Annotated in this window: 44 protein-coding genes and 5 tRNA genes (2 of these 49 cut by a window edge); 18 read left to right on the forward strand and 31 right to left on the reverse strand. The window is 61.0% G+C overall.

The window, feature by feature from the left end; all coding sequences use genetic code 11:
* The 4 genes in view from M5B96_RS15420 to M5B96_RS15435 are tightly spaced (at most 1 nt apart) and all read left to right on the forward strand, a layout consistent with a single transcriptional unit that may run on beyond the window.
* A protein-coding gene (locus M5B96_RS15420; protein WP_248797550.1) for an extracellular solute-binding protein crosses the window boundary here: on the forward strand, positions 1-1,437 show its 3' portion. It extends 405 nt beyond the left edge of the window; the window shows 1,437 of its 1,842 coding nt (coding positions 406-1,842); its start codon lies off the left edge, out of view; its stop codon occupies positions 1,435-1,437.
* A gap of 1 nt (position 1,438) precedes the next feature.
* Positions 1,439-2,512 carry a microcin C ABC transporter permease YejB gene (locus M5B96_RS15425; protein WP_248797552.1) on the forward strand — a complete coding sequence of 358 codons (1,074 nt, stop codon included), beginning with the start codon at positions 1,439-1,441 and terminating at the stop codon, positions 2,510-2,512.
* Position 2,513: 1 nt separating this feature from the next.
* Positions 2,514-3,533, forward strand: a complete 1,020-nt coding sequence (locus M5B96_RS15430; RefSeq protein WP_248797553.1) for an ABC transporter permease — start codon at positions 2,514-2,516, stop codon at positions 3,531-3,533.
* 1 nt (position 3,534) lies between these two features.
* On the forward strand, positions 3,535-5,148 hold the full coding sequence (locus tag M5B96_RS15435) for an ABC transporter ATP-binding protein (protein WP_248797555.1): 1,614 nt from the start codon (positions 3,535-3,537) through the stop codon (positions 5,146-5,148).
* Positions 5,149-5,243: 95 nt separating this feature from the next.
* On the opposite strand, the gene M5B96_RS15440 is transcribed toward M5B96_RS15435, so the two are convergent.
* From M5B96_RS15440 to tig, 7 genes are all read right to left on the reverse strand, one after another.
* Positions 5,244-7,103 carry a SurA N-terminal domain-containing protein gene (locus M5B96_RS15440; protein ID WP_248797557.1) on the reverse strand — a complete coding sequence of 620 codons (1,860 nt, stop codon included), beginning with the start codon at positions 7,101-7,103 and terminating at the stop codon, positions 5,244-5,246.
* 101 nt (positions 7,104-7,204) lie between these two features.
* Positions 7,205-7,292: transfer RNA gene (locus M5B96_RS15445), tRNA-OTHER, on the reverse strand.
* A 53-nt stretch (positions 7,293-7,345) separates the two neighbouring features.
* Positions 7,346-7,618, reverse strand: a complete 273-nt coding sequence (locus M5B96_RS15450; RefSeq protein ID WP_002552737.1) for an HU family DNA-binding protein — start codon at positions 7,616-7,618, stop codon at positions 7,346-7,348.
* Positions 7,619-7,766: 148 nt separating this feature from the next.
* Positions 7,767-10,163: an endopeptidase La gene (gene lon, locus M5B96_RS15455; RefSeq protein WP_248797558.1), complete on the reverse strand. Its 2,397-nt coding sequence runs from the start codon at positions 10,161-10,163 to the stop codon at positions 7,767-7,769.
* Between the two features lie 140 nt (positions 10,164-10,303).
* On the reverse strand, positions 10,304-11,587 hold the full coding sequence (gene clpX, locus M5B96_RS15460; RefSeq protein ID WP_100942764.1) for an ATP-dependent Clp protease ATP-binding subunit ClpX: 1,284 nt from the start codon (positions 11,585-11,587) through the stop codon (positions 10,304-10,306).
* Positions 11,588-11,700: 113 nt separating this feature from the next.
* Positions 11,701-12,336: an ATP-dependent Clp endopeptidase proteolytic subunit ClpP gene (gene clpP, locus M5B96_RS15465; RefSeq protein WP_248797559.1), complete on the reverse strand. Its 636-nt coding sequence runs from the start codon at positions 12,334-12,336 to the stop codon at positions 11,701-11,703.
* A 93-nt stretch (positions 12,337-12,429) separates the two neighbouring features.
* Positions 12,430-13,740 (reverse strand): trigger factor, encoded by a 1,311-nt coding sequence (gene tig / locus M5B96_RS15470; protein ID WP_248797561.1) that lies wholly within the window; start codon positions 13,738-13,740, stop codon positions 12,430-12,432.
* Positions 13,741-14,169: 429 nt separating this feature from the next.
* Between tig and M5B96_RS15475 the strand changes: the two genes are divergently transcribed.
* On the forward strand, positions 14,170-16,104 hold the full coding sequence (locus tag M5B96_RS15475; protein WP_248797563.1) for an acyltransferase family protein: 1,935 nt from the start codon (positions 14,170-14,172) through the stop codon (positions 16,102-16,104).
* A 289-nt stretch (positions 16,105-16,393) separates the two neighbouring features.
* Here the strand turns inward: M5B96_RS15475 and M5B96_RS15480 are convergent.
* The 4 genes from M5B96_RS15480 to M5B96_RS15495 form a co-directional block, all read right to left on the reverse strand.
* Positions 16,394-16,469 (reverse strand) — tRNA-His (locus M5B96_RS15480).
* A gap of 84 nt (positions 16,470-16,553) precedes the next feature.
* A tRNA-Leu gene (locus tag M5B96_RS15485) sits at positions 16,554-16,638 on the reverse strand.
* Between the two features lie 57 nt (positions 16,639-16,695).
* A tRNA-His gene (locus tag M5B96_RS15490) sits at positions 16,696-16,771 on the reverse strand.
* Positions 16,772-16,803: 32 nt separating this feature from the next.
* Positions 16,804-16,880 (reverse strand) — tRNA-Arg (locus tag M5B96_RS15495).
* 279 nt (positions 16,881-17,159) lie between these two features.
* Here M5B96_RS15495 and folD point away from each other — a divergent pair.
* Positions 17,160-18,014, forward strand: a complete 855-nt coding sequence (folD, locus tag M5B96_RS15500; protein WP_248797565.1) for a bifunctional methylenetetrahydrofolate dehydrogenase/methenyltetrahydrofolate cyclohydrolase FolD — start codon at positions 17,160-17,162, stop codon at positions 18,012-18,014.
* A 94-nt stretch (positions 18,015-18,108) separates the two neighbouring features.
* On the opposite strand, the gene cysS is transcribed toward folD, so the two are convergent.
* Complete coding sequence (gene cysS, locus M5B96_RS15505) at positions 18,109-19,491, reverse strand: cysteine--tRNA ligase (protein ID WP_248797566.1); 1,383 nt, start codon at positions 19,489-19,491, stop codon at positions 18,109-18,111.
* Between the two features lie 18 nt (positions 19,492-19,509).
* Positions 19,510-21,207 carry a glutamine--tRNA ligase/YqeY domain fusion protein gene (locus M5B96_RS15510; protein WP_248797568.1) on the reverse strand — a complete coding sequence of 566 codons (1,698 nt, stop codon included), beginning with the start codon at positions 21,205-21,207 and terminating at the stop codon, positions 19,510-19,512.
* A gap of 259 nt (positions 21,208-21,466) precedes the next feature.
* Between M5B96_RS15510 and M5B96_RS15515 the strand changes: the two genes are divergently transcribed.
* Both M5B96_RS15515 and M5B96_RS15520 read left to right on the forward strand, forming a co-directional pair.
* Complete coding sequence (locus tag M5B96_RS15515) at positions 21,467-21,970, forward strand: peptidylprolyl isomerase (RefSeq protein WP_248797570.1); 504 nt, start codon at positions 21,467-21,469, stop codon at positions 21,968-21,970.
* Complete coding sequence (locus M5B96_RS15520) at positions 21,967-22,698, forward strand: UDP-2,3-diacylglucosamine diphosphatase (protein WP_248797571.1); 732 nt, start codon at positions 21,967-21,969, stop codon at positions 22,696-22,698. Before M5B96_RS15515 ends, M5B96_RS15520 begins: the two co-directional genes overlap by 4 nt.
* Before the next feature lie 56 nt (positions 22,699-22,754).
* Here M5B96_RS15520 and M5B96_RS15525 read toward each other — a convergent pair whose 3' ends face one another.
* Genes M5B96_RS15525 through M5B96_RS15540 form a run of 4 tightly spaced genes read right to left on the reverse strand, consistent with a single transcriptional unit; the run spans position 22,755 to position 27,498 of the window.
* Positions 22,755-24,284, reverse strand: a complete 1,530-nt coding sequence (locus M5B96_RS15525; RefSeq protein ID WP_248797572.1) for a DHA2 family efflux MFS transporter permease subunit — start codon at positions 24,282-24,284, stop codon at positions 22,755-22,757.
* Between the two features lie 60 nt (positions 24,285-24,344).
* Positions 24,345-25,541: an efflux RND transporter periplasmic adaptor subunit gene (locus M5B96_RS15530; protein WP_248797574.1), complete on the reverse strand. Its 1,197-nt coding sequence runs from the start codon at positions 25,539-25,541 to the stop codon at positions 24,345-24,347.
* Positions 25,542-25,556: 15 nt separating this feature from the next.
* Positions 25,557-27,026, reverse strand: coding sequence for an efflux transporter outer membrane subunit (locus tag M5B96_RS15535; RefSeq protein ID WP_248797575.1), 1,470 nt, complete (start codon positions 27,024-27,026; stop codon positions 25,557-25,559).
* Entirely contained in the window at positions 27,016-27,498 is a 483-nt protein-coding gene (locus M5B96_RS15540) for a MarR family winged helix-turn-helix transcriptional regulator (protein ID WP_248797576.1), read from the reverse strand. Before M5B96_RS15540 ends, M5B96_RS15535 begins: the two co-directional genes overlap by 11 nt.
* A 202-nt stretch (positions 27,499-27,700) precedes the next feature.
* Between M5B96_RS15540 and M5B96_RS15545 the strand changes: the two genes are divergently transcribed.
* Entirely contained in the window at positions 27,701-27,883 is a 183-nt protein-coding gene (locus M5B96_RS15545; protein ID WP_248797577.1) for a type II toxin-antitoxin system HicA family toxin, read from the forward strand.
* A 23-nt stretch (positions 27,884-27,906) separates the two neighbouring features.
* On the forward strand, positions 27,907-28,311 hold the full coding sequence (locus M5B96_RS15550) for a type II toxin-antitoxin system HicB family antitoxin (RefSeq protein WP_248797578.1): 405 nt from the start codon (positions 27,907-27,909) through the stop codon (positions 28,309-28,311).
* Here the strand turns inward: M5B96_RS15550 and M5B96_RS15555 are convergent.
* Positions 28,308-28,922, reverse strand: a complete 615-nt coding sequence (locus M5B96_RS15555; RefSeq protein WP_248797579.1) for a tRNA-(ms[2]io[6]A)-hydroxylase — start codon at positions 28,920-28,922, stop codon at positions 28,308-28,310. The genes M5B96_RS15550 and M5B96_RS15555 overlap by 4 nt on opposite strands.
* Before the next feature lie 222 nt (positions 28,923-29,144).
* On the opposite strand from M5B96_RS15555, the gene M5B96_RS15560 reads away from it, so the two are divergent.
* Entirely contained in the window at positions 29,145-30,008 is an 864-nt protein-coding gene (locus M5B96_RS15560) for a universal stress protein (protein ID WP_248797581.1), read from the forward strand.
* A 50-nt stretch (positions 30,009-30,058) separates the two neighbouring features.
* Here the strand turns inward: M5B96_RS15560 and M5B96_RS15565 are convergent, their stop codons facing one another.
* Complete coding sequence (locus tag M5B96_RS15565; RefSeq protein WP_248797583.1) at positions 30,059-30,529, reverse strand: DUF1289 domain-containing protein; 471 nt, start codon at positions 30,527-30,529, stop codon at positions 30,059-30,061.
* A gap of 404 nt (positions 30,530-30,933) precedes the next feature.
* Between M5B96_RS15565 and acnB the strand changes: the two genes are divergently transcribed.
* Complete coding sequence (acnB, locus tag M5B96_RS15570) at positions 30,934-33,534, forward strand: bifunctional aconitate hydratase 2/2-methylisocitrate dehydratase (RefSeq protein WP_248797633.1); 2,601 nt, start codon at positions 30,934-30,936, stop codon at positions 33,532-33,534.
* Between the two features lie 120 nt (positions 33,535-33,654).
* On the opposite strand, the gene queF is transcribed toward acnB, so the two are convergent.
* Positions 33,655-34,485 (reverse strand): NADPH-dependent 7-cyano-7-deazaguanine reductase QueF, encoded by an 831-nt coding sequence (gene queF, locus M5B96_RS15575; RefSeq protein WP_248797585.1) that lies wholly within the window; start codon positions 34,483-34,485, stop codon positions 33,655-33,657.
* Between the two features lie 83 nt (positions 34,486-34,568).
* Entirely contained in the window at positions 34,569-35,099 is a 531-nt protein-coding gene (locus M5B96_RS15580) for a plastocyanin/azurin family copper-binding protein (protein ID WP_248797586.1), read from the reverse strand.
* Between the two features lie 156 nt (positions 35,100-35,255).
* Here M5B96_RS15580 and M5B96_RS15585 point away from each other — a divergent pair, with 156 nt between their 5' ends.
* Both M5B96_RS15585 and M5B96_RS15590 read left to right on the forward strand, forming a co-directional pair.
* Positions 35,256-35,936, forward strand: coding sequence for a heavy metal response regulator transcription factor (locus tag M5B96_RS15585; RefSeq protein ID WP_248797587.1), 681 nt, complete (start codon positions 35,256-35,258; stop codon positions 35,934-35,936).
* A complete protein-coding gene (locus M5B96_RS15590) occupies positions 35,936-37,297 on the forward strand; it encodes a heavy metal sensor histidine kinase (RefSeq protein WP_318654841.1) in 1,362 nt (453 codons plus the stop codon). Before M5B96_RS15585 ends, M5B96_RS15590 begins: the two co-directional genes overlap by 1 nt.
* 27 nt (positions 37,298-37,324) lie before the next feature.
* Here the strand turns inward: M5B96_RS15590 and M5B96_RS15595 are convergent, their stop codons facing one another.
* The 3 genes from M5B96_RS15595 to M5B96_RS15605 all read right to left on the reverse strand — a co-directional run bounded on the left by M5B96_RS15595 (position 37,325) and on the right by M5B96_RS15605 (position 40,579).
* On the reverse strand, positions 37,325-38,569 hold the full coding sequence (locus M5B96_RS15595) for a lipoprotein-releasing ABC transporter permease subunit (RefSeq protein ID WP_248797588.1): 1,245 nt from the start codon (positions 38,567-38,569) through the stop codon (positions 37,325-37,327).
* 68 nt (positions 38,570-38,637) lie between these two features.
* Positions 38,638-39,321, reverse strand: coding sequence for a lipoprotein-releasing ABC transporter ATP-binding protein LolD (lolD, locus tag M5B96_RS15600; protein ID WP_248797589.1), 684 nt, complete (start codon positions 39,319-39,321; stop codon positions 38,638-38,640).
* Between the two features lie 7 nt (positions 39,322-39,328).
* On the reverse strand, positions 39,329-40,579 hold the full coding sequence (locus tag M5B96_RS15605) for a lipoprotein-releasing ABC transporter permease subunit (RefSeq protein ID WP_248797591.1): 1,251 nt from the start codon (positions 40,577-40,579) through the stop codon (positions 39,329-39,331).
* 94 nt (positions 40,580-40,673) lie between these two features.
* On the opposite strand from M5B96_RS15605, the gene M5B96_RS15610 reads away from it, so the two are divergent.
* Together M5B96_RS15610 and M5B96_RS15615 are read left to right on the forward strand one after the other, a co-directional pair.
* On the forward strand, positions 40,674-41,261 hold the full coding sequence (locus M5B96_RS15610) for a PilZ domain-containing protein (RefSeq protein WP_248797592.1): 588 nt from the start codon (positions 40,674-40,676) through the stop codon (positions 41,259-41,261).
* A 67-nt stretch (positions 41,262-41,328) separates the two neighbouring features.
* Positions 41,329-42,051, forward strand: a complete 723-nt coding sequence (locus M5B96_RS15615) for a glycerophosphodiester phosphodiesterase (protein ID WP_100939189.1) — start codon at positions 41,329-41,331, stop codon at positions 42,049-42,051.
* Positions 42,052-42,093: 42 nt separating this feature from the next.
* Here M5B96_RS15615 and sthA read toward each other — a convergent pair whose 3' ends face one another.
* Positions 42,094-43,488 carry a Si-specific NAD(P)(+) transhydrogenase gene (gene sthA / locus M5B96_RS15620; protein ID WP_177092416.1) on the reverse strand — a complete coding sequence of 465 codons (1,395 nt, stop codon included), beginning with the start codon at positions 43,486-43,488 and terminating at the stop codon, positions 42,094-42,096.
* A gap of 160 nt (positions 43,489-43,648) precedes the next feature.
* On the reverse strand, positions 43,649-44,671 hold the full coding sequence (locus M5B96_RS15625; RefSeq protein WP_248797593.1) for an FAD:protein FMN transferase: 1,023 nt from the start codon (positions 44,669-44,671) through the stop codon (positions 43,649-43,651).
* Between the two features lie 298 nt (positions 44,672-44,969).
* On the opposite strand from M5B96_RS15625, the gene M5B96_RS15630 reads away from it, so the two are divergent.
* Positions 44,970-46,268: an MFS transporter gene (locus tag M5B96_RS15630; RefSeq protein ID WP_248797598.1), complete on the forward strand. Its 1,299-nt coding sequence runs from the start codon at positions 44,970-44,972 to the stop codon at positions 46,266-46,268.
* 102 nt (positions 46,269-46,370) lie between these two features.
* On the opposite strand, the gene M5B96_RS15635 is transcribed toward M5B96_RS15630, so the two are convergent.
* From M5B96_RS15635 to M5B96_RS15655, 5 genes are all read right to left on the reverse strand, one after another.
* Positions 46,371-47,843: an efflux transporter outer membrane subunit gene (locus M5B96_RS15635; RefSeq protein WP_248797603.1), complete on the reverse strand. Its 1,473-nt coding sequence runs from the start codon at positions 47,841-47,843 to the stop codon at positions 46,371-46,373.
* A 12-nt stretch (positions 47,844-47,855) separates the two neighbouring features.
* On the reverse strand, positions 47,856-50,003 hold the full coding sequence (locus M5B96_RS15640) for a glycosyltransferase family 2 protein (RefSeq protein WP_248797605.1): 2,148 nt from the start codon (positions 50,001-50,003) through the stop codon (positions 47,856-47,858).
* Between the two features lies 1 nt (position 50,004).
* Positions 50,005-51,258 carry a hypothetical protein gene (locus tag M5B96_RS15645; protein WP_248797606.1) on the reverse strand — a complete coding sequence of 418 codons (1,254 nt, stop codon included), beginning with the start codon at positions 51,256-51,258 and terminating at the stop codon, positions 50,005-50,007.
* Entirely contained in the window at positions 51,255-52,466 is a 1,212-nt protein-coding gene (locus tag M5B96_RS15650) for an HlyD family secretion protein (RefSeq protein WP_248797607.1), read from the reverse strand. Before M5B96_RS15650 ends, M5B96_RS15645 begins: the two co-directional genes overlap by 4 nt.
* A gap of 679 nt (positions 52,467-53,145) precedes the next feature.
* Complete coding sequence (locus tag M5B96_RS15655; protein ID WP_248797608.1) at positions 53,146-54,609, reverse strand: glyceraldehyde-3-phosphate dehydrogenase; 1,464 nt, start codon at positions 54,607-54,609, stop codon at positions 53,146-53,148.
* 352 nt (positions 54,610-54,961) lie between these two features.
* Here M5B96_RS15655 and mfd point away from each other — a divergent pair, with 352 nt between their 5' ends.
* A protein-coding gene (mfd, locus tag M5B96_RS15660) for a transcription-repair coupling factor (RefSeq protein ID WP_248797610.1) crosses the window boundary here: on the forward strand, positions 54,962-57,671 show its 5' portion. The gene runs 740 nt beyond the window's last position; 2,710 of the gene's 3,450 nt are visible here — the first part of the coding sequence; the start codon lies at positions 54,962-54,964; the stop codon falls past the right edge of the window.

Here is a 57,671-nt window from a genome sequence, read left to right on the forward strand (position 1 = left end):
CGCGCCGAAGACGTGGTGTTCAGCTTCCAGACCCTGATGAAGGATGGCGCGCCGCTGTACCGGACCTATTACGCCGACGTCGACGAGGTCATCGCCGAAGATCCGTTGCGGGTGCTGTTCAAGTTCAAGCGCACCACCAACCGTGAACTGCCGCTGATCCTCGGCCAGTTGCCGGTGCTGCCCAAGCACTGGTGGGCCGACCGTGACTTCAACAAGGGCAACCTGGAATTGCCCCTCGGCAGCGGGCCGTACAAGCTGGCCGAGGTCAAGGCCGGCCGCTCGGTACGTTATGAGCGGGTCAAGGACTACTGGGCCAAGGACCTGCCGATCAACCGCGGGTTCTACAACTTCGATGTCATGGTCATGGATTACTACCGTGACAACACGGTAGCCCTGGAAGCCCTCAAGGCCGGGCAGTTCGATTTTTGGCTGGAGGTCAGCGCGAAGAACTGGGCCAACGCCTACAACACCCCGGCGGTCGCCCAGGGTCGGCTGATCAAGGAACAGATCACCAATCGCAATCCGACCGGCATGCAGGGCTTTATCTACAACCTGCGCAAACCGATGTTCCAGGATATCCGCGTGCGCGAGGCCCTGAGCCTGCTGTTCGACTTCGAATGGACCAACAAGCAATTGTTCAACGGTGCCTATCACCGCACCCGCAGTTACTTCGAAAACTCGGAAATGGCCGCCACCGGCCTGCCGGACGCCACGCAGTTGGCGATTCTCGAACCGCTGCGAGGGCGGATTCCCGAGCAAGTCTTCAACCAGGCCTTCGAGCCCTCGGTGTGCGACGCCAGCGGCATGATTCGCCCGCAACAACGCCGTGCCTACCAGCTTTTGCAGGAGGCCGGCTGGCGCATCGTCGACGACAAGATGGTTGACGCCCACGGCAAGCCGGTGAGCATCGAGTTCCTGCTGGCCCAGACCGAATTCGAACGGGTACTGCTACCGTTCAAACGCAACCTCGCCGACATCGGCATCGACCTGGTGATTCGCCGGGTCGATGTTTCCCAGTATATCAACCGCCTGCGCTCGCGGGACTTCGACATGGTGGTCGGCAGCTTCCCGCAGTCCAACTCTCCGGGCAACGAGCAACGCGAATTCTGGAAATCCTCCAGCGCCGACAAACCCGGCAGCCGCAACCTCATGGGCCTGAAGGACCCGGCAGTGGATGAACTGGTGGAAGCGCTGATCGACTCCGACTCCCGCCAGAGCCTGGTGGAACATGCCCGCGCCCTGGACCGGGTGCTGCAATGGGGCTTCTACGTGATTCCCAACTGGCACATCAAGACCTGGCGCGTGGCCTACTGGGACCATATCGGCCATCCGCGGGTCTCGCCGGCCTACGATATCGGCCTCAATACCTGGTGGATCAAGCCGGATGCCAAGCCGGCGGTATCGCTGCAAACCGATAGCACGAGTGCGGAGCAATAAGATGCTGGCCTATATTTTTCGCCGACTGCTACTGATCATCCCGACCCTGTTCGGCATCCTGCTGATCAATTTCGTGATCATCCAGGCCGCGCCCGGCGGCCCCGTGGAGCAGATGATCGCCAAGCTCGAGGGTTTCGAAGGCGCCACCAGCCGGATCGCCGGTGGCGGCGCCGAAGTCTCGGTGGCCGGCTCCAGCTATCGCGGCGCCCAGGGCCTGGACCCGGCCCTGATCAAGGAAATCGAGCACATGTACGGCTTCGACAAATCGGCGCCGGAACGCTTGTGGATCATGATCAAGAACTACGCGAGCCTGGACTTCGGCAACAGCTTCTTCCGCGATGCCAAGGTCGTCGACCTGATCAAGGAAAAAATGCCGGTGTCGATTTCCCTCGGGCTCTGGAGCACCCTGATCATGTACCTGGTCTCCATCCCCCTGGGCATCGCCAAGGCCACCCGCCACGGCAGTCATTTCGATGTCTGGACCAGTTCGGCGATCATCGTCGGCTACGCGATTCCGGCGTTCCTGTTCGCGATCCTGCTGATCGTGGTGTTCGCCGGCGGCAGCTACCTGAACTGGTTCCCCTTGCGCGGCCTGACCTCGAACAACTTCGAACACCTGAGCTTCGGCGGCAAGGTCCTCGACTACTTCTGGCACCTGGCGCTGCCGGTCACCGCCCTGGTCATCGGCAACTTCGCCACCATGACCCTGCTGACCAAGAACAGCTTCCTCGATGAAATCAACAAGCAGTACGTGGTCACCGCCAAGGCCAAGGGCCTGACCCAGCGCCGCGTGCTCTATGGCCACGTATTCCGCAACGCCATGCTGCTGGTCATCGCCGGCTTTCCCTCGGCCTTCATCGGCATCTTCTTCACCGGTTCCTTGCTGGTGGAGGTGATTTTCTCCCTCGACGGCCTGGGCCTGATGAGCTTTGAAGCGGCAATCAACCGCGATTACCCGATTGTCTTCGGCACCCTGTTCATCTTCACCCTGCTGGGGCTGGTGGTGAAACTGATCGGCGACATTACCTACACCCTGGTCGATCCGCGGATCGACTTCGAACATCGGGAGCATTGAGATGCAGTTATCCCCCCTCAATCGCCGACGTTTCGCACGGTTCAAGGCCAACAAGCGCGGCTGGTGGTCGCTGTGGCTGTTCCTGCTGCTGTTCGTCCTGAGCCTCGGCGCCGAACTGATCGCCAATGACAAGCCACTGCTGGTGCACTACGACGGCGCCTGGTATTTCCCGGCCCTCAAGCGTTATCCGGAAACCACCTTCGGCGGCGAGTTCCCGCTGGAAGCCAACTACAAGAGCCCCTACATCCGCGAACTGCTCAAGGCCAAGGACGCCTGGACGCTGTGGGCGCCGATTCCGTTCAGCTACCAGAGCATCAACTACGACCTGCGCGTCCCCGCCCCGGCGCCGCCGTCGGCGGACAACCTGCTGGGCACCGACGACCAGGGCCGCGATGTGCTCGCCCGGGTGATCTACGGCTTCCGCATCTCGGTGCTGTTCGCCCTGACCCTGACCGTGCTCAGCTCCATCATCGGTGTGATCGCCGGCGCCTTGCAGGGCTTCTACGGCGGCTGGGTCGACCTGGCCGGCCAGCGTTTCCTGGAGATCTGGTCCGGACTGCCGGTGCTCTACCTGCTGATCATCCTCGCCAGCTTCGTCCAGCCGAACTTCTGGTGGCTGCTGGGGATCATGCTGCTGTTTTCCTGGATGAGCCTGGTGGACGTGGTGCGCGCCGAGTTCCTCCGTGGGCGCAACCTGGAATATGTCCGCGCGGCCCGGGCCCTGGGCATGCAGAACGGCGCGATCATGTTCCGCCATATCCTGCCCAACGCCATGGTCTCGACCATGACCTTCATGCCGTTCATCCTCACCGGCGCCATCGGCACCCTGACCGCCCTGGATTTCCTCGGCTTCGGCCTGCCCGCCGGTTCGCCGTCCCTGGGCGAACTGGTGGCCCAGGGCAAATCCAATCTGCAGGCGCCCTGGCTGGGCATGAGCGCGTTCGCCGTGCTGGCCTTGATGCTCAGCCTGCTGGTGTTTATCGGCGAGTCCGCTCGCGATGCCTTCGACCCGAGGAAGTAAGATGAATCAGGACAATCTGATCGAAGTGCGCGACCTCTCGGTGGAGTTCGTGGTCGGTGAGCAGCGCCAGCGGGTAGTCGAAAACGTCAGCTTCGATATCCGCCGCGGTGAGACCCTGGCCCTGGTGGGTGAAAGCGGCTCGGGAAAATCGGTTACCGCGCACTCGATCCTGCGCTTGCTGCCCTACCCCCTGGCCCATCATCCCAGCGGCACGATCCAGTATTCCGGGCAGGACCTCCTGACCCTGAAAGAGAAGACCATTCGCCACATCCGGGGCAACCGCATCGCAATGATCTTCCAGGAGCCGATGACCTCGCTGAACCCGCTGCACTCCATCGAGAAGCAGATCAACGAAGTGCTCGGCATCCACAAGGGCCTGACCGGCAAGGTGGCCACCCGACGCACCCTGGAGCTGCTGGAGCTGGTGGGCATCCCTGAGCCACACAAGCGCCTCAAAGCGCTCCCACACGAGCTCTCAGGCGGCCAGCGCCAGCGTGTGATGATTGCCATGGCCCTGGCCAATGAGCCGGAGTTGCTGATCGCCGACGAACCGACCACCGCCCTCGACGTGACGGTACAGTTGAAAATCCTCGAATTGCTCAAGGAGTTGCAGGCCCGCCTGGGCATGGCCCTGCTGCTGATCAGCCACGACCTCAACCTGGTGCGCCGGATCGCCCACCGCGTCTGCGTCATGCAACGCGGTCGGATCGTCGAGCAGGCCGACTGCGAAGCCTTGTTCCAGGCCCCGCAACATCCCTACACCTGCGAGCTGCTCAGTGCCGAACCGCGTGGCGAACCGGCCCTGACCCAGGTCGGTGAGCCGCTGCTGGAGGTGGACGACCTCAAGGTCTGGTTCCCGATCAAGAAAGGCCTCCTACGCAGCACCATGGACCATGTGAAGGCCGTGGACGGCATCCGCTTCAGCCTGCCCCGGGGGCAGACCCTGGGTATCGTCGGCGAAAGCGGCTCGGGCAAATCCACCCTCGGACTGGCGATCCTGCGCCTGATCGGCAGCCAGGGCGATATCCGTTTCGAAGGCCAGTCATTGAGCTGCCTGTCGCAGAAACAGGTGAGGCCGTTGCGCCGGGAAATGCAGGTGGTGTTCCAGGACCCGTTCGGCAGCCTCAGCCCGCGCATGAGCGTCAGCCAGATCGTCGGCGAAGGCTTGCGTATCCATAAGATCGGCAACGAGCAGGAACAGGAAGCGGCGATCATCGCCGCCCTGAAAGAGGTGGGCCTGGACCCGGAAACCCGCAACCGCTACCCCCACGAATTCTCCGGCGGGCAACGCCAGCGTATCGCCATTGCCCGGGCACTGGTGCTCAAGCCAGCGCTGATCCTGCTCGATGAACCGACCTCGGCCCTCGACCGCACGGTGCAGCGCCAGGTCGTCGAGCTGCTGCGCTCGTTGCAGATCAAGTACAACCTGACCTACCTGTTCATCAGCCACGACCTGGCCGTGGTCAAGGCGCTGAGCCACCAGTTGATGGTGGTCAAGCATGGCAAGGCCGTCGAACAAGGCGATGCGAAGGACATCTTTGCCGCGCCGCAACATCCTTATACAAAACAGTTGCTGGAAGCGGCATTCCTGGTGCCCGGAACGAGCCCGCTGTAGGCACCTCGGGCGACGGCTCCTGCTTCCCAGCCATAAAAAAGACCACTCGATGAGCGGTCTTTTTTATACAGCGGGCCTCGGCTGAATCAAGTGCCTTAGAAGCGCTTGATGTCCGCCTGGCCTTCCAGCTGCTTGCGGTACGCCGCGAAGTCCTGCTGACCGGCACGGGAGGCGAGGAAACGACGATAGGACGCCTTCTCTTCTTCGCTTGGCGCCGCGCCTTCGTTCACGCCGCTCAGACGCACCAGCACCAGGCTACCATCGGCCAGGGTCACGGTACTGAAGGTCGGCTTGTCCTTGCCTTCAGGCTTGGGCATGCGGAACAGCGCTTGCAGCACTGCCGGGTCGACCCCTTCCTGACCACGGGTGACGGCTTCCTGGGTTTTCCAGGCCTGGCCGGCCGGCAATGCCTTGCCTTCACGCAGGCTGGCGATCAGTCCGTCAGCCTTGACTTTGGCCGCCGCCGTGGCGTGCTCCTTGGTCAATTGCTTGCGAATCGGCGCATCCACGCTGGCCAGTGGCAGTTGCTCAGGTTTGTGGTGTTCCTTGGCACGCAACACGACGATGGTCTCCGGGTCCAGCTCGATGGCGGTGCTGTTGGCACCCTCATCCAGCACTTCCGGACTGAACGCCGCCGTGACCACGGCACGATTGGCCGCCACACCCTCACCACCTTCACGGCCGAACGGCGCGGAGGTGTGCACCTTCAGGTTCAGATCCTGGGCCGGCTGGGCCAGGTCGGAGGCTTCGAACGAGGCATCTTCGAGCTGCTTGGTGGCCTCGACGAAACGCTGCTCCACTTGCTGGGTTTTCAGCTCGCGGGTCAGCTTGTCCTTCAGACTGGCGAAGCTCGGCACCTGGGGTGCCTCGACGCCCAGCAGCTTGATCAGGTGATAACCGAACTCGCTACGCACCGGTCCCGACACCTGGTCCTTGGTCAAGGCATACAGCGCCTTTTCAAAAGCCGGGTCATAGACGCCCGGGCCGGCGAAACCGAGGTCACCGCCATGGCTGGCCGAACCCGGGTCCTGGGAGAACTCCTTGGCCAGGGCATCGAAATGCTCGCCCTTGGCCAGGCGCTGCTGGATCTCTTCGATCTTCGCCTTGGCCTGGGCGTCGTTCACCTTGTCATTCACTTCGATCAGAATGTGCGCGGCCCGACGCTGCTCGGCGAGGTTCGCGGTTTCTTTCTGATACAGCGCTTGCAGATCTTCATCCTTGACGCTGACCTGGTCGAAGAACGACGACTTCTTCAGCTCCAGGTAATCGACCACCACCTGGTCCGGCGTCATGAATTCCTTGGCGTGCTTGTCATAGTAGGCCTTGACCTCGTCATCGGTCAGCTTGACCGACGACAGATCGACCGGGACATTCAGCGACGCGAAATCACGGGTCTGCTTTTCCAGGCGGGCAAACGCCAACACCTGGGCATCGGTGACGAAACCACTACCGGCCAGGCCCGCGCGGATCTGGCCGATCAGCATTTCCTGGGCCAGCATCTGGCGGAATTGCAGGCGACCGTAACCCAGCTGACGAATCACCTGGTCGAAACGATCTGAACTGAACTTGCCGTCCACCTGGAATTCAGGGGTCTGCAGGATGACCTGGTCCAAAGCACCCTCGGAGAAAGCGAATTTCGACTTCTCGGCGCCCTGAAGCAGCAGCTTGCGCTCGATCAGCCCCTTGAGGGCGGACTCGCGCAGCATTTTCTCATCCAGCAACGAGGCATCGAAATCCTTGCCCAGCTGCTGCATGAGTTGGCGACGTTGCATGTCGACCGCCTGGCTCAGCTCGGTCTGGGTGATCTCGTCACCGTTGACCTTGGCCGCGTCCTGACTAGTGGAGGTGGCCCTGAAAATGGCATCGAAACCGGTCAGCGCCATCAATGCGACGATGACCCCGATGATGGTCTTGGCAATCCAGCCTTGTGAATTGTCCCTGATATTTTGCAGCATGCGTCCCCCAGAAACGGTTGAACTTCAATGTGGGCAACCGTGGAGCGTGGGTAGAATCCGGATAGAAGAAAGGCGCATCCGAGGATGCGCCTTCTCGTAACTGGCGGAGCGGATGAGGGCTCGAATACGCGTCCCTCGGCGTGTCAGGCCGGCCCTGAAAAGGACCATGGCCGACCGCTTCACCGCTCCGCGGCCAGATCAGGCAAGAACCCGACCCGGATAGGCAAAGGCTTGAACGAGTGTCAGTTGACAGCTTCTTTCAGTGCTTTGCCGGCTTTGAAACCTGGCTTTTTGGCAGCAGCGATTTCCAGCGTCTTGCCGGTCTGAGGGTTGCGACCGATGCGAGCAGGACGGTCGGTCACGGAGAAAGTGCCGAAACCTACCAGTACAACGGAGTCGCCAGCCTTCAGAGCGCCAGTGACGGATTCGATAACTGCATCCAGCGCACGGCCAGCAGCAGCTTTCGGGATATCAGCGGATGCAGCGATAGCATCAATCAGTTCCGACTTGTTCACTCTAAGTCCCCTTATATCTATTGAGTATATTTCTAAGTTTTTGGGTGAAAGCTAAACCTGTGCTGAATGGCCTACAGACACTTAAGAGCCGCTTTATAACAAGGGCTCTAAAAAGCTGTCAAGGAAGCCACCCAGGCTTGAACCGTACTTAATGCGTGCTGATTCTTTCCTTAGAATCGGAGTCGCGCTTCTCATCTTTCGCGACGATCTCCGGAACCACATCTGGCAAGGGCTCCGGCGCGTATTGCAGCGCAATTTGCAGGACCTCGTCAATCCATTTAACCGGTTTAATCTGAAGATCCTGCTTGATATTGTCAGGAATTTCCTTCAGATCGCGCACATTCTCTTCAGGAATGATCACGGTCTTGATCCCCCCGCGATGTGCCGCCAGCAATTTTTCCTTCAAACCGCCGATGGCCAGCACCTGACCGCGCAAGGTAATTTCACCAGTCATGGCCACGTCGGCACGCACAGGAATGCCAGTCAAGGCTGACACCAGGGCCGTACACATTCCTACGCCTGCGCTAGGGCCGTCTTTCGGCGTCGCCCCTTCCGGCATATGGATATGGGTGTCGCGCTTCTCATGGAAGTCCAGGGGGATGCCCAGGCTCTTGGCGCGGCTGCGTACCACGGTCAGTGCGGCGGTGATGGATTCGACCATGACATCGCCCAGGGAACCGGTCTTGATCAACTGCCCCTTGCCCGGTACCACGGCGGCTTCGATGGTCAACAGCTCACCACCGACCTGGGTCCAGGCCAGGCCCGTGACCTGACCGATCTGATCCTGTTGCTCGGCCAGGCCGTAACGGAATTTGCGCACGCCGAGGAAATGCTCCAGCAAGTCGGCCGTGACCTTGACCGAGAAGCGTTTTTCCATCGCATGCTCTTTCACCGCCTTGCGGCAGATCTTGGCGATTTGCCGCTCCAGCCCACGTACACCGGCTTCGCGGGTGTAGTAGCGGATGATGTCGCGGATCGCCTCGACCTCGAATTCCAGCTCGCCCTTCTTCAGGCCGTTGGCCTGGATCTGCTTGGGCGACAGGTATTTGGTGGCGATGTTGATCTTCTCGTCCTCGGTGTAACCCGGCAGGCGGATCACTTCCATCCGGTCCAGCAGCGCCGGCGGGATGTTCATCGAGTTGGAGGTGCAAAGGAACATGACATCGGACAGGTCGTAGTCAACTTCCAGGTAGTGGTCGTTGAAATTGTGGTTCTGTTCCGGGTCCAGCACCTCGAGCAGGGCCGAGGCAGGATCGCCACGCATGTCGCTGCCCATCTTGTCGATTTCATCGAGCAGGAACAGCGGGTTGCGCACGCCAACCTTCGTCATCTTTTGTATCAATCTTCCTGGCATCGAACCGATGTAAGTCCGCCGATGACCACGGATTTCCGCTTCGTCACGCACGCCGCCGAGAGCCATGCGTACGAATTTTCGGTTGGTCGCGTGAGCAATCGACTCAGCCAGGGAGGTTTTACCCACCCCAGGAGGTCCGACCAGGCACAGCACCGGACCGCGAATTTTCTTCACGCGCTTTTGTACGGCGAGGTATTCGAGGATCCGTTCCTTGACTTCGTCCAGACCATAATGGTCCGCGTCGAGAATATCTTCGGCCCGCGCCAGATCCAGGCGTACTTTGCTCTGGGCCTTCCACGGCACCTGCACCAACCAGTCGAGGTAGGAACGCACCACGGTCGCTTCGGCGGACATCGGCGACATCTGCTTGAGCTTGTTCAACTCGGCCAGGGCTTTGGTCATGGCATCTTTCGGCAGACCAGCGGCGTCGATGCGCTTTTTCAGCTCCTCGACTTCGTTATGGCCTTCATCGCTGTCGCCCAGTTCCTTCTGAATGGCTTTCATTTGCTCATTCAGGTAGTACTCGCGCTGACTGCGCTCCATCTGCTTCTTGACGCGACCACGAATGCGTTTCTCGACCTGCAGCAGGTCGATTTCGGCATCGAGCAAGGCCAGCACGTGTTCGACACGGGCCGACAGGTCGACGATTTCGAGGATTTCCTGCTTCTGCTCGATCTTCAGGGCCATATGCGCGGCCATGGTGTCGACCAGGCGGCTCGGCTCGTCGATGCTGTTCAACGACGACAGCACCTCGGCCGGGACTTTCTTGCCCAGCTGCACGTACTGCTCGAACTGTGCCAACAGGCTGCGGACAAAAACTTCGGACTCACGGTCCGGGGCATCGGCCTCTTCGATCAGCGCCACTTCGGCGCGGCAGTAGCCGTCGACCTCGCTGAAACGCTCCACAGTGCCGCGCTGCTCGCCCTCGACCAGCACCTTGACGGTGCCATCAGGCAATTTGAGCAATTGCAATACGGTGGCGACTGTACCTACGCGATAAAGCGCATCTTCGCCCGGGTCATCATCGGCAGGATTACGTTGGGCCAACAGCAGGATCTGCTTGTCGCCCGTCATCGCGGCCTCGAGGGCTTCGATAGATTTCTCGCGCCCCACGAACAGCGGGATAACCATGTGCGGATACACCACGACATCGCGCAATGGCAGGAGAGGCAATTCGATGGTTGTCTTCATGATTTCGCCTCTACGGCGGCCGTACGGCCGGAAACAGGTGGATAAGCTTGAAACCAAGATGGGGGCTTGTTCGGAAAAAAACAAGCGCCAAAAGAAAAGGGGCCCGAAGGCCCCTCTTGTCAGGTCACAGTCTGCCGCACTCAGGCGTCAGGCGCGGCCTTGGCCTGCGGCTCGCTGTTCTCGTAGATGTACAGCGGTTTGGATTTCCCCTCGATCACGCTTTCATCGATCACCACTTTGCTCACCTCCGACTGCGAGGGGATTTCATACATGGTGTCGAGCAGAACGCCCTCAAGGATCGAACGAAGGCCGCGAGCACCGGTTTTACGCTCCAGGGCACGCTTGGCGACGGATTTCAGTGCGTCGGCACGGAATTCCAGGTCAACCCCTTCCATTTCGAACAGCTTGGCGTACTGCTTGGTCAAGGCGTTCTTCGGCTCGGTGAGGATCTGCATCAACGCAGCCTCGTCCAGCTCATCCAGCGTGGCCAGGACCGGCAGACGGCCGACGAATTCCGGGATCAAACCGAACTTGACCAGATCGTCAGGCTCGACTTCACGCAGGGATTCACCGACCTTCTTGCCCTCTTCCTTGCTACGCACTTCGGCGCTGAAACCGATACCGCCACGGGTGGAACGGTTCTGAATAACCTTTTCCAGACCGGAGAACGCACCACCGCAGATAAACAGGATGTTACGGGTGTCGACCTGCAGGAACTCCTGCTGCGGGTGCTTGCGACCGCCTTGGGGCGGAACGGAGGCCACCGTGCCTTCGATCAACTTCAGCAAAGCCTGTTGCACGCCTTCACCGGAAACGTCCCGGGTAATCGACGGGTTATCGGACTTACGGGAAATCTTGTCGATTTCGTCGATATAGACAATGCCCATCTGGGCCTTTTCCACATCGTAGTCGCACTTCTGCAACAGTTTCTGAATAATGTTTTCCACGTCCTCGCCCACATAACCCGCCTCGGTGAGGGTGGTTGCATCGGCGATGGTGAATGGCACATTCAGCAGACGGGCGAGGGTTTCGGCCAGCAGGGTCTTGCCCGAACCGGTCGGACCGATCAGCAGGATGTTGCTCTTGCCGAGTTCGACGTCATCACTTTTCTTGTCACGCTGGTTCAGACGCTTGTAGTGGTTGTAGACCGCTACCGCCAGAACCTTTTTCGCACGCTCCTGACCAATCACATACTGATCAAGGATGCCGCTGATTTCTTTAGGCGAAGGCAATTTATGCGCGCTGCTTTCGGCCTGTGCTTCCTGCACCTCCTCACGGATGATGTCATTGCACAAGTCGACGCACTCGTCGCAGATAAAGACCGAGGGGCCGGCAATCAATTTGCGTACTTCATGCTGGCTTTTGCCACAGAAGGAGCAATAAAGCAGCTTGCCGTTGTCCTCGCCGTTGCGGGTGTCAGTCATTCGTTCGATCCAAATCCGATAGGCTTGCAACACAAGATGAAGGCTATTGCGGGCTTTTTCAAGCCCGCTGGTGATCGGAGCAACCGACCAGCCCTATTTTGAGCTGCTTAATATTAAGCGGGGCGCTTGTCGATCACTTCGTCGATCAACCCGTAGTCACGCGCGGCGTCTGCGCTCATGAAGTTGTCACGGTTGGTATCGCGCTCGATTTCTTCAAGGGTGCGCCCGCTATGCTTGGCCATCAGCGTGTTGAGACGCTCGCGAATGAAGAGGATTTCCTTGGCATGGATTTCGATATCCGACGCCTGGCCCTGGAAGCCGCCCAGAGGCTGGTGAATCATCACACGCGAGTTCGGCAGGCAGAAACGCTTGCCGTGGGCACCGGCCGTCAGCAGGAACGCGCCCATGCTGCACGCCTGACCGATACAGGTGGTCGACACGTTTGGCTTGATGAACTGCATGGTGTCGTAGATCGACATGCCCGCCGTCACCGAACCGCCCGGGGAGTTGATATAGAGATGGATGTCCTTGTCCGGGTTTTCCGCTTCAAGGAACAGCAGCTGCGCACAGATCAGGTTGGCCATGTAGTCTTCTACCGGGCCCACCAGAAAAATCACCCGCTCCTTGAGAAGGCGCGAGTAGATGTCATAGGCGCGTTCGCCACGAGCGGACTGCTCGACAACCATCGGGACCAGGCCGCCTGCGGCCTGGATATCAGAGTTCTGCTGAATATAAGAATTACGGAACATGCTCTGCAGTCACTCCCAAATAGTCATGTCTTGAATACGCATAAGCCAGCGCGAGGCTGGCTTATGGTGTGTATTTCCTAACGAGTCAGAAAATCAGTCGGCTTGTGGAGCTTCCACCGGCTTGACTGCTTCTTCGTAGGATACCGATTTATCGGTCACATTCGCCTTCTGCAGAACAGTATCCACAACTTGTTCTTCCAGCACAACCGAACGGACTTCGTTCAGTTGCTGGTCGTTCTTGTAGTACCACGACACAACCTGCTCTGGCTCCTGGTAGGCCGAGGCCATTTCCTGGATCAGCTCACGCACGCGGGTTTCGTCAGGCTTGAGTTCGAACTGCTTGACCACTTCAGCCACGATCAGGCCCAGCACGACGCGGCGCTTGGCTTGTTCTTCGAACAGCTCGGCCGGCAGTTGATCAGGCTTGATGTTGCCGCCGAACTGCTGGACGGCCTGCACGCGCAGACGGTTCACTTCGTTGTCCAGCAGGGCTTTCGGCACTTCGATCGGGTTGGCGGCCAGCAGACCGTCCATCACCTGGTTCTTGACCTTGGATTTGATCGCCTGGCGCAGCTCGCGCTCCATGTTCTTGCGAACTTCGGTGCGGAAGCCGTCCAGGCCGCTTTCCTTGATGCCGAACTGGGCGAAGAAGGCTTCGTTCAGCTCTGGCAGGGTCGGTGCGGACACGGTGTTGACGGTAACGGTGAACTCGGCGGCTTTGCCAGCCAGGTCCAGGTTCTGGTAGTCAGCAGGGAAAGTCAGGTTCAGAACGCGTTCTTCACCGGCTTTTGCGCCTACCAGGCCATCTTCGAAGCCCGGGATCATGCGGTTGGAGCCCAGCACCAGCTGGGTGCCCTTGGCGGAACCACCGGCGAAGACTTCACCGTCGACCTTGCCGACGAAATCGATATTCAGCTGGTCTTCGTTCTGGGCAGCGCGATCGGCCACTTCGAAACGGGTGTTCTGCTTGCGCAGGATTTCCAGCATGTTGTCCAGATCCGAGTCCGCTACGTCGGCGCTCAGGCGCTCGACAGCGATGGAGTCGAAACCGGCAACGGTGAACTCAGGGAACACTTCGAAAGTAGCAACGTATTCCAGGTCCTTGCCCTTCTCCAGCACTTTCGGCTCGACAGAAGGCTGACCGGCCGGGTTCAGCTTCTGCTCAACCACAGCTTCATAGAAGGAGGCCTGGATCACATCGCCCACGGCTTCCTGACGGGCATCCGCCTCATAACGCTGGCGAATCACGCTCATTGGCACCTTGCCAGGACGGAAGCCTGCAATCTTGGCCTTTTGGGCAGTCTGCTGCAGACGCTTGTTGACCTGGGTCTCGATGCGCTCAGCTGGCACGGTGATGCTCATGCGGCGCTCAAGAGCCGATGTATTTTCAACAGAAACTTGCATGGATATTCCTCGTTGCACAGACATTAGCCGGCCGTTTCCGACCTCAGAAGCAAGGGCAAGCATTCTAGTGGGTCGGACTCAAGAAGTCACCCTACTGAAAACGGGTAAAAACAGCCGGCCATAATTGGACATCAGCCACCTTTGAGCCAGGTGTCCCGGACAGGCGGTCAAGCAATCGTCTTTCTATTATATAGACGGCACGCAGGAACAGCTCACACCGGCACCGCGCATAAGCCACCGCCCTTGTCGGACAACCCACCGAACACCTCCGGATCCAGGTTCGCCGGGCCCTGCGGGGCAGCGCCGGCCTGGATTATCGCAACCGCCACCCCACCCCCACAGACCGGTAATCCAGCTTTTGCGCCAGCAGGTTAACGGTTACGCTACGCCGCTTTATAAACAGGCGATGCGCCGGAGCAACCCATACCGATGACATCACTCAAACTTGAGCAGCCGCCGGGGAAGACCGCCAGTCATTCGCCGATTGCGTATCGCCAGGACATCGATGGCCTTCGCGCGATTGCCGTTATCGCCGTCATGATTACCCATGCCTTCCCCTCTCTGCTTGGCGGCGGGTTTATTGGCGTCGATATTTTCTTTGTTATTTCCGGTTTCCTGATTTCATCCATCCTTTTCAGGAACCTGCAGAGCGACACCTTCAGCCTCGGACACTTCTATGCCTGGCGAATAATACGAATATTCCCCGCCCTCATTGCCGTGCTGGTTTTCTGCCTGGCTTTCGGATGGCTGGCACTGCTCGCAGACGAATACAGCTTGCTGGGAAAGCATACGCTGGCAGGCTCTGCCTTTATCTCGAACCTGATACTCTGGAGCGAGACAAGTTACTTCGATGTCGCGGCAGAAGCCAAACCACTCCTGCATTTATGGAGCCTTGGCATTGAAGAGCAGTTCTATCTGGCATGGCCATTGATCCTGCTGCTGCTCTGGCGAAGCCGCGCCAGCCCGGGCCTGGCTATTGCCGCCCTCGCTACCCTGTCATTTGCCCTGAATATCCACCAGGCAACCCACAACTCCACGGCCGACTTTTACTCACCACTCAGCCGTCTCTGGGAGTTACTGGTCGGTGCAATGCTTGCTTGCGCGACTGGCAAATGGAAACCCACCACCAGCATCAGCAACAGCCTGTCCCTCGCCGGAACCCTGCTGATTACCAGCGGCCTTGCCACTATTACCCGCTCCAGCGTGTTCCCCGGAACCCTCGCACTGTTACCCGTCATTGGCGCGACACTGCTCATTGCCGCAGGCCCGCAGGGGCTGATCAACCGCACAATCCTGTCCAACAGACTCCTGGTCGGCATCGGACTCATCAGCTATCCGCTTTACCTGTGGCACTGGCCCCTGCTGTCGTTCACCCGAATCATCGAGAGCGCCACTCCATCCCTGGAGAGCAGAATCGCCCTGCTCATCCTCGCGTTTGCACTGGCCTGGGCGACCTACCGATTCATTGAAAGACCCATCCGCCTTGGCCGTTTCAACAACCCGATGACGGCGAAACTCCTCGTCGCGACGATGATCCTCGTCGCGCTCACGGCACTGACCATCCAGGCCAATAATGGATTCCCGTCCAGGACAGGCGCCAACCCGGTGAGCATCTACCCGGACGATCTCGGTCGCGATCCCTATATCGCCTATCTGAACAAACATTTCTCCCGGTGCTCGGACGAAAAGCTCAAAAGTTTCTCGGCCTATGATCCCGGCGCCAACGGCTACCGCTGCTTCCAGTCGAAACCGTCCGGCCCGGTCGACATGCTGCTGATTGGCGATAGTCACGCAGAGCACTTGCTGCCCGGACTGTCAGAACAGTTCAAGGACTTGAACGTAGCCTCTTTCATTCACGTCGATATACCGGTTATAGACAGTGAAAAATTCAAGGATGCATTTGAGATCGTCCTCGCGGACAAGAGCATCAAGACGGTGATTATTTCTGCCGCCTGGGAAGGGAAAATAGTCCCCTCGCTTGATAACTTGCCGAGCCGCCTGAAAAACACCTTTGACGCCTTCAAGCACTCGGGAAAGAAACTCTACGTACTGGATGACATACCGTCATTCCTGTTCGACTCCGCGAAATGCAAGTACGGCAGACGTTTCAGTGGCAGCGGCCAGACCTGCTCATCGGAGCTTGCCGAGCATCTCAACCGGCGAAAATATTACTACGACACTCTCCAATCAGCGGTCACCGCGAGCGGTTATCCAACACTTATTCAAACCTACAAATATTTCTGCACCGAAAAATCCTGCGGCATGACCCGGGACGGTTCACTGCTCTATCGCGACAGCAACCATCTCACGATATCCGGCTCAGAATACCTGGCGCGCAGGCTTCTACAGGACAAGGCGCTTTGACTCGGCAAGATCGACCGCGCCACCTGACACCCCTCTCCACCCGATAAAAGGAGGGAAGAGGAAGGGAAACGGGAAAACAGCAACCAAGTAAATTCCGATCGAGGCGCAGAGACACCCCTGGCGAACAAGCTGGAAACTGGCCCAAGACAACGAAGAATGGCGAAACTCGAGGCAAAAAAAAAGCCACCCAAGGCAGCTTATTTACCGGGCTTTGCAAAAGTCAGCGGACCTTGGCGAAACCGGACAAAAAAAAACGCCAGATGATTAATCTGGCGTCTTTATTCGAATATGGGGTGGACGATGGGGATCGAACCCACGACAACAGGAGTCACAATCCTGTGCTCTACCAACTGAGCTACGCCCACCATATTGCCTGTTCAAAAAGATCGATCAGATCGACCTCCCTGCTCAGCCTCAGCAACGCCAACCGGCCTTGATGAAACTCTATTTGGTGCGGATGAAGAGACTCGAACTCTTACGCCTCGCGGCGCTGGAACCTAAATCCAGTGTGTCTACCAATTCCACCACATCCGCGCATGAAGCTTTTAAAGCAAAGGCGCCAGACTGTTCATCTGGCGCCTTTTCGAAATATGGGGTGGACGATGGGGATCGAACCCACGACAACAGGAGTCACAATCCTGTGCTCTACCAACTGAGCTACGCCCACCATATTGCGTTACTTGTGCCAAAGCTGCCTAATGGCGCACCCGGCAGGACTCGAACCTGCGACCATCCGCTTAGAAGGCGGATGCTCTATCCAGCTGAGCTACGGGCGCCTTATTAATCTGTATTCGTTGACGACTACAAACCAAGTGCTTCAATCTTGCTGAGCCAGACATCAACTCTGCTCGACCTTCTCAACCAGTGCTAGGCTATGCCCGACAAGCGCGACAGATGTTATAGACGAGTCGAAAGGTCGTCAACTCCTTTTTGAAAAAAACTCAGAAATATAAAGGGCTTAGGGGAATATCCGGACCAAGCGCCTTTGCCCTCGCGCCACGACATGCGAGAATGCGCACTCTTTTTCAACCCCTCTCGATGGTTAATCACGCGTCATGACTGCACAACTAATCGACGGCAAAGCGATCGCCGCCCGTCTGCGTCAGCAGATCGCCCAACGTGTCGCCGAGCGTCGCCAGCAGGGCCTGCGTACGCCAGGCCTCGCGGTGATTCTGGTCGGCAGCGATCCTGCCTCTCAGGTTTATGTTTCGCACAAGCGTAAAGACTGCGAAGAGGTCGGCTTCATTTCACAAGCCTATGACTTGCCCAGCGACACTACGCAACAGGCGCTCACCGATCTGATCGATCGCCTCAATGACGATCCGCAGATCGACGGCGTGCTGCTGCAGTTGCCGCTGCCGGAACATCTGGACGCCTCCAAGCTGCTGGAACGCATTCGCCCGGACAAGGACGTCGACGGCTTCCATCCTTATAACGTCGGCCGCCTGGCCCAACGCATTCCGCTGCTGCGCCCGTGCACGCCGAAAGGCATCATGGCCCTACTGGAAAGCACCGGGGTCGATCTGTACGGGATGGATGCGGTGATTGTCGGCGCCTCCAACATCGTCGGACGCCCGATGGCCATGGAGCTGCTGCTGGCCGGCTGCACCGTGACCGTCACCCACCGTTTCACCCGGGACCTGGCCGGCCATGTCGGCCGCGCCGACCTGGTGGTGGTCGCCGCCGGCAAGCCGGGCCTGGTCAAGGGCGAGTGGATCAAGGAAGGCGCCATCGTCATCGACGTCGGCATCAACCGCCAGGCGGACGGCAGGCTGGTGGGTGACGTAGTCTACGAGACTGCCCTGCCCCGCGCCGGCTGGATCACTCCGGTGCCGGGCGGCGTAGGCCCGATGACCCGCGCCTGCCTGCTGGAAAACACCTTGTATGCCGCTGAAACGCTGCATGCCTGAGGCGATGGAGCCTTCAGCGGCGCTACAACGCTGAAGGCCTTCACCCAACAAAAAACCGCCTATTGGCGGTTTTTTGTTTTCACAGGAGCCCGACTCAGTCAGCCAGGCGCCAGGTCGTTCCGCCCTTGCCGTCTTCCAGCACCACGCCCATCGCAGTGATCCGGTCGCGGATACGGTCGGATTCCGCCCAGTCCTTGTTGGCCCGAGCCGCCAGGCGCGCCTGGATCAACGCTTCGACTTCAGCCGCATCGACCCGCCCTTCGGCGCCCGCCTGCAGGAAATCGTCGGCTTCCAACTGCAAGACACCGAGCACGCTGGCCAGCTCTTTCAGACGCGCCGCCAGAGCGGCCGCCGCCGCAACATCGCTCTCACGCAGACGGTTGATCTCGCGCACCATCTCAAACAGCACCGCACAGGCTTCCGGCGTGCCGAAGTCGTCGTTCATCACCCGGGTGAAGCGCTCGACGAACGCTTCGCCACCGACTGCCGGTACATTCGGCAGGCCCTTCAGCGCATGGTAGAAACGCTCCAGGGCGCCCTTGGCATCCTTGAGATTGTCTTCCGAATAGTTGATGGCACTGCGATAGTGGCTCGACACCAGCAGGTAACGCACGACTTCCGGGTGATATTTGTCCAGCACGTCGCGAATGGTGAAGAAGTTGTTCAAGGACTTGGACATCTTCTCGCCATTGATGCGAATCATGCCGCAGTGCATCCAGGCATTGGCGTAGGTCTTGCCGGTGGCCGCCTCGCTCTGGGCGATTTCGTTTTCATGGTGCGGAAACTCGAGGTCGCTGCCGCCGCCATGAATATCGAAGGTCTCGCCCAGGCAGCAGGTGGACATCACCGAGCATTCGATGTGCCAGCCCGGACGCCCGGCGCCCCACGGAGATTCCCAGCTCGGCTCACCGGGCTTGGTGCCCTTCCACAGGACAAAATCCAGCGGGTCTTGCTTGGCTTCGTCGACTTCGATCCGCGCACCGATGCGCAGGTCTTCGATCTTCTTGCGCGACAGCTTGCCATAACCCATGAACTTGGCGACGCGATAGTACACGTCGCCATTGCCCGGAGCGTAGGCGTAACCCTTGTCGATCAAGGTCTGGATCATGGCCAGCATGCCCGGGATATGATCCGTGGCGCGCGGTTCCATGTCCGGCTTGAGGATGTTCAGGCGCGCCTCATCCTCGTGCATCGCCGCAATCATGCGTTCGGTCAGCGCGTCGAACGCTTCGCCGTTCTCGTTGGCCCGATTGATGATCTTGTCATCGATGTCGGTGATGTTGCGCACATAGGTCAGGTCATACCCGCTGAAGCGCAACCAGCGGGTCACCAGGTCGAAGGCCACCATGCTGCGACCATGGCCCAGGTGGCAGTAGTCATACACGGTCATCCCGCAGACATACATGCGCACCTTGTTGCCATCCAGCGGTTTGAAGACTTCTTTGCTCTTGGTGAGCGTGTTGTAGATCGTTAGCACAACGCTTTCCTTAAAGAATCACTGGCCCCACGAATCACGCAAGGTCACGGTACGGTTGAATACCGGAGCACCGGGTTTCGAGTCCTTGATATCCGCGCAGAAGTAACCTTCGCGCTCGAACTGGAAACGGTCTTCCGGCTGTGCATTGCCCAGCGAGGGTTCAGCACGACAACCAGTGAGCACTTGCAGGGAGTCAGGGTTGATGTTGTCCAGGAAACTGGCGCTGTCTTCGGCCTTCTCGGGGTTGGCCGAACGGAACAGACGGTCATACAGGCGCACTTCGCACTCGACGCTCGCCGCCGCCGGCACCCAGTGGATCACACCCTTGACCTTGCGGCCCTCGGGGTTCTTGCCCAGGGTCTCCGGGTCGTAGGAGCAACGCAGTTCGACAATGTTGCCGTCGGCATCCTTGATCGCCTCGTCGGCACGGATCACGTAGCTGCCGCGCAGGCGCACTTCACCACTCGGTTCCAGGCGCTTGTAGCCCTTGGGCGGCTCTTCCATGAAGTCTTCGCGATCAATGTAGATCTCACGGGCGAATGGCAATGCGCGCACCCCCATGTCTTCTTTCGGGTGGCGCGGCAGCTCGAGGTTCTCGACCTGGCCTTCCGGGTAGTTGGTGATCACAACCTTCAGTGGGCGCAGCACGCACATGGCGCGCGGGGCACTGTGGTCAAGGTCGTCACGGATGCTGAATTCCAGCATGCCGAAGTCAACCACGCCATCGGAACGGTTGGTGCCGACCATTTCGCAGAAGTTGCGGATCGATTTCGGCGTATAGCCACGACGACGGAAACCCGACAGCGTCGACATGCGCGGATCGTCCCAACCATTGACGTGCTTCTCATCCACCAGTTGCTTGAGCTTGCGCTTGCTGGTGATGGTGTAGTTCAGGTTCAGACGGCTGAACTCATATTGACGCGGATGCGCCGGCACCGACAGGTTGTCCAGGAACCACTCATACAGCGGACGATGGCTTTCGAACTCCAGGGTGCAGATCGAGTGGGTGATGCCTTCGATGGCATCCGATTGACCGTGGGTGAAGTCGTAGTTGGGGTAGATGCACCACTTGTCACCGGTCTGGTGGTGGTGGGCATGGCGAATGCGATACATGATCGGGTCGCGCAGATTCATGTTCGGCGACGCCATGTCGATCTTGGCCCGCAGCACCCGGGCGCCGTCCGGGAACTCACCGGCGCGCATGCGCGCGAACCAATCAAGGTTCTCTGCCACCGAACGCTCGCGGAACGGGCTGTTCTTGCCCGGCTCGGTCAGGCTGCCACGGTATTCCTTGGCCTGCTCGGGGGTCAGGTCGTCGACATAGGCCTTGCCGGCCTTGATCAGTTCCACCGCCCAGTCGTGCAGTTGGTCGAAATACTGCGAGGCATAGCGCACTTCACCGGACCACTCGAACCCCAGCCACTTGACGTCACTTTCGATGGCGTCGATGTATTCCTGGTCTTCCTTGGCCGGGTTGGTGTCGTCGAAACGCAGGTGCGTGACGCCACCGAACTCCTGGGCCAGGCCGAAGTTCACGCAGATCGATTTGGCGTGGCCGATGTGCAGGTAGCCGTTGGGCTCGGGCGGGAAGCGCGTCACGATCTGAGTGTGCTTGCCCGAGTCCAGGTCCGCCTGAATGATCGGGCGCAGGAAGTTGACCGGGACAGCCGGTCCGGTCTTGACATTCGAGGTAGGGTCGACAGTGGGCTTGCTCATAGGATCCTTGGGCTTGCGGGTGCGCGGCCGGGGGCGGCCTGATCAATCAAAACGGGTATCATAGCCGATGCGATCAAGGCCCTGACAGTGGCGCGCCGAAAACGACGGCTATTAATGGCGCACGGATGAAAAAACCGCCTCGAAATTCCCGCGCCGCACGCTAAACTGCGCAACCTGGTGGATTGATGCCAGACCGGTTCGCGTCCGCGGGCGCCACCCGCACTCCGAAACCCACGAATTCCTTCAAAGAGTAGCCAAGATGACCCAAGTCAAACTGACCACCAACCACGGCGAAATCGTCCTGGAACTGAACGCCGAGAAAGCCCCGATCACCGTGGCCAACTTCATTGAGTACGTCAAAGCCGGCCACTACGAAAACACAGTGTTCCACCGCGTGATCGGCAACTTCATGATCCAGGGCGGCGGTTTCGAGCCAGGCATGAAAGAAAAGAAAGACAAACGCCCGAGCATCCAGAATGAAGCCGACAACGGCCTGCCGAACGAGAAGTACAGCGTCGCCATGGCCCGTACCATGGAGCCGCATTCGGCCTCCGCGCAATTCTTCATCAACGTCACCGACAACAGCTTCCTCAACCACAGCGCCAAGACCGTGCAGGGCTGGGGCTACGCGGTATTCGCCAAAGTGATTGCCGGCACTGACGTGGTCGACAAAATCAAAGGCGTGGCCACCACCATGAAGGCCGGTCACCAGGACGTTCCAGCAGAAGACGTGATCATCGAGAAAGCCGAGATCGTTGAGTGATACTGCTGATTTCAGATTTGCATCTGATCGATACGCGCCCGGACATTACCCGGGCGTTTCTGGATTTCCTCGCCGGCCGCGCCCGTTCGGCACAAGCGCTGTATATCCTGGGCGATTTTTTCGAAGTCTGGATCGGCGACGATGCCATGACCCCCTTTCAAAGCTCGATCTGCGCCGCCTTGCGCACGTTGAGCGACAGCGGCACGCAAGTGTTCCTGATGCACGGCAATCGTGACTTCCTGCTGGGCAAGGCCTTCTGCAAAGCGGCCGGAGCCACCCTGCTCAAGGACCCGAGCGTGGTGAAGATGAATGACGAACCAGTGCTGCTGATGCACGGCGACAGCCTGTGCACGCGGGACGAGGCCTATATGCGCCTGCGTCGTTATCTGCGCAACCCCATCACCCTGTTCATCCTCCGGCACCTGCCGCTGCGTAGCCGCCACCAGCTGGCGCGCAAACTGCGCAGCGAAAGCCGCGCGCAGACGCGGATGAAGGCCAATGACATTGTTGATGTGACACCGGATGAGGTGGTGCAGGTCATGCAGCAGCATGGCGTGCGGACCCTGATCCATGGTCATACCCATCGACCGGCCATTCACAAGCTGCAACTCGGTGCGCAAGCGGCGAAACGGATTGTGCTGGGGGACTGGGACCGCCAGGGTTGGGCCTTGCAGGTGGATGAGCAGGGTTTCCAGCTGGCGGCGTTTGATTTCACCCCGCCAGGCTGAGCACAGAATCCCTTGTGGCGAGGGGGCTTGCTCCTCGCCAGATCAGTACCTGACCGTCAGTGTCCGGCCGCCGCCGGCCCGGCCTTCGCCGCGAACGGCGGCTTGGCCAGCCACACCAGCAGCATCAAGGCCATGAAGCCCCAGCCCAGCAGCGTGAAGTAATCCACGGTCGAGAGCATGTACGCCTGGCTGGTGAGCACCTGTTCCAACTGGGCATAGGCCCGGCTGCCCGCACCACCAAGATTGCCCAGCGCATCACGCGTCGCCGGATCGAAGGGGGTGATGCTTTCACTCAGGTAAGCATGGTGCTGGTCCGCGCGGCGAATCCAGATCCAGGTGGTCAGCGAGGCCGCGAAGCTCCCCCCCAGCGTACGCAGGAAGGTCGCCAGGCCGGCACCATCGGCAATCTGGCTCGGCGGCAGGTCCGACATCAGGATGCTCAAGGTCGGCATGAAGAACAGCGCCACGCCGATGCCCATGAACAGTTGCACCATGGCGACATGCTGGAAGTCCACCTCATTGGTGAAACCGGCGCGCATGAAGCAACTCAGGCCGATTGCCAGGAACGCCAGGCCGGCGAGCAGGCGCAGGTCGACCTTGTTGGCATATTTACCGACGAAAGGCGACATCAGCACCGGCAGGATTCCGATTGGCGCCACCGCCAACCCGGCCCAGGTCGCGGTGTAACCCATCTGGGTCTGCAGCCACTGCGGCAGGATCAGGTTGATGCCGAAGAACCCTGCATAGCCGAGGACCAACACAATGGTCCCGATCCGGAAATTACGGTAGGCGAACAGGCGCAGATTGACCACCGGATGCTTGTCCGTCATCTCCCAGATTACGAACACCGACAGGGCAATCGCCGAGATGACCGCACCGATCACGATGAAGTTCGACTCGAACCAGTCCAGGTCATTGCCCTTGTCGAGAATCACCTGCAAGGCCCCCACACCGATGATCAAGGTCAGCAAGCCGACATAGTCCATGGGCTGGCGACTGATCTCCACCGGTCGGCTCTTGAGTTGCTGGCGCACCACCAGGGCGGCAAAAACGCCGATGGGGACGTTGATAAAGAAGATCCACGGCCAGCTGTAGCTGTCGGTAATCCAGCCGCCGAGAATCGGCCCGGCAATCGGCGCGACCACCGTCACCATCGCCAGCAGCGCCAGGGCCATGCCACGCTTGGCCGGCGGATAGACCGCGATCAGCAGGGTCTGGGTCATCGGATACAACGGCCCGGCCACCAGCCCTTGTAGCACGCGGAAACCCACCAGTTCGGGCATCGAGGTGGAAATACCGCAGAGGAACGACGCCATGACAAACAGGATCGTCGCCCAGATAAACAGCTTCACCTCGCCAAACCGCCGGCTCAGCCAGCCGGTCAGCGGCAAGGCGATGGCGTTGCTCACGGCAAAGGAGGTGATGACCCAGGTGCCTTGCTCCGAACTCACGCCCAGGTTGCCGGAAATGGTCGGCAAGGCCACGTTGGCGATGGTGGTGTCGAGCACCTGCATGAAAGTCGCCAGCGACAGGCCGATGGTACTGAGCAACAGGCTGGGCGGAGTGAAAGATGCGTTCGAGCTCATCGCGAATCCTTGGAAACGAGGCAGCTGCCGCGACGTTCAGGTCGCGGCAGGATTGGCGACTCAGCGTTGCGCGGTTTTCGCCGCGGTGGCGCTGTTTTCATGGATCAGACGGGTGATCACCGCATCGGCATCGACCAGTTGCTGGGTGTACACGTTGGTACTGAACGAAGCTTTTTGCGGCGGCTGCTGGGCCAGCACCGGACCACTCTGGTCATGCAGATTGACCTCGACCTGGGTCGACAGGCCGACCCGCAGCGGGTGCTTGGCCAGCTCTTCGGCGTTGATGTGAATACGCACGGGCACCCGCTGGACGATCTTGATCCAGTTGCCGCTGGCGTTCTGCGCCGGCAGCAAGGCAAAGGCGCTGCCGGTGCCGGCACCGAGACTGTCGATGGTGCCGCTGTATTTTACCGAACTGCCATACAGGTCGGCCTCGATGTCCACCGGTTGGCCGATGCGCATGTCGCGTAGCTGGGTTTCCTTGAAGTTGGCGTCGATCCACAGCTGATCCAGGGGAATTACCGCCATCAGTGCAGTACCCGGCTGGACCCGCTGGCCCAGTTGCACGGTGCGCTTGGCGACATAACCGGTGACCGGTGCAATCAGGGTGGTCCGCGCGTTGGCCAGATAAGCCTGGCGCAGTTGCGCGGCCGCGGCTTTGACATCCGGGTGATTGGAGACCACGGTGTCGTCCACCAGGGCGCTGCTGGTGTTGAGTTGATGCTGGGCGTTGTTCAGGGCGCTCTGGGCAGAGGTCAGGTCGTCACGGGCGTGGGCCAGTTCCTCCTGGGAAATCGCGCCACCGGCCGCCAGGTTCTTGCGGCGAGTGAAGTTATCCTGGGCTTTCTGTACCGCGGTCTTCTGCTCCGCGACCTGGGCCTTCATACCGTCGACGTTGCTGTAGAGGCCGCGCACCTGGCGCACGGTCTTGGCCAGGTTGGCCTCGGCGCTTTGCAGGCCGACCTCGGCATCGCTCGGATCGAAGTTCAGCAGCACCTGGCCTTCGTGCACCAGGTCGCCATCATCGGCGCCGATGCTGACCACGGTGCCGGTCACCAGTGGCGTGATTTCCACCACGTTGCCGTTGACGTAGGCGTCGTCGGTGCTTTCGTTCCAGCGCCCGTAGACTTCATGCCAACCCCAGACACCGAGGCCGCCAAGGATCACCAGCAGGGTGAGGCCGGTCAGCATGACTTTGCGCTTGCGGGAATTGCCAGCGTCCTGGGTTGTTTCAGCAGTGTTCGTTGCAGTGGCCATGGCAGGTACCTTGAATTAATAAGTCTGAGCCGAAGGGCTGGTGGCGTTCGCGGCGATGTTGTCGGCCTGGAAACCACCGCCCAGGGCCTGCATCAACTGGATGGAGAAATCGATCTGCTGGGCATTCAGGTCCGCCAGCTGACGTTGGGCCTGCAACAGGGTCTGCTCGATGGTGAGCACGTCCAGGTAGTTGCCGATGCCGGCGCCGTAGCGTTGCAACACGGTGTTATAGGAATCCTGGGCGATATCCGCCGCATGCTGCTGGGCCACGATCTGCTGGCCGAGGGCGCGCAACTGCTGGAGGGTGTCACTGACATCGCCCAGCGCCTGGACCAGGCTCTTGTTGTACTGCGCCACCGCCAGGTCGTAGTCGGCATCCTTGGCATCGAGGCCGGCGCGCAGGCGACCGCCATCGAAAATCGGCAATGAGACGGTCGGCGCAATGCTGAAGAAGCGACTGGCGGAGCCGAACAGGGCGTCGCCCAGCAGCGGTTCGCCACCAGCCGCGGCACTCAGGTTGAGATTGGGATAGAAGCGGGTCTTGCCGGCGGCAATGTCCTTGCTCGCGGCCTCTACGCGCCAGCGTGCGGCCACCAGGTCAGGACGCCGTCCCAGCAGCTCCGCCGGGAGCACCGACGGCAAGGCCACGGCGCTCGGCTGGAGAATCTTCGGTCGGGCAATTTCATTACCGCGATCCGGCCCCTTGCCCAACAATACAGCCAGGGCGACCTTGGCGCTTTGCAGTTTTTTCCCGGCGTCAATCACCTGTTCCTCGGCACTGGCGGCCAGGCTTTCGGTCTGCTGGTACTGGTAGTGACTGTCAATCCCGGAGCTCAGCCGACGCTTGCCCAGGTCCAGCAGTTTGTGGGTGCGCTGCAGGTCATCATTGGCCAGGTCATAGACGATATGCGCCTGCCCCAGATTGCTGTAGGCCCGCGCCACGTCGGCGGCCAGGGTCAGTTGCGCGGCCTGGCGGTCGACTTCGGCGGCACGCGCCTGGCCCAACGCAGCCTCCCAGGCATCACGCTGGCCGCCCCAGAGATCGAAGCTGTAGTTGAAGCTGACACCCAGCTTGCGCACGGTGTCATAGACCCCGCCGCGACCGCTGGGGTCCTGGTCCCGTGCCAGGCGCGAACGACTGACACTGCCGCTGGCATCAAGGGTCGGCATCCGCGCCGCATCGGCGGCATAGGCCGCTGCGCTGGCCTGGTGCGCCCGCGCACTGGCGACCTGCATATCGGGGCTGTCATGCAAGGCTTCGCGAATCAGACCATCGAGTTGCGGATCGCCGAGGCTTTTCCACCAGTCGTTTTTCGGCCAGGCCGCTGGTGACAGGGTCACGCCCTTGAGGGATTGTGCGGCCTTGAGGTTTTTCGCCTCGAGGCTGACGCCTTCGGTGTGCAGGCCGCTGTAGCTGGCGCAACCGGCCAGGAGCATCGACAGGAACACCAGGCTGAAGCCGCTACGCAGGGTTTTACTGCTCATTTTTTTCACCCACCCGCAGCAGGGTGATCGAGTCCCCGGCCGCCAGCAAAATTTTCTTCAGGATGCTTTCCAGAGTCCGCAGCTCTTGCTCGGTGACAGCCCCCGCCAGCTCGTTCATTGCATCGGCACCGATTTCCGGCAAACGGTCGGCGAGAACCTGCCCCTGCGCCGTGAGCACCAGTTGCACCTGGCGCCGATCCCCTTCCGAGCGCCGACGGGCAAGCAGGTCTTTCTGCTCCAGGCGATCAAGCATGCGGGTCATCGAACCGCTGTCCAGAGACAAATGGCGGCACAGCTCGGCCGGGGTATCGACCCCGAACTGGGCCATGATGATCAGTACCTTGAACTGCGCGGCCGTGATGCCGTACGGCACCATATGGGTGTCGATGATCCGGTCCTTGAGCAACGCGGCACGGCCCAGGAGCAGGCCGAGATGGCAGTTGTGAAAGTCGTCCGGGGTGAAATGTTTCATAAGGCCACCAAAAGCTGCTTAGGCAGGGAGTTGTCGAGATATTACTGCCTAGGCAGCTAATGTCAAAGCATTAGTTAGCTGGCTTTTTATTTACCCGATAAAAGGCCAGGTCGCGAATAGATAACTCTAGACACACCTTTGAATTCGATGTTTGATAACGGGGCGGCTAGGATTCCCTGACATACCTGACAAGGAGTCACAGGTGAAAAGCAGGGATTTGATCGCCGAACTGGAGGCCGCTGGCTGGATACTGCAACGAATCAGCGGCAGTCATCATGTTTTCGGCCACCCCGGCAGCCCCCACTCGATCCCCGTGCCGCATCCGAAGAAGGATCTGCCGCTCGGGACCATCAGAAACATCAGAAAACGAGCGGGCTTGCTATGAACCCGTTCAGTCAGGAGACCATCATGCAATATCCCATCGCCATCGAATGGGGTGATGAACACACCGCCATCGGCATCCAGATTCCGGATATTCCGGGTGCCGTGACCGCCGGCGATACCTTCGAGGAGGCGTATAACGCCGCCCTGGAAATCGCCCACATCCTGCTCGAGGAGATCGTTTCGAACGGCCAGCCCGTACCGACGCCATCGCCCTCCTTCACCCATCGGAAAAATCCCGAGTTCGCGGAGATGGGCTGGGGCATGCTGGAAATCGATATCTCGCCCTATCTGGGCAAGACCGAAAAGGTCAACGTGACCCTTCCCGGCTTTGTGATCCAGCGCATCGACCGCTATGTGCGCGACCACCGGATCAAGAGCCGCTCATCGTTCCTCGCGGACGCCGCGCTGGAAAAGCTGGTGCGTACTTAAGCGCCAGCAAAGGCCGGGACACCGCTGTGGAAGCGGAATTCGCCGTCGGGCGACTCGATCAGTTCCTGCTCGACCGCCCGCACCCGCTCGATGACCCGGCCGATGTCCTCGGCGTCGCCATACTGATAAGCCAGCTTCAGGTACCCCTGGAAATGCCGGGCTTCGCTCTTGAGCAAGCCGAAGTAGAACTTGCCAAGCTCTTCGTCCAGGTGTGGCACCAGGGCTTCGAAGCGCTCGCAACTACGAGCCTCGATAAAGGCCCCGACCACCAGGGTATCCACCAGCTTGACCGGTTCGTGGCTACGGACCGCCTTGCGCAGCCCTGAGGCATAACGACCGGCGGACAACTGCCGCAACCCGATCTTGCGCCGCTTCATCAGCCGCATGACCTGCTCGTGGTGCACCAGCTCTTCCCGGGCCAGGCGCGACATCAGGTTGATCAGGTCGACATGGGAATGGTACTTGGCGATCAGGCTCAAGGCGGTACTCGCCGCCTTGAACTCGCAGTTCTTGTGGTCGATCAGCAGCGTTTCCTGATCCGCCAACGCTGCCCGCACCCAGCCTTGCGGGGTCGGACAACCGAGGAACTCGTGGATTTCCGGCAAATTCACAGGAAAGCTCCCGTCATGGGAAAGACTTGGCAGGGGTGCAACACGGGATTAGTCGACATGGGACTCACAAAACCGGGGATCAGGCAGGACAAGGCCGCCGATTATACGGGGCGCGGGGCAGATCGCCAGCCGTCGCCCTTGATATGCATCAAGGTCGCAGTCGGCAGACTGCAACTATAGTTGTACCAAGTCGTCTTCAGCCTTCCCCGGAGCACCCCGACCATGCAAGCCATCCGCAGCATCCTGGTGATACTCGACCCTGACCACGCCCACAGCCTGGCCCTCAACCGCGCCAAGCTGATCGCCGGAGTCACGGATGCGCACCTGCACCTGTTGATGTGCGACCCCAAACAGGACCACAGCGCCCTGCTCAGCCTGCTCAAGAGCCAGTTGCATGACGACGGCTACAGCGCCACGGCCGAGCAGGCCTGGGACAAGACCCTGCACGAGACCATCATTGGCGTGCAACAGGCCGAAGGCTGCGGCCTGGTGATCAAGCAGCACCGCCCCGACAGCCCGCTGAAGAAAGCCCTGCTGACCCCTTCCGACTGGAAACTGCTGCGCTACTGCCCCTCCGCCGTCTTGATGGTCAAGACCGAGACGCCCTGGTCAGGCGGGGTGATTCTCGCGGCGGTGGATGTGGGCAATGCCGATGATGAACACCGGCACCTGCACACCAGTATCATCGATCACGGCTATGACATCGCCAGCCTGGCCAAAGGCCATTTGCACGTCATCAGTGCCCACCCCTCGCCGATGTTGTCGGCCACCGATCCGGTGTATCAGCTCAGGGAAACCATCGAAGGCCGTTATCGCGAGCAATGCCGGGACTTCCAGACACAGTTCGACGTCGATGACGAGCACCTGCATATCAAGGAAGGCCCCGCCGACGTACTGATTCCCCATATGGCCCGCACGCTCGGGGCGGCGGTGACGGTGATCGGCACAGTGGCGCGCACCGGGATCTCAGGGGCGCTGATCGGCAATACCGCAGAAGTGGTGCTCGATGCACTGGAAAGCGATGTGCTGGTGCTCAAACCCCAGGAAATCATCGATCACCTGGTGGAGACGGCACCGCGGCCCTGAAGGTATCAGGCAGCCTTGCCCGCGAAGAGGCCAGAATAGACACCACAACCTCAGGCGCCGTACGCATCCTTGAGGAAGCCCGGGGCGATATAGCGCTGGTAATGCGCCTCGGACAGCAGGAAAAACTCCCGGTCGATGGCATCGCGCAACTCGGGCAGGCCCCAGTCGCGAAACTCCGGCAACAACACCATGCCGTAGGCCTCCAACTGGCTGATCACCCGCGCGCCACGGGCAATCAACTGGTACGCCCAGCAATATTCCGATTGATGGGGCACGAAGCGAATCTTCCGGGCTTCCAGCTGCTGGCGCAGCCTGGGCGGATCGAACACCTCGATCTTGGCCACCATGACCTGGACCAGCAATTGCTCCAGGCGCAGCCACACCGCGCGCTTTTCTTCCTCGTTGTAGCCGTTCCAATGGATGACTTCATGGTGGAAGCGCTTGCAGCCGCGGCACACCAGATCACCGTAAACAGTGGAGCAGAGGCCGACGCAGGGGGTCTTGATGGTCTGATTGGACATGGGCAGGGGGCACGCGGAAAAGCAAAACAGGCCCGCATGTTAGCCCTTTGTCTAACAAGGGTCACCCCCGAACCTGAAGGGCTTAACTTACCTTTCTCTGGAATATGCCGTAGAATCGGCCTGCCTTTTTAGGCGCCAATGTCCGTTGGAAGCTGTTTTCAAAGCGTCACGAGCACAGTTCATCCTAGAGAACGGTGTTGGCGTTGGAATTTCCCCCCGGAAGTCCCCGCGCCAACCCTCATCAGCTCCCGTTCCGCAGGCGTAAAACTTTGAAAACAGCTTCTGTTGGAAAGCGTGGAAACTCTGGCTAAGCGGCTCAAAAAGCCCCGCAGCGCATGAGTGCCGTGCATTTCTGGATGAGCGTCCCGGACACCCATTTGGGACCACTGATGAGGGTAATAACTGTGCTTGAAGCCTACCGCAAACATATCGAAGAGCGTGCAGCACTGGGCATCGTGCCCCAGCCGCTTAACGCCGAACAAACCGCAGGCCTGGTCGAGCTGCTGAAGAATCCCCCGGCTGGCGAAGAAGCTTTCCTCGTTGACTTGATCACCAACCGCGTTCCACCTGGAGTGGACGAAGCGGCCTACGTCAAGGCCGGTTTCCTTTCCGCCCTGGCCAAGGGTGAAGTCAAATCCCCCCTGATCGACAAGAAGCGCGCGGTAGAACTGCTTGGCACCATGCAGGGCGGCTACAACATCGTGACCCTGGTCGAGCTGCTGGACGACGCCGAGCTGGCAGCCGTTGCCGCCGCGCAACTCAAGCACACCCTGCTGATGTTCGATGCGTTCCACGACGTCGCGGAAAAAGCCAAGAAGGGTAACGCTCACGCCAAGGAAGTAATCCAGTCCTGGGCCGACGGCGAGTGGTTCAAGAACCGCCCGGTGCTGGCCGACAAGATCAGCCTGCGCGTATTCAAGGTCACCGGCGAAACCAACACCGACGACCTGTCGCCGGCACCAGACGCCTGGTCGCGTCCGGATATCCCGCTGCACGCCCTGGCCATGCTGAAAATGGCCCGTGACGGTATCGTCCCGGACCAGCAAGGTGCCATCGGCCCGATGAAACAGATCGAGCAGATGCGCAACGACGGCTTCCCGATCGCCTACGTCGGTGACGTGGTCGGTACCGGTTCGTCGCGTAAATCGGCAACCAACTCGGTGCTGTGGTTCTTCGGCGACGACGTCCCCTACGTGCCGAACAAGCGCGCAGGCGGTTTCTGCTTCGGCAGCAAGATCGCCCCGATCTTCTACAACACCATGGAAGATGCCGGCGCACTGCCGATCGAGTTCGACGTTACCAACATGAACATGGGCGACGTGATCGACCTGTACCCGCATGCTGGCAAAGTCACCAAGCACAACAGCGATGAAGTCCTGACCACCTTCGAAATGAAGACCCCGGTCCTGCTCGACGAAGTCCGTGCCGGCGGTCGTATTCCGCTGATCATCGGCCGTGGCCTGACCGAGAAGGCGCGCGCCGAACTGGGCCTGCCACCTTCGACCCTGTTCAAGCTGCCGGAAGCCCCGGCCGAAAGCACCAAGGGCTACACCCTGGCGCAGAAAATGGTCGGCAAGGCCTGCGGCGTGAAAGGCGTTCGTCCTGGCACCTACTGCGAGCCGAAAATGACCACCGTCGGTTCCCAGGACACCACTGGCCCGATGACCCGCGACGAGCTGAAAGACCTGGCCTGCCTGGGTTTCTCCACCGACCTGGTCATGCAGTCGTTCTGCCACACCGCGGCCTATCCGAAGCCGATCGACGTCACCACGCACCACACCCTGCCCGACTTCATCATGACCCGTGGCGGTGTTTCCCTGCGTCCGGGCGACGGTATCATCCACAGCTGGCTGAACCGCATGCTGCTGCCGGACACCGTCGGTACCGGTGGTGACTCCCACACCCGTTTCCCGATCGGCATCTCGTTCCCGGCCGGTTCCGGCCTGGTGGCCTTCGCCGCCGCCACTGGCGTGATGCCACTGGACATGCCGGAATCGATTCTGGTGCGTTTCAAGGGCAAGCTGCAACCAGGCGTCACCCTGCGTGACCTGGTTCATGCCATCCCTTACTACGCCATCCAGAAAGGCCTGCTGACCGTCGAGAAGAAAGGCAAGAAAAACGCCTTCTCCGGCCGCATCCTGGAAATCGAAGGCCTGGAAACCCTGACCGTCGAACAGGCTTTCGAACTGTCCGACGCCTCGGCCGAACGTTCCGCCGCCGGTTGCACCATCAAGCTGTCGAAAGAGTCGATCGCCGAGTACCTGAAGTCGAACATCACCCTGCTGCGCTGGATGATCGGCGAAGGCTACGGCGATGCCCGCACCCTGGAGCGTCGTGCCCTGGCGATGGAAGCCTGGGTCGCCAACCCCGAGCTGCTGGAAGCCGACAAGGACGCCGAATACGCGGAAATCATCGAAATCGACCTGGCCGACGTCAAGGAGCCTGTGCTCTGCGCGCCGAACGACCCGGACGATGCGCGTCTGCTCTCCAGCGTTGCTGGCGAGAAGATCGATGAAGTGTTCATCGGCTCCTGCATGACCAACATCGGCCACTTCCGCGCTGCGGGCAAGTTGCTGGAACAGGTCAAAGGCCAGCTGCCAACCCGTCTGTGGCTGTCGCCGCCGACCAAGATGGACGCTCACCAGTTGACCGAAGAAGGCTACTACGGCATCTACGGCAAGGCTGGCGCACGCATGGAAATGCCGGGCTGCTCGCTGTGCATGGGTAACCAGGCACGGGTAGAACCGAACTCCACCGTGGTCTCGACTTCGACCCGTAACTTCCCGAACCGTCTGGGCGACGGCGCGAACGTCTACCTGGCTTCGGCCGAGCTGGCGTCCGTGGCTTCGATCCTGGGTCGCCTGCCGACCGTCGAGGAATACATGGAGTACGCCGGCAAGATCGACAGCATGGCTGCCGACGTCTACCGCTACCTCAGCTTTGACCAGATCGCCGAGTTCCGTGAAGCCGCGGCGAACGCCAAGATTCCGGTCGTTCAAGCCTAAGCTCCACGCGCAATAGAAAAAGCCCCGACTTGTCGGGGCTTTTTTATGCCTGCTGTCAGCCCAGCGAGCCGGTCAATGTGGTGAGCGGGCTTGCCCGCTCACCACAAGTAAGAAGTACGCTTACTGGCGCACCAGCCGCAGGTTCTGAAATGCGACCTTCTCCGTACTACGATACGGATTGATATCCAACCCACCCCGCCGCACGTAACGCGCATACACCGTCAACTTCTCCGGCTTCAGCAAGCGCTGCAGGTCGAGGAAGATCCGCTCCACGCATTGCTCGTGAAAGTCCGAGTGCTGGCGAAAGCTCACCAGGTACGCCAGCAGGCTGGCGTGATCCAGCGCCGCACCGCGATACTCCACCACCACACTGCCCCAGTCCGGCTGGCTGGTCACCGGGCAATTGGACTTGAGCAAATGACTGTGCACGGCCTCCTCGACCAGCCGCGACGCGTCGCAACGCAGCAGCTCCGGACGCGGATGGGCGTAGTCGCTGACGCTGATCTCCAGGTCGTCGATGCACACGCCCGGCAAGGCAACCAGACCCTCGGCCTGCACCTCGCTCAAACGACGAACCCGCACACCTACCGGCTTGCCGGCGGCAGCCGACAGATCGGCACGCAGCACCGCCTCGAGGCTGGTGCTGTCGACGAACGGCGTCTGGTTCAGGGAGTTGAGGTACAGCTTGAAGGACTTGGACTCGATGATGTTCGGCGAATCCGCCGGGATGCTGAACTCACCGATTGCCACTACCGGCTTGCCGGATGGCAGCAACCAGGACAACTCGAAGCAGTTCCAGAAGTCCACGCCGACATATGGCAAGGTCTCGGCGCTCAGGCCCAGCTCGGCCCATTTGGCCGCCCGTGGAATCGGGAACAACAAGGACGGCGTGTAGGTGGCGATGTACTCACTGGACTTGCCCAGTGGCGAGTGTTCGGCGGCGGGATGCATGACAAAAACCTGACTGAATAAACCTTGTCAGTCTATCGCAATTCACCCGCGCGCACGAAAGCCCTCGACCCGGCCTGGTCAGCTCAAGGCGCGATCTTCAAGGTCCCGACCATCCCCGCCTGGTAATGCCCGGGAATATTGCAGGCAAACTGCAGGTTCCCGGCCTGACTGAAAGTCCAGGTCAACTCGGCGGTCTTGCCCGGTTCCACCAGCACACTGTTGGGATCGTCATGCTTCATTTCATGCCCCATGGCCGCGTGATCCATGCCGGCCATATTCATATCGCCCATCTGCATGCCGGTGGCCGTCAACTGGCCGCCCTGCTGCATCTTGAGCATCTCCTGCTGATGCTCGGCATGTGCCGCCGCGTGCCCCAGGTTGAATTCATGCAACAGATGGCCTTTATTGATCAGCACGAAACGCACGGTTTCACCGGCCTTCACATCCAGCTCCTTGGTACTGAAGGCAATATCGGTCATGGTCACTTCAACAGTGCGCGTGGCCTTGCTCGCCGGGGCGGGCTGGCCGAAGTCGTAGCTGCCCGCAGGTGAGGCCCAGACCGGCAAGCTCAGGACCAGCAAACCGACAAGCAGCAGGCTGTTACGCAAAAACATAGTCACACTCCAACTTCGATGGGCTCCAGATTGTGTGAAACTGTAAGGCCAGGTCGCTGGCATTGAGCTGACCCGCAGATTACAACTTTGTCAGTTTACCCCCCGTCCACCGCGTGCTCGGTATAACGCTCCCGTTCCATTTGCCACGAGTCATCCATGAAACTGCTGATCGTCGAAGACCAACCGAAAACCGGCCAATACCTGCGCCAGGGCCTGAACGAGGCCGGTTTCAACACCGAACTGGTGGCCGACGGCACCACCGGCCAGCACCTGGCCCTGACCGGCGACTACGCACTGCTGATCCTCGACGTCATGCTCCCCGGGCGCGATGGCTGGCAAATCCTCCAGGCTGTGCGCAGTGCCGGCCTGGACATTCCGGTGCTGTTCCTGACCGCCCGCGATGCCGTCGAGGACCGCGTCCATGGCCTGGAACTGGGCGCCGATGACTATCTGGTCAAGCCGTTCGCCTTTTCCGAACTGCTGGCCCGGGTCCGCAGCCTGCTGCGCCGGGGCAGCGCGGCCACCCAGGAAACCAGCCTGCAACTGGCCGACTTGCGCCTGGACCTGATTCGTCGCCGGGTCGAACGGGCCGGACAGCGCATCGACCTGACCGCCAAGGAGTTCGCCCTGCTGGAAATGCTCCTGCGTCGCCAGGGCGAGGTGCTGCCCAAGTCGCTGATCGCGTCGCAGGTCTGGGACATGAATTTCGACAGCGACACCAACGTCATCGAAGTGGCAATCCGCCGCCTGCGCCTGAAGATCGACGACGCGCACAGCCACAAGCTGATCCATACCGTGCGCGGCATGGGTTATGTCCTCGAAGAGCGCAACGCCTGATGCGCCGCCTGTCCCTGGGCAGCCGCCTGGCCCTGCTGTTCGCCGCCTGCACCGCCGTGGTGTCGTTGAGCGCGGGCGTGCTGTTCAACCGCGCCAGCGAATCGCACTTCGTCGAACTCGACCAGCAACTGCTCGACGCCCGCCTGCTAGCGCTGCGTAGCACACTCGCGGGAGTCAGGAACCTCGACGACTTCCAGCAGCACCGCGAACAGTTGCCCGCCGAAATCAACCTGGGTCCGGACCTGGCCTTGCGCGTCAGCGGCAGCGATGGCCAGCGCTGGTTCAATACCGCGAATGCCCCGCCCGGCGACTTGCCGACACAAACGGGGCTGACCAGCCTGCGGATCGAAGGTACCGCCTATCGGGTCTTCAATGCCCCGCTGGAGCCGAACCGGGCCGACTCAGCGCAACTGACCCTGATCCTCGACATCACCCACCACCAGCACTTCCTGCAACGCATGCAGCACCTGATCTGGTTGACGGTCAGCCTCTCGGCCCTGGCCACCGCCGTGCTCGGCGCCTGGGCCGCGCGCAGCGGTTTGCGCCCCTTGCGGCGCATGAGCGAAATCGCCGCCGGGGTCTCGGCCAGTTCGCTGACCCAGCGCCTGCCCGAGGAGCAGATGCCGGCGGAACTAGCGGAGCTGGCGCAGTCGTTCAATGCCATGCTCGCGCGTCTGGACGACTCGTTCCAGCGACTTTCAGCCTTCTCCGCGGATATCGCCCACGAACTGCGCACGCCGCTGTCGAACCTGCTGACCCATACCCAGGTCACCCTGACTCGGCCGCGAAGCCTGGAGGATTACCGCGAAACCCTGCACAGCAACCTCGAAGAGCTGCAATGGATGGCGCAGTTGGTCAACGACATGCTCTACCTGGCCAAGGCAGACCACGGGTTGCTGACGCCCCGCCGCGAGGCGCTCGAGCTGGCCGATGAGGTTGATGCGCTACTGGAGTTCTTTACCCCGCTGGCGGAAGAGAATCGAGTGCGGCTCAAGCGCGAGGGCAAGGCGAGCCTGGCCGGTGATCGCGGCATGCTGCGGCGCGCGCTGTCCAATCTGCTGGACAATGCCTTGCGCTTCACTCCTGAGGAAGGCGAGATCACCGTCAGATTGGAGAATCTGCCGCAGGGCTTGCAGGTCAGCGTCGAGAATACCGGGGAAGGCATTGCGCCGGAATTGTTGCCGCAGCTGTTCGACCGTTTTTACCGGGCCGATCCGGCTCGTCGTGAAGGCAGCAGTGAGCATGCGGGGTTGGGGCTGGCAATTACCCAGTCGATCGTTCGTGCCCATGGTGGGCAGATTCGTTGTGAATCGGAGACGGGCTGGACGCGATTTGTGATCGAGCTACCCAACCCTCACTGACACAACCCCCTTTGTGGCCATCCCGGACTACGAATAACGCAGGGCGTGCGCCGGCTCGATCTTCGCCGCCCGATACGCCGGATACAGCGTTGCCAGGAAGCTGAGGATAAACCCGGCCGAACAGATCAACAGCACATCCCCACCCTGCAACTGCGAGGGCAGGTTACTGACGAAATACACGTCGGAACTGAAGATATGCTGCCCGCTGACCCGCTCGATCCAGCCCACGATCTGGCTGACATTCAGCGCCGCGATCACCCCCAGCACACCACCGATCAGGGTCCCGACAATCCCGATCACCGTACCCTGGACCATGAAGATCGCCATGATCTGCCGCGGCGTGGCGCCGATGGTGCGCAGGATCGCGATGTCCGCGCCCTTGTCGTTCACCACCATGATCAGGGTCGCGATGATATTGAACGCCGCCACCGCGACGATCATCAGTAACAACAGGCCAATCATGGTCTTTTCCATCTTCATGGCACTGAACAGGCTGCCCTGGGTATGGGTCCAGTCATCGGCCTTGAAATCACTGCCCAGGCCCGCGGCGATATCCGTGGACACCTGCGGCGCCGCATACAGGTCCTTCACCGCCAGCCGCACGCTCTGCACCTGATTCGGCTGCCAGTGCTGGATGTCCGCCGCGTCGCTCATATGGATCAGCGCCATGGAGCCATCCAGCTCCGCGCCGACCTTGAACACCCCGACCACGTTCAGACGCTGCAGGCGCGGGGTAATACCACCAGGCTCGGTGCTGGGCTCCGGGACAATCAGGGTCAGCTTGTCGCCGACATTCACCCGGAAGCGCCGCGCGGTGATCTCACCGATCACCACGCCGAACTCGCCCGCTTTCAGATCTTCCAGGCGACCCTGGACAATATGCTGGGCGACAATCGACACCTTGCCTTCCTGGGCCGGATCGACGCCGCTGATCTGGATCGGCTGCATCGAGCCCTTGTAGGAAAGCATGCCGTCCATTTCGGTAAAGGGCACCGCCGCTGTCACTTCGGGGTTCTTCAGCGCCGCGACGGCCACCGGTTGCCAGTCGTCGATGGGCTTGACGCCGACGATGGTGGCGTGGGGCACCATGCCGAGGATCCGCGAACTCATTTCCTTCTGGAAACCGTTCATCACCGACAGCACCACGATCATCGCCAGTACGCCCAGGGCGAGGCCGATCATCGAGGTCATCGAGATAAAAGAGACAAAACGGTTGCGGCGCTTGGCGCGGGTATAGCGCGTGCCGATGAAAATCGATAACGGTCTGAACATTCGCTGCCACCGTAGAAAAATAATCGACCCGCCACCCGCGCAATTCAACGGGTGCAGGTCCTGGCGAATCAGATAGCGACGAGCTTGCCGTCTTCCAGATGCAACACGCGATCCATCTGCCGGGCCAGGTTCATGTCGTGGGTCACCACCAGGAACGCCGTGCGCATCGAGGTGCTGAGCTCCAGCATCAGGTCCTGGATGCCCTGGGCGGTGTGGTGGTCAAGGTTACCGGTGGGCTCGTCGAGCATCACCAATCCCGGTTTGTTCACCAGCGCGCGGGCAATCGCCACGCGTTGGCGCTCGCCGCCGGACAACTCCGACGGCTTGTGCTCCAGGCGATGACCGAGACCGACCCGCTCCAGCAACGCCGTGGCGCGCTGACGCGCCTCGGGAATCGCCGTGCGCCCGATCAGCAGCGGCATGCAGACATTCTCCAGCGCGGTGAACTCGGGCAGCAGATGGTGGAACTGATAGACGAACCCCAGCGAGCGGTTGCGTAGCAGGCCACGGGCTTTCTCGCCCAGGGCGGAAAGCTCCTCGCCGGCCAGCCAGACGCTGCCCCGGGACGGCGTATCGAGACCGCCGAGGAGGTTGAGCAAGGTACTTTTGCCCGACCCCGAACTGCCGACGATCGCCACCCGCTCACCAGCGTGCAGCTCCAGCTGCAGGCCCGCCAGGACCACCACCGATTCAGGGCCTTCCTCGTAGGACTTGCCCAGGTCGCGGCAACTCAGCACTGCTTTTTCACTCATGCCCAACTCACTCATAACGTAGCGCCTCCGCAGGCTGGGTGCGCGCCGCACGCCAGGCTGGATACAGGGTGGCGAGGAAACTCAGGAGCAATGCCGCGCCGCAGACCATCAACACATCCTCGGCCATCAGTTGAGACGGCAGGTAGTCGATGAAATACACGTCGGCATTGAGAAACTTGTGGCCGATCAGGCGCTCGAGGGCGGCAATCGCGGCACTGACGTTCAGCGCGGCGAGGATCCCGAGCAGCGCGCCGATCAGCGTGCCGATCACCCCGATCACGGTGCCCTGGACCATGAAGATCGCCATGATCTGCCCCGGCGTGGCGCCCAGCGTGCGCAGGATGGCGATATCGCCCTTCTTGTCGTTCACCACCATCACCAGGGTCGAGATGATGTTGAACGCCGCCACCGCCACGATCAGCAGCAACAGCAGGCCGATCATGGCCTTTTCCATCTTGATCGCCTGGTACAGGTTGCCGTGGGTCCGGGTCCAGTCACGGGCATAGTAATGGCCATCGCCCAACTGCTGGGCAATCTCCCACGCCGTGCGCGGCGCCTGGAACAGGTCGTCGAACTTCAGGCGCAGGCCCTGGACCTGGTCAGGCTTCCAGCGGTGCAGGCGCGCCAGGTCGTCAAGATTGGTCAGGCCCAGGTAGCCATCCAGCTCACCGGCGCCGACATGGAAGATGCCGACCACGGTGAAGCGCTTCATCCGCGGAAACATACCCGCCGGGGTCACCGTGACTTCCGGAGCGACGAAGGTCAGCTTGTCGCCAAGGCCGACCCCCAGTTTGGTCGCGGCCTTGTCGCCGATGACGATGCCGAAACTGCCGGGAGTCAGCGCATCCAGCTGGCCCTGGCGCATGAACTGGTCAATGATCGAGACCTTGCGCTCCTGCACCGGGTCGATGGCATTGAGGATCACCTTCTGCACCTGACCGTTGTTGGTCAGCAAGCCCTGCATCTGGGTGAACGGCGCAACCGCCAGCACTTTCGGGTTTTTCAGGACCTTGTCGGCCAGCGCCGGCCACTGGCTGATCGGCTCGTCGGACTCGATGGTCGCGTGGGGCACCATGCCCAGCACGCGGGTGCGCATCTCATGATCGAAGCCGTTCATCACCGAGAGCACCACGATCATCACGACCACGCCAAGCGCGAGTCCGATCATCGAAGTCAGGGAAATGAAAGACACAAAATGATTGCGACGCTTTGCACGGGTATAACGCGTGCCAATAAATACGAAGAGTGGTCTGAACATGTCGGGGCTTGTTCGGAGGAAAAGAAGACGTCCTTGTGGCGAGGTGCGGTCAGCGGCTTTACACTCAGACCATCACCTCTGCCCTGGGTTCGCCATGTCGACATTAGATGAAGAAGATCGCCGCGAATACTACCGTATCGAGGACACGATCGCACTGGAAATCCGCCCCCTGTCCGCCCCCGACGCGGCGAGCAAGGAAGTGTTGCAAGATGCTTCGCCACTCTTCAACCTGCTGAGCGAACTGCATCTGAGCGAATTCGAGTCACAACATCTGTTGCGCCAGATCAGCGAGCGCGACCGTAGCCTGACCGCTTTCCTCAAGGCCCAGAACAGGCGTATCGACCTGCTGGGCCAGGTGATGGCCTATTCGGTCCTGGGCGAGTTCGGGGAACTGCAGCGGGTGATCATTTCCGAGGGCGGGCTTGAGTTCGAACACCATATGGCCTATGCCATCGGCAGCCACATCGCGGTCAAGATGGTACTGATGCCCCAGGCGCACGGATTGCTGTTGCGGGCCAAGGTGACCCATTGCGCGCCCCGCAGCTTCGGCACCTTCGATCTCGGCACCGAATTCGAAGCATTGACCGACGCCCAACGCCAGTTGCTGGCGCGGCATATCCTGCAGAAACAGGCACAGGTGCGACGCCAGGCCCGGGAACAGAACGGCACCGAGGCCAGCTGAGCCCTTGCGGCGGCTGCCAGCCCATCGTATTAACCTTGCAGCAGTATTTCCCCCTGAAGGAGCAGTCGTGACTCTGATTTATGGCCATCGTGGCGCCAAAGGCGAAGCACCGGAAAACACCCTGACCAGTTTCCAGGAATGCCTCAAGCACGGCGTACGCCGTTGCGAACTGGACCTGCACCTGTCCATGGACGGTGAACTGATGGTCATCCATGACCCGACCCTCAAGCGCACCACCGACCGCCGCGGCAAGGTGGTCGAGCACTCCGCCGCCGAACTGGTGACCTATGATGCGCGCCAGGGCGGTCCGGGCTGGATCAAGCCCTGCCCGATTCCACGCCTGGAAGAATTGTTCGAACAGTGCGATTTCGAGCACTGGCAACTGGAAGTCAAGAGCGCCTCGCGCACCCGGGCGGCGACCACTGTGCTGGCGATCCGCGAAATGGCCCAGCGTTTCGGCCTGCTGGACAAGGTCACCGTCACCTCCAGCTCCCGGGAAGTGCTCAAGGCGGCCCTGGAACTGACCCCGGACCTGTCACGCGGGCTGGTAGCCGAATACGCCTGGCTCGACCCGTTGAAGGTCGCCCAGAGTTATGGCTGCGAGATTCTGGCGTTGAACTGGACACTCTGCACCCCGGAACGCCTGATCAAGGCTCAGCGCCAGGGTCTGCATGTGTCGGTGTGGACGGTCAACGAGCCGGCGCTGATGCGCCGGCTCGCCGACTTCGGCGTCGATAGCCTGATTACAGACTTTCCCGGTTTGGCCACTGCCACACTTGGGAAAGGCTGAAATCGGTCTCCCCGGCCGGCTCAGGCCACCGGCCGGAGCCACTCAAAAAAGCCGGTTGAGGCCATCGTAAGCGGCTACCCGATAGGCTTCGGCCATGGTCGGGTAGTTGAAGGTGGTGTTGACGAAGTACTTCAGGGTGTTGTTCTCGCCCGGCTGGTTCATGATCGCCTGACCGATGTGCACGATCTCCGACGCCTGATAGCCGAAGCAGTGCACACCCAGCACTTCCAGGGTTTCACGGTGGAACAGGATCTTCAGCATGCCTTGCGGCTCGCCGGCGATCTGCGCCCGGGCCATGCTCTTGAAGAAGGCCTTGCCCACTTCGTAAGGCACCTTGGCCTTGGTCAGTTCATGCTCGTTCTTGCCGATCGAGCTGATCTCCGGAATGGTGTAGATCCCGGTCGGTACGTCGTTGACATAACGCCAGCTGCCGTCGTCGACAATGCTCCCCGCCGCCGAACGCCCCTGGTCGTGCGCCGCACTGGCCAGGCTCGGCCAACCGATCACATCGCCCGCACCGTAGATGTTCGGCACACAGGTGCGATAGTTCTCGTCGACTTCGATCTGGCCGCGGCTGTTGACCTTGACCCCGATGTTTTCCATGCCCAGCTTGTCGGTGTTGCCGGTACGACCGTTGCACCAGAGCAAGGCGTCGGCCTTGATCTTCTTGCCGGACTTGAGGTGCAGGATCACCCCGTTGTCCAGGCCTTCAACCCGGTCGTACTCCTCGTTATGGCGCACGGTGATGTTGTTGTTGCTGAAGTGGTAGCTCAGCGCCTGGGAAATTTCCGAGTCGAGGAAGCTGAGCAACTGGTCGCGGTTGTCCACCAACTCCACCAGTACCCCGAGACCACTGAAGATCGAGGCGTACTCACAGCCGATCACCCCGGCACCATAGATGATCAGCTTGCGCGGCGTGTGGCCGAGGCTGAGGATGGTGTCGCTATCGTAGATACGCGGGTGGTGGAAGTCGATATCGGCCGGGCGATACGGCCGCGAGCCGGTGGCGATGATGATGTGCTTGGCCACCAGTTTCTCGACCACGCCGTTGGAGCAGACCACTTCGATGGTCTGCTCGTCGGCGAAGCTGCCGGTGCCGAAGAACAGGTCAACCCGGTTGCGGGCGTAGAAGCCGGTGCGCGAAGCGACCTGCTTGGCGATGACCTTCTCCGCGCTTTTCAGCACGTCCGGAAAGGAAAACCAGCGCGGCTCACCAATGGCCCGGAACATCGGGTTGGTGTTGAACTGCATGATCTGCCGGACCGAGTGACGCAAGGCCTTGGACGGGATGGTCCCCAGGTGGGTGCAGTTACCGCCGACCTGGCGACGGCTGTCGACCATCGCCACCTTGCGCCCCGCTTTCGCGGCGTTCATTGCCGCGCCTTCACCAGCCGGGCCGGAACCCAGTACCACTACGTCGTAGTTGTAGACAGCCATGCGTACTCCTCAGAACAGGCCGAGGCACCCCTCTGGCACCTGCGGCTAAATCATGTCGCGGCCAGCGACATGAAGGATCAAATCTCGGTGTGCAGTCTATAGAAGCTTCAACGCCGCGCACATTAACCCTTGGTCGCGTCGTAGGCCAGCTTTGCCTGCACTACATGTTATGCCCGTCACCCTTGGCCAGGCGCTCGAACGCCTGGTTTGTCCGTGTGACGAAACCTGTATCGGCACGCATCACAAAAAATGCGCCGATGCCGTGTTTTTCCGCGTAATCCCAACCGCGCTCGGGCCCCAGTATCAACAGCAGGGTCGACAAGCCATCGGCCATCAGCGTCGACGGATGAATCACCGTGACCGAGGCCAGGTTGTGGGTAATCGGCGCGCCAGTCAGGGCGTCGAAGGTATGCGAATAACGCTTGCCGTCTTGTTCGAAATAATTACGGTAGTCACCCGAGGTGGAAACGCCATAACCGTCGAGGGCGATGACCCGTTGCGCCACTTGCTGGTCATCCCGAGGCACCTCCAGGGCGATGCGCCAGGGACTGCCATCGGGTTTCTTGCCCACGGCCTTCAGTTCGCCGGTGGCCTCGGCGAGAAAGCTGTCGAGGCCCAGCGCTTTCAAACGGTCGACGATACGGTCCACCGTGTACCCCGCCGCGATGCTGTTGAAGTCCACCTCCACCGCGGCATCCTTGCACAGCTGATCGCCGTCGATACGCAGGTAGTGGTGGCCGACGCGCTGACGCACCTCAGCCAGTTGCGCCGCGTCCGGCACCTTCTCCTCACGCCCCTGCGGGCCAAACCCCCAGAGGTTCATCAACGGCTCGACCGTCAGGTCATAGGCACCGTCGCTGTCCCGCGACAGCTGCTCGCCGACCCGGACCAGCTCCAGGATCGCGGCCGGCATGACCTGGCAACTGTGGGCCGGCAGCTCGTTGAAACGCTCGATAACCGAGTCGCCGCGATAGGTCGACATCTGCCCGTCGACCTCGGCCAGGATCGCCTCGACCGCGGGCCGGACCTCGGCGACCGCCGGGCCAGCGGCATGCCGAACGTACTGGATGGAATAGGTACTGCCCATGGTCGGGCCGCCGAACTGCTCCAGCGAGTCGGTGTTGCCGCAACCGGCGAGCAGGGCAAAGGCGCCGCCCAGTACCAGGGGTCGTAACAAAGGCATGGCAGCTTGTGGATTTGACATGATTGGCGGGAAGGCTCTTTCCGAGGTTGACCATTATGCGTCAGACAGCCGCCTGCCTATCAGCAAGCTTCGGATCAGCCACCCAAACGCCCGCGGGAAGCCGTCTAGATCAAGGGTTGTGCCACTTAGCCAGCAGGCTAGGTTTTTTGTTGCCTGATGACCTTATTACACATATCGTTACAAAACTGTTCTGCCAGCGTGCGTATGCCTGAAAGGTGCAGTGAGGACGAGCAAAGACGACGGATTGCTTATAAGACAGACAAAGTGAGTAAATAAAATGGCCTCGAATACGGGCAAGGGCAAGGCGATTTTTCGTGTTGTCAGCGGCAACTTCCTTGAAATGTTCGACTTCATGGTTTACGGCTTTTATGCCACGGCCATCGCTAAAACCTTCTTCCCCAACGACAGCGCCTTCGCGTCCCTGATGCTCTCGCTGGCCACCTTCGGTGCCGGCTTCCTGATGCGTCCACTGGGTGCGATTTTCCTCGGTGCCTATATTGACCGCCATGGTCGTCGCCAAGGCCTGATCATCACCCTGGCGCTGATGGCTGCAGGTACGGTGCTGATCGCCTGTGTCCCGGGCTATTCGACCCTCGGCGTGGCCGCACCACTGCTGGTATTGCTCGGGCGGCTGCTGCAAGGCTTCTCCGCCGGCGTTGAACTGGGTGGCGTCTCGGTCTACCTGGCCGAGATCTCGACCCCGGGCCGCAAGGGCTTTTTCGTCAGCTGGCAGTCCGCCAGCCAACAGGCCGCGGTGGTCTTCGCCGGTCTGCTGGGCGTGGGTCTCAACCACTGGCTGAGCCCCGAGCAGATGGGTGACTGGGGCTGGCGCGTGCCGTTCCTGGTGGGCTGCATGATCGTTCCGGCGATTTTCATCATCCGTCGCTCGCTGGAAGAAACACCTGAGTTCCAGGCACGCAAACATCGTCCGAGCCTGTCGGAAGTGATGCGCTCAATCGGTCAGAATTTCGGCCTGGTACTGGCAGGCACGGCACTGGTGATCATGACCACCGTGTCCTTCTATCTGATCACCGCCTACACCCCGACCTTCGGCAAGGCTGAGCTGCACCTGTCGGACTTCGACGCCCTGCTGGTGACCGTGTGCATCGGTCTGTCGAACTTCTTCTGGCTGCCGGTGATGGGTGCGCTGTCCGACAAGATCGGGCGCAAGCCGTTGCTGCTGGCGGCGACCATCCTGGCAATCCTCACGGCGTATCCGGTGCTGTCCTGGCTGGTATCGGCGCCAAGCTTCAGTCACCTGCTGATCGCCTTGCTGTGGTTGTCGTTCCTCTACGGCTCCTACAACGGTGCCATGGTCGTGGCCCTGACCGAGATCATGCCGGTCGAAGTGCGGACCACCGGTTTCTCCCTGGCCTACAGCCTGGCGACGGCGACCTTCGGCGGCTTTACCCCGGCGGTCTGTACCTACCTGATCCATGTGCTGGACAACAAGGCGGCACCGGGTATCTGGCTCAGTGCCGCGGCGGTACTGGGGTTGATCGCGACCCTGGTGCTGTTCCGTGGCAACAAGCATGAACTGCGCACCGCGCAGATGGCCGTGTCCAGCCGCGGCTGAGCAGACGCCCTCCCCCGCCAGCAAACGCCTGCCATGTGCCGGCGCTTGCTGGTCACCTCGCGCGCGGTACGGACGCCGCGCGGCGGTTTGCCAGGGGCTCCATCACGGCCCCGACCTTGGCGGTTGCGCCACACGCTGCTCACCGGCGACCTTCAACGACTGGCTCCAACCCCCTCCCAGGGCCTTGTACAGGTTCACCTGATTGATCTCCCGTGCCAGCTCCAACTGCGACCATTTCTGCTGTGCCTCGAATAACGAGCGATGGGCATCCATGGTCGAGAAGTAGCTGTCCATACCCGCCTCGAAACGCAAGCGTGACTGGCGATAGGCCGCCTGGTAATCCTCCACCAGGCGCTTCTGCGCCGCCACCTGGACGAGCATCTCCTGGCGCGCATTGAGCGCATCGGCAGCCTCGCGAAAGGCATTCTGCACCGTCGCCTCATAGGCCGCGGCGCGACCATCGAAGCGGGCATGCGCGCCATCCACCTGGGCCCGGCGGGCACCACCGTCGATCAGCGTCAGGGAGCCGCTCAGGGCGGTCGACCAGAACTGCGCCGGGGCGCTGAGCAAGCGGGAAAAATCGCCACTCAGGCTGCCCAGCGCCGACGTCAGGGAAAAGGTCGGGAAGTAGGCGCTACGCGCCGCGCCTATGTCCGCATTGGCCGCCCGCAGCAAAGCTTCGGCCGCCATGATGTCGGGACGCCGGGTCATCAAGGACGATGGCAGCCCGGCAGGCACATCGGCGGTGGCCAGGGACTCGCCCAACACTCCGTCAGGCAACAAGGCCGCGGGCACCGGCTGCCCGACCAGGACCCGCAGGGCGTTCATGTTCTGCGCCACTTGCATGCGGTAGGTGTTGATCTGCACCGCCGCGGTATTGGTTTGCGCATCGGCCTGGTGCACGTCGATCTGCGCGCTGGAGCCCAGGTTGTAGCTCTTGCGCAGCAACTGCCCATAGTTGTTCTGGGTTTCGTAGGTGGTCTGGGCCAGATCCAGCAGGTTCTGGCTGGCCTTGAGGCTCAACCAGGTACTGGCGACTTCGCCGATCAGCGCCAACCGGGCCGTCTGGTAATCTGCTTCGGAGGCTTCGAAGCGAGCGCCGGCGGCGCTTCTCTGGCTACGTATGCGCCCGAACAGATCCAGTTCGTAAGAGGTGAAGCCGGCTGTCGCCTGGAAGGTATTGGCGATACTGCCCGCGCTGTCGCCACCGCCCGGCGTGCGCACCAGCGGCGGCAACTTGCTACGCCCGGCATAGGTATCTACGCCGATCGACGGGAACAACGCCGACTGCGCCCCGGCATAGCCGGCCCGGGCTTCTTCCACACTGGCGGCGAACTGGCGCAGGCCACGATTGTTGGCCAGCGCCAGCTCGATCAGGCTACGCAGCCGCTGATCGACGATAAATCCATGCCAATCGTGATCGAACGCCTCCTTGGCCGCACAGCAGGAGCCCGTCGAACTGGCCGGCCACTGCTGGTCGATCGGCGCATCCGGCTTCTGGTAGGCGGGCTCCAGCGAACAAGCGCCGAGCAGCAGCAGGGACAGCAGACAAGTCGAAGGTACGCAACGGTTCATGATCCACCTCTATCAACGCAAGCCGAACAAAGCCCGCAAGGGTGAAAGCAGGGCATCCCAGAGGCCACCACGGGCTCCAGCCACCGGCGACAGGGGCTGTTTGCGCAAGCGCAGCGCCGCCGTTCGATAACTCGGCAGCCCGTCATAGGACGGACTTTTCGAGCTCCGGGAGAATGACCGCGGCGCTCGCCGCTCCCCCAGCAACGAACGGCGCAACAGGGTGCCAAAGGCCATCGCCGGCTCGGCCTTGCTGGTCACATTGACACTGGCGTCACTGAACAGCCGGGCGATAAGGCGCTGGCGCTGGCGCTCATCAAGCTCGACAAAACGCAACCCCAGGCGATCACGACCCTGGTTGCGCATGACCTCCACCCCGAACCAACCCAGCGAGCGGATCCACACCTGGCCACGCACACCCGGCTTGATCGAAGCGGCCAGGCTGCAAGACAAGCAGAGCCCGCTGACTGAAATATCCACCAGCCGCGCCGCAAAGGTTTTCGTCCCCAGGCGCAAGCCGGTGGCCTCATCGAAGGGAAAGCGTTCTTCGCCATGTAGCCGCGGCCGGTCAACACAGGCCACCAGCGTCGCCAGGTTGTAGATCAGCGCGACCACGGTCCAGCACAGGTTGAACAACATGTTGCCGTCGAAGGCCGCGGCCGTGGCGATGGCGATGAACGCGCCAACCTGGGAAAACAGGATCAACCCCAGAAAGAATCCGAACAGCTTCCAGTGGATCAGGGTACGGGTGCGATCGAGGCCTTTGGCAGTCACCTTGAAGGGGCGGCCGAACGGACGGACCATGGCACTGGCAATCGTCGCGGTGACCGCCAGGGCCGCGACGATCTGCGTGACTTCGGTAAACACCGGCAGGGTCCGGCGGGCCGTGACCCAGGTGCCATACCCCCAGAAGGCGATCAGTGCCGGCATGCCAAAAGCCAGGAAATCCACAGGTTTGGCATAGAACCCGGCAATGCCGAAGTACCAATAGAGCACGGGCGACACCAGCAACATCAGGATGAAAGGCTTGGAGAACCAGTGCATCAGACCGTGCAGATAGTGCAGGCGGTCATTGAGGCTGTAGCCACGACCACGCAGCGGCCCTTCCCGCAACAGCGCGACCTGAAGGGTCCCCAGGCACCAGCGCGCACGCTGGTTGATGTACTCGGTCAAGCCTTCGGCCGACAAGCCGATGGACAGCCGTTCATTGAGCCAGCGGGTCACATAGCCTTGCTGCAACAGGCGGCAGGTGGTGTAGATGTCCTCGCAGACCGAGCCGGTGGGGAAACCGCCGATGCGGGTAATCAGGTCGCGCCGCACCACAAAGGAGGTGCCCACGCAAAACGCCGCGTCCCAGCCGTCCCTGGCCGGCTGGAAGACATCGAAGAAGACTCGCTGCTCGTCCACCCAGCAGTCGGACGAGCCCAGGTTGTGCTGGATCGGATCCGGGTTGTAGTAGAACTGCGGGGTCTGTACCAGGCCCACCCGGGGATCCTCGAACAAGCCGAGGATGCGCATCAGGATCGGTTGCTGAGCGGCGAAGTCGGCGTCCAGCACCAGGATGTACGGCGCATTGCTGCTGGCCGCCGACTGGCGCAGCCCATTGTTCAGGTTGCCGGCCTTGGCGTGGGTATTGTCTGCACGCCGGGCGTATTGCACCCCGGCCTCGGCGCAATAGTCGCGCAACCAGTCGCGCCGGGTATCGTCGAGCACCCAGACGGTGAAGTTGGGGTAGTCGATGGCCTGGGCAGCAAGAATGGTCTTTTCGAGGATATCCAGGCCCTCGTTGTAGGTGGCGATAAACACATCCACTGCCGGCACGTCGTTCCCCGCCGCGCGCAAGCGACGCTCGCCGGCATCGGCGCTGGCGCGGTGATCGCTGCGACAGAGCATGACAATAATGGAAAACAGCGTGTAACCAATGGCCATCATCTCGAAAAACAGAAAGGTGTAGGCCCAGACCACGGCAAATCCGCCCTGACCGTCGGGCAAGGTGTCGCGGATGCGCCAGGCGGCGTAATTGATCAGCAACAAGGCGGTGATCGCCCCAAAACCAGCGCGGGCGCCCCACTGCTCACGCCGGGTCAGGCAACTGAAGAGAATCACCACCGCCAGGGTCCAGAAATTGATTTGCACAAGCTGCAACGGGTCGAGTGCCTGCATGTCAGTCCGCCTCCTGAGCGCCGGTAAAAGGGTTGACCCCGGTGGCCGCGATAGCGGCCCATGCCGTGGCGCCCAGATGAGGCAGGTGGTAGTAGAAGAAATCGTTGCTCGGCGAGTCCGGGCCGATGGCCAGCCCAGTGCTGATTTGCGCCTGCGGCGTTGCGAAGAGCCAACCGTGGCCGGCCTGCAACCCCAGTAACACCGGCCACAACGGCCGGGCCCGGTCGGGCAGACCAGTCAGGCGCGCCACCGCCGCGGCCTGGGCGGTGCCCTCGGTCCAGACGCCGTCGGGGTTGCGGTTGAACCCGTAGCCGTCGGCGAAACGGTGGCTTTGATCAACGAAGGCAAACACCCGACGCCAGTCCCGCGGCGGATCAGGAACCGCCAGCAACGGCCAGAGCTGCGCGTCCAGCCCTGAGCGCAGGCGATCCGAGGTTCGTCCATCGTCGCCGGTGCCAATCAGGAAACGCCCCTCACCGCCATCCCACTGGCTTTGCACGAAGCCCAGGGCCACCTGCGCCTGGCGTCGTGCATCCGGGTCCGCCGCCAGGCGGTCGAGCGCGGTCCAGGCAGCTATCAGGTCGACATTGTGCTCGGTGGACTTCCAACCTTGCCGGACCTGCCGGTTGAGGTAGCCATAGACGCCACCGCTGAAACCCAGGGGGACCTGGGTATCGTAGGTGTTCTGCCGGACCCAGCGCAGCACCCGGCGTGCGGCTGCAAGGTAAGACGGCTCGGCGGTCTGGCGGAAAGCCTCGAGCAGCGCGAGCGCCCCCCAGGCCTGATTGCCGGTAGCACTACCGACCTGGTAGGCATCCTGGCTCCAGGCGTTGCGCTCGGTGCTCCAATACCCCGCCAACCCCATTGTCTGGTCCTTGATCGGACCGGCCGCATAGGCATTGCGCAAACGCCCGTCGGCGTACTCGGGGTCATGCTCCACGGCAAACGCCAGGGCATCGGCCAGCCGGCGAGCCGACTGCGTCTTGCCGCAGGCGAACAGGGCGATGCTGGCCAGGGCATTGTCATAGGTGAAGGCCACCCCGCGCAGCGCCAGTATTGCCGGTGGCTGCCCGTCCAGGGTCGGATAGCTGGTCAGTAGCACCGGACCGCTACCGGGATAGGCCTGTGTCGCCTGCTCCAACGCGCTACAGGTGTCCGCCGCCAGTTGCTCCCGGGGCGGCACCGCCCAGGCCGGTTGCCCGAGCCCCAGCAGCCACCCGCAGACCAGCCAGGCCACGCCGCGCCAGCGGCTCATTTCCCCGCGACCTCGGCGGAAGCCCAGAGTCCGGGCTTGCACACCATGCTTCGTTGCCGGTCACTGAGATTCGCGGCAAAGGTGGCGACCACATACACGGAGTTCTGCTCGGCATAGGGGAAAGGCACGCTGTACGTTCCCGGCTGCAGGTCGGATGAGTGGGACAGTAGTTGCTCGACCTTGGCCGTCAACGGCTCGTCCAGCCCGCGAATGCTCACCTTCAGCACGGTGTCACGATCGATTTTGCTCGCCACCCGCTCGGGAAACACCGCGATGACGTAGCTTTCCCCACAATTGGTCGCGCGCACCAGGGTCGAGCCGGCGCGTACCAGCGTACCTTGGGGCGCCACCACCTCCTGGACCGTCCCGGCGGAATAGGCCACCACGTCATAGCCGGACATCAGCTTGATCCGACTGTTTTCCGCTTCGATCAACCCGTCGAGTTTTTGCAACTCCTGCTCCACCGTGGAGCGGTTGCGCTCCTGGTTGTCCAGGCTCAGCTTCAAGGTGACCAAATGCGAGCTGAGGTCGAACATGCGCAACTGGTCAGGGTCCAGGTAGACCTGCTGGTTGGCCGCGCTCAGATCGCCGTTACTGATACCCAACTGTGACCTGACGGTCTCCGCGGCGCCCTGCAACGAGGCCAACTGGGCTTTCGACGAGTCGACCAAGGCATTACTGACCGCTCCCTGGCGGAACAACTCGAGATTGCGCTCCACCGTTTCCTCAGCCTCTTTCAAGCGCGCGCTGGCGGCGTAATTTTCGGCACGCAGGGCTTTCTGGCCGAACAGCTGGCGGGTATGGAAAGCCGTCTGGTATTGCTGGCTGATTTTCTCCAGCGCCTGGTAGTACTGCTGGTCATGCTCGAACTGGCTGAGGGAAGACGACAACTCCTGCTCCAGGCTCAAGCGCCGGGTTTGCAAGGTCAGCAAGGTGTCTTGATTGGCCCGGGGGTTTTCCACCACCGCCAGTTGCTGTCCCTCGACAAAGGAGGTGCCCGACTTGATGCTGAGGGAACTCACCACGCCATCGATGGGCGTGGTCAGCAAAATCACCGGGGCATTGAGGATGGCCCGCGTAGCCGACGTCGATAACAACGGCATGAACAAAGTCGACAACAACAGCCACAGGATAAAGACCAGGATGCCCACACCCACCAGGCGGGGTAGCAGGGACAATGGAAAGTGCCTTGTGCGCTCTTCGGTCATGTCAGGTTCTCCCGATAGGACATGAAGACATTCATTTTCAACAAGCAGCCAATAGCCGCACGTTATCGTGAAAGGCATAAAGCAGGTGTTACCAGCAAAGATGTCCCATCATCAGGCCACTACTTGATCTGCCTGACTTAGTTGGTTTCTTAGTGTTGTGAGCAGGAATGATATTCCTGTCTTTTTGGAAGTTGGCATCCGTTCATAGTGACCACTTATCCACTATTTATGTTGCCTGTTTATTACTGAAAGGAAGCTCATGGACTTCAACCCTGCCTGATGGCTAAATACAGGCATTTTGCTAGCTAGTTATTGGCAAGCTCGGGCGTCGTCAGAGGCGACACTATGTTGGGTCTTTTCCAGTGTCAAGCGCCCAGGCGTGAACAATTTAATGACGCCAATTATATAGCGCCCTGAAAAAATGGATCCATTAGATGGACACTTTCAACAAGCGACCCACAACTAATTATTTTTCCTGGAATTTTTAATTCATCGAAAAATAAAATTAAAATTCTTTCTATATGGATATCGCTTCAAGCGAACAACTTACCAGATGAAAGCGATATAAAACATCGACTCGCACAACACAGCAAAATAGCCTTCGCGACAAATCCGCCAGACACTTAGCCAATGAAAAACGCCCCGACAAGTCGGGGCGTTTTTCATCTGCGGCGAATGCTTAGCGCGGGAACGCGGGCGGGTTGACCCCAGCCATGTCTTCCATCACGCGAACCACCTGGCAGCTATAACCGAACTCGTTGTCGTACCAGACGTACAGGATAACACGGTTGTCATTGCAGATGGTCGCTTCGGCGTCGACCACACCGGCGTGGCGCGAACCGACGAAGTCGGTGGAGACCACTTCCTGGGAATTGACGAAGTCGATCTGCTTGTGCAGATCCGAGTGCAGCGCCATGTAGCGCAGGTACTCGTTCATCTCTTCGCGAGTGGTGGCCTTCTCGAGGTTCAGGTTGAGAATGGCCATCGACACGTTCGGCGTCGGCACCCGGATCGCGTTGCCGGTCAGCTTGCCAGCCAGCTCGGGCAGGGCCTTGGCCGCGGCAGTGGCGGCACCGGTCTCGGTGATCACCATGTTCAGCGCGGCACTGCGCCCACGACGATTGCCCTTGTGGAAGTTGTCGATCAGGTTCTGGTCGTTGGTGTACGAGTGAACCGTTTCAACGTGTCCGTTGAGGATGCCGAACTTGTCGTTGACCGCCTTGAGCACCGGCACGATGGCGTTGGTGGTGCAGGAGGCCGCGGAAACGATCTTGTCCTCGGCGGTGATTTCGCCGTGGTTGATACCGTGCACGATGTTCTTCAGCTTGCCTTTGCCCGGTGCGGTCAGCACCACGCGATCGATACCCGGGCAGGTCAGGTGCTGGCCCAGGCCCTCGGCGTCACGCCAGACACCGGTGTTGTCCACCAGCAGGGCATGCTTGATGCCGTACTGGGTGTAGTCCACCTCGGTCGGGTTCTTCGCGTAGATAACCTGGATCAGGTTACCATTGGCGGTGATGGTGTTGTTTTCTTCGTCGATGGTGATGGTGCCGTTGAAGGAACCGTGCACCGAATCGCGACGCAGCAGGCTGGCGCGCTTGGTCAGGTCGTTCTCGGCGCCCTTGCGCACAACGATGGCACGCAGGCGCAGGCCGTCGCCGCCACCGGTTTTCTCGATCAGGATACGCGCCAGCAGGCGGCCGATACGACCGAAGCCGTAGAGCACCACGTCGGTACCCTTGCGAGCGGAAGCGTTCTGCTGACCGACCACATCGGCCAGTTCTTCGCGAACGAACTGCTCGGCGCTACGACCGTTGCCTTGCGCCTTGAATTTCACGGCCAGCTTGCCCAGGTCCACCGAAGCGGCACCCAGTTTGAGCTCGCTCATCGCCTTGAGCAGCGGGAAAGTCTCGTGGACGGACAGTTCGACATCATCGCTCTGACGATGGCGAGCAAAGCGGTGAGCCTTGAGAATCGCGATGACAGACTGGTTGATCAGGCTGCGGCCATAGATCGAACTCACCACATTGTTATTGCGGTAGAGCTGACCGATAAGCGGGATCATCGCTTCTGCAAGCGCTTCACGATCAATCCACTCACCAAGACACTGGTCGGGCTTCTGAGTCACGGGAACCTTCCACATGTAGGGGCTGAAAAAAGGGGCTACATTATGCCGCCGAGTGGCCCTGCGAGCAATGCGCGCCTGTCGTACATCGGCCAAGAAAAACCCTTTTGAAAAAAATGCCCCCCGCGCCAGCCCAGTAAATACGCGGCTTGCAGCCGGGTACGGAATGAGCGCTGATTGGCGACTTGTCCGTAACCCTCCAAAACATCCGGCCAATACGGCACTACATAATGGGTTGGAAAGCGCTATTTCTTGTCATAGCCACTACATTTCCCTCAATGCGTAATAGAAACAGTCTGCAACTGACAGGCGGCACCCTGGGCCGTTACAATTACCGACTTTCGTCGCAACGCTTGGAGCTCAACCTTCCGTGCCCGTTCTGCGTCTACCGCTTCTCCCTGCCGCGGCAGGTAAACAGCACTGGGGCAATCTCCCCGGTGCCGCCCTGAGCCTGGCGATTGCCGAGGCTGCCAGCGCTGCCAAGCGCTTCACCCTGCTGCTGACCGCCGACAGCCAAAGCGCCGAACGGTTGGAACAGGAACTGAGCTTCTTCGCCCCCGACTTGCCGGTGCTGCATTTCCCGGACTGGGAAACCCTGCCCTACGATCTGTTTTCGCCGCACCAGGACATCATCTCCCAGCGCATCGCCAGCCTTTATCGGTTGCCGGAGCTGGCACATGGCGTGCTGGTGGTGCCGATCACCACCGCCCTGCACCGCCTGGCCCCGACCAAGTTCCTGCTGGGCAGCAGCCTGGTCCTGGATATCGGCCAGAAGCTGGACGTGGAACAGATGCGCACACGGCTGGAGGCCAGCGGCTACCGTTGCGTCGACACGGTCTACGAGCATGGCGAGTTCGCCGTGCGCGGCGCCTTGATCGACCTGTTCCCGATGGGCAGCAAGCTGCCGTACCGCATCGACCTGTTCGACGACGAAATCGAGACGCTGCGCACCTTCGATCCGGAAAACCAGCGTTCCATCGACAAGGTCGACTCGGTACGCCTGCTGCCGGCCAAGGAGTTCCCGCTACAGAAGGAAGCGGTGACCCGCTTCAAGGCGCGTTTTCGCGAGCGTTTCGATGTCGACTTCCGCCGCTGCCCGATCTTCCAGGACCTCAACAGCGGGATCACCCCCGCCGGCATCGAGTACTACCTGCCGCTGTTCTTCGAGGAAACCTCGACCCTGTTCGACTACCTGCCCCAGGACACCCAGGTGTTCTCCCTGCCGGGCATCGAGCAGGCGGCGGAAAACTTCTGGAACGATGTGCGCAACCGCTACGAGGAGCGCCGCGTCGACCCGACCAGGCCGCTGCTGCCGCCGGCCGAACTGTTCCTGCCGGTGGAAGACTGCTTCGCCCGCCTGAAGAGCTGGCCACGGGTGGTCGCCAGCCAGCAGGACGTCGAAACCGGCATCGGCCGTGAACGCTTCGCCGCCCGCGAACTGCCGAACCTGGCGATCGAGGCCAAGGCCAACCAGCCACTGGCGGCACTCTCCGCGTTCCTCGATGAGTTTCCCGGCCGCGTGCTGTTCACCGCCGAGTCCGCCGGGCGCCGGGAAGTCCTGCTGGAATTGCTCGAACGCCTGAAGCTGCGCCCCAAGACCGTCGACAGCTGGCCGGACTTCGCCGCCGGCAAGGAGCGCCTGGCGATCACCATCGCGCCGCTGGACGAAGGCCTGCTGCTGGACGATCCGGCCCTGGCGCTGATTGCCGAAAGCCCGCTGTTCGGCCAACGCGTGATGCAGCGCCGACGCCGGGAAAAACGCGCCGACGCCAACAACGACGCGGTGATCAAGAACCTCACCGAACTGCGCGAAGGCGCGCCGGTGGTGCATATCGACCACGGTGTCGGCCGCTACCTGGGCCTGGCGACCCTGGAGATCGACAACCAGGTCGCGGAATTCCTTACCCTGGCCTACGCCGAGGGCGCCAAGCTCTACGTGCCGGTAGCCAACCTGCACCTGATCGCCCGCTACACCGGCAGCGACGACGCCCTTGCCCCGCTGCACCGCCTGGGCTCGGAAACCTGGCAGAAAGCCAAGCGCAAGGCCGCCGAACAGGTCCGCGACGTGGCCGCCGAACTGCTCGACATCTACGCCCGCCGCGCCGCCCGCGAAGGTTATGCGTTCGCCGATCCGAAAGCCGACTACGCGACCTTCAGCGCTGGTTTCCCGTTCGAGGAGACCCCGGACCAGCAGACCACCATCGAAGCGGTGCGCGCCGACATGCTCGCGCCCAAGCCGATGGACCGCCTGGTCTGCGGCGACGTCGGCTTCGGCAAGACCGAGGTGGCCATGCGTGCGGCCTTTATCGCCGTGCATGGCGGCAAGCAGGTGGCGATCCTGGTGCCCACCACCCTGCTCGCCCAACAGCACTACAACAGCTTTCGCGACCGCTTCGCCGACTGGCCGGTGACGGTCGAAGTGATGAGCCGTTTCAAGTCCGCCAAGGAAGTGAATGCCGCGGTGGCGGACCTCGCCGAGGGCAAGATCGATATCGTCATCGGCACCCACAAACTGCTGCAGGACGATGTGAAGATCAAGAACCTGGGCCTGGTGATCATCGACGAAGAACACCGTTTCGGCGTGCGCCAGAAAGAACAGCTCAAGGCCCTGCGCAGCGAAGTCGACATCCTCACCCTGACCGCCACGCCGATTCCGCGCACGCTGAACATGGCGGTGTCGGGCATGCGCGACCTGTCGATCATCGCCACCCCGCCGGCACGCCGGTTGTCGGTGCGCACCTTCGTCATGGAGCAGAACAAGAGCACGGTCAAGGAGGCCCTGCTCCGCGAGCTGCTGCGCGGCGGCCAGGTCTACTACCTGCACAACGATGTGAAGACCATCGAGAAATGCGCCGCCGACCTCGCCGAACTGGTCCCGGAAGCGCGGATCGGCATCGGCCACGGGCAGATGCGCGAACGCGACCTCGAACAGGTGATGAGCGACTTCTACCACAAGCGCTTCAACGTGCTGATCGCCTCGACCATCATCGAGACCGGCATCGACGTGCCGAGCGCCAACACCATCATCATCGAGCGCGCCGACAAGTTCGGCCTGGCCCAGTTGCACCAGCTGCGCGGCC

This window comes from Pseudomonas sp. MWU13-2105, from assembly GCF_023242315.1.
Lineage (GTDB): Bacteria > Pseudomonadota > Gammaproteobacteria > Pseudomonadales > Pseudomonadaceae > Aquipseudomonas.

Coding starts and splice junctions, on each gene's coding strand:
- M5B96_RS15425 (WP_248797552.1), top strand. CDS start 1,439: ATGCTGGCCTATATTTTTCGCCGACTGCTACTGATCATCCCGACCCTG.
- M5B96_RS15430 (WP_248797553.1), top strand. CDS start 2,514: ATGCAGTTATCCCCCCTCAATCGCCGACGTTTCGCACGGTTCAAGGCC.
- M5B96_RS15435 (WP_248797555.1), top strand. CDS start 3,535: ATGAATCAGGACAATCTGATCGAAGTGCGCGACCTCTCGGTGGAGTTC.
- M5B96_RS15440 (WP_248797557.1), bottom strand. CDS start 7,103: ATGCTGCAAAATATCAGGGACAATTCACAAGGCTGGATTGCCAAGACC.
- lon (WP_248797558.1), bottom strand. CDS start 10,163: ATGAAGACAACCATCGAATTGCCTCTCCTGCCATTGCGCGATGTCGTG.
- clpX (WP_100942764.1), bottom strand. CDS start 11,587: ATGACTGACACCCGCAACGGCGAGGACAACGGCAAGCTGCTTTATTGC.
- clpP (WP_248797559.1), bottom strand. CDS start 12,336: ATGTTCCGTAATTCTTATATTCAGCAGAACTCTGATATCCAGGCCGCA.
- tig (WP_248797561.1), bottom strand. CDS start 13,740: ATGCAAGTTTCTGTTGAAAATACATCGGCTCTTGAGCGCCGCATGAGC.
- M5B96_RS15475 (WP_248797563.1), top strand. CDS start 14,170: ATGACATCACTCAAACTTGAGCAGCCGCCGGGGAAGACCGCCAGTCAT.
- folD (WP_248797565.1), top strand. CDS start 17,160: ATGACTGCACAACTAATCGACGGCAAAGCGATCGCCGCCCGTCTGCGT.
- M5B96_RS15510 (WP_248797568.1), bottom strand. CDS start 21,207: ATGAGCAAGCCCACTGTCGACCCTACCTCGAATGTCAAGACCGGACCG.
- M5B96_RS15515 (WP_248797570.1), top strand. CDS start 21,467: ATGACCCAAGTCAAACTGACCACCAACCACGGCGAAATCGTCCTGGAA.
- M5B96_RS15525 (WP_248797572.1), bottom strand. CDS start 24,284: ATGAGCTCGAACGCATCTTTCACTCCGCCCAGCCTGTTGCTCAGTACC.
- M5B96_RS15530 (WP_248797574.1), bottom strand. CDS start 25,541: ATGGCCACTGCAACGAACACTGCTGAAACAACCCAGGACGCTGGCAAT.
- M5B96_RS15535 (WP_248797575.1), bottom strand. CDS start 27,026: ATGAGCAGTAAAACCCTGCGTAGCGGCTTCAGCCTGGTGTTCCTGTCG.
- M5B96_RS15540 (WP_248797576.1), bottom strand. CDS start 27,498: ATGAAACATTTCACCCCGGACGACTTTCACAACTGCCATCTCGGCCTG.
- M5B96_RS15550 (WP_248797578.1), top strand. CDS start 27,907: ATGCAATATCCCATCGCCATCGAATGGGGTGATGAACACACCGCCATC.
- M5B96_RS15560 (WP_248797581.1), top strand. CDS start 29,145: ATGCAAGCCATCCGCAGCATCCTGGTGATACTCGACCCTGACCACGCC.
- M5B96_RS15565 (WP_248797583.1), bottom strand. CDS start 30,529: ATGTCCAATCAGACCATCAAGACCCCCTGCGTCGGCCTCTGCTCCACT.
- queF (WP_248797585.1), bottom strand. CDS start 34,485: ATGCATCCCGCCGCCGAACACTCGCCACTGGGCAAGTCCAGTGAGTAC.
- M5B96_RS15580 (WP_248797586.1), bottom strand. CDS start 35,099: ATGTTTTTGCGTAACAGCCTGCTGCTTGTCGGTTTGCTGGTCCTGAGC.
- M5B96_RS15585 (WP_248797587.1), top strand. CDS start 35,256: ATGAAACTGCTGATCGTCGAAGACCAACCGAAAACCGGCCAATACCTG.
- M5B96_RS15590 (WP_318654841.1), top strand. CDS start 35,936: ATGCGCCGCCTGTCCCTGGGCAGCCGCCTGGCCCTGCTGTTCGCCGCC.
- M5B96_RS15595 (WP_248797588.1), bottom strand. CDS start 38,569: ATGTTCAGACCGTTATCGATTTTCATCGGCACGCGCTATACCCGCGCC.
- lolD (WP_248797589.1), bottom strand. CDS start 39,321: ATGAGTGAAAAAGCAGTGCTGAGTTGCCGCGACCTGGGCAAGTCCTAC.
- M5B96_RS15605 (WP_248797591.1), bottom strand. CDS start 40,579: ATGTTCAGACCACTCTTCGTATTTATTGGCACGCGTTATACCCGTGCA.
- M5B96_RS15610 (WP_248797592.1), top strand. CDS start 40,674: ATGTCGACATTAGATGAAGAAGATCGCCGCGAATACTACCGTATCGAG.
- sthA (WP_177092416.1), bottom strand. CDS start 43,488: ATGGCTGTCTACAACTACGACGTAGTGGTACTGGGTTCCGGCCCGGCT.
- M5B96_RS15625 (WP_248797593.1), bottom strand. CDS start 44,671: ATGCCTTTGTTACGACCCCTGGTACTGGGCGGCGCCTTTGCCCTGCTC.
- M5B96_RS15630 (WP_248797598.1), top strand. CDS start 44,970: ATGGCCTCGAATACGGGCAAGGGCAAGGCGATTTTTCGTGTTGTCAGC.
- M5B96_RS15635 (WP_248797603.1), bottom strand. CDS start 47,843: ATGAACCGTTGCGTACCTTCGACTTGTCTGCTGTCCCTGCTGCTGCTC.
- M5B96_RS15640 (WP_248797605.1), bottom strand. CDS start 50,003: ATGCAGGCACTCGACCCGTTGCAGCTTGTGCAAATCAATTTCTGGACC.
- M5B96_RS15645 (WP_248797606.1), bottom strand. CDS start 51,258: ATGAGCCGCTGGCGCGGCGTGGCCTGGCTGGTCTGCGGGTGGCTGCTG.
- M5B96_RS15650 (WP_248797607.1), bottom strand. CDS start 52,466: ATGACCGAAGAGCGCACAAGGCACTTTCCATTGTCCCTGCTACCCCGC.
- M5B96_RS15655 (WP_248797608.1), bottom strand. CDS start 54,609: ATGTGGAAGGTTCCCGTGACTCAGAAGCCCGACCAGTGTCTTGGTGAG.